Annotated in this window: 56 protein-coding genes and 2 pseudogenes (2 of these 58 running past the window's edge); 21 read left to right on the top strand and 37 right to left on the bottom strand. The window is 71.6% G+C overall.

The genetic code is table 11. The features are described 5' to 3' along the window. Positions 1–657 carry the 5' portion of a maleylpyruvate isomerase N-terminal domain-containing protein gene (locus IG86_RS0129615; protein ID WP_030825181.1) on the bottom strand. Its footprint begins 3 nt before the window's first position, so the window shows 657 of its 660 coding nt (coding positions 1–657); the start codon lies at positions 655–657; its stop codon lies beyond the left edge, outside the window. A gap of 80 nt (positions 658–737) precedes the next feature. Beyond that, on the bottom strand, positions 738–1,322 hold the full coding sequence (locus IG86_RS0129610) for a TetR/AcrR family transcriptional regulator (protein ID WP_030825179.1): 585 nt from the start codon (positions 1,320–1,322) through the stop codon (positions 738–740). A gap of 73 nt (positions 1,323–1,395) precedes the next feature. Here IG86_RS0129610 and IG86_RS0129605 point away from each other — a divergent pair, with 73 nt between their 5' ends. After that, complete coding sequence (locus tag IG86_RS0129605) at positions 1,396–3,204, top strand: ABC transporter ATP-binding protein (RefSeq protein ID WP_051785495.1); 1,809 nt, start codon at positions 1,396–1,398, stop codon at positions 3,202–3,204. A 2-nt stretch (positions 3,205–3,206) separates the two neighbouring features. Here the strand turns inward: IG86_RS0129605 and IG86_RS0129600 are convergent, their stop codons facing one another. Beyond that, positions 3,207–4,703, bottom strand: a complete 1,497-nt coding sequence (locus IG86_RS0129600; RefSeq protein WP_030900891.1) for a SpoIIE family protein phosphatase — start codon at positions 4,701–4,703, stop codon at positions 3,207–3,209. Between the two features lie 198 nt (positions 4,704–4,901). On the opposite strand from IG86_RS0129600, the gene IG86_RS0129595 reads away from it, so the two are divergent. Continuing rightward, positions 4,902–6,041 carry a barstar family protein gene (locus IG86_RS0129595; RefSeq protein ID WP_030825173.1) on the top strand — a complete coding sequence of 380 codons (1,140 nt, stop codon included), beginning with the start codon at positions 4,902–4,904 and terminating at the stop codon, positions 6,039–6,041. Here IG86_RS0129595 and IG86_RS39225 read toward each other — a convergent pair. The 6 genes and pseudogenes from IG86_RS39225 to IG86_RS0129565 all read right to left on the bottom strand — a co-directional run bounded on the left by IG86_RS39225 (position 6,028) and on the right by IG86_RS0129565 (position 11,619). Continuing rightward, positions 6,028–7,269 carry an FAD-dependent oxidoreductase gene (locus IG86_RS39225; protein ID WP_244306134.1) on the bottom strand — a complete coding sequence of 414 codons (1,242 nt, stop codon included), beginning with the start codon at positions 7,267–7,269 and terminating at the stop codon, positions 6,028–6,030. The genes IG86_RS0129595 and IG86_RS39225 overlap by 14 nt on opposite strands. Before the next feature lie 30 nt (positions 7,270–7,299). Continuing rightward, on the bottom strand, positions 7,300–7,995 hold the full coding sequence (locus tag IG86_RS43750) for a hypothetical protein (protein WP_167751173.1): 696 nt from the start codon (positions 7,993–7,995) through the stop codon (positions 7,300–7,302). A 207-nt stretch (positions 7,996–8,202) separates the two neighbouring features. Continuing rightward, a pseudogene (locus IG86_RS39220) lies at positions 8,203–8,462 on the bottom strand (RNA polymerase sigma factor); the annotation flags it as partial. A 192-nt stretch (positions 8,463–8,654) separates the two neighbouring features. Then, positions 8,655–9,878, bottom strand: coding sequence for a cytochrome P450 family protein (locus tag IG86_RS0129580; protein WP_030825166.1), 1,224 nt, complete (start codon positions 9,876–9,878; stop codon positions 8,655–8,657). Between the two features lie 15 nt (positions 9,879–9,893). Beyond that, positions 9,894–10,646, bottom strand: coding sequence for a LysR substrate-binding domain-containing protein (locus tag IG86_RS0129575; protein WP_157854927.1), 753 nt, complete (start codon positions 10,644–10,646; stop codon positions 9,894–9,896). A 79-nt stretch (positions 10,647–10,725) separates the two neighbouring features. Beyond that, positions 10,726–11,619, bottom strand: a complete 894-nt coding sequence (locus tag IG86_RS0129565; protein WP_107051892.1) for an endonuclease/exonuclease/phosphatase family protein — start codon at positions 11,617–11,619, stop codon at positions 10,726–10,728. Positions 11,620–11,683: 64 nt separating this feature from the next. Between IG86_RS0129565 and IG86_RS0129560 the strand changes: the two genes are divergently transcribed. Both IG86_RS0129560 and IG86_RS39215 read left to right on the top strand, forming a co-directional pair. After that, positions 11,684–12,799 (top strand): NADAR family protein, encoded by a 1,116-nt coding sequence (locus IG86_RS0129560; protein WP_030825158.1) that lies wholly within the window; start codon positions 11,684–11,686, stop codon positions 12,797–12,799. A 151-nt stretch (positions 12,800–12,950) separates the two neighbouring features. Further along, entirely contained in the window at positions 12,951–14,021 is a 1,071-nt protein-coding gene (locus IG86_RS39215; RefSeq protein WP_051785494.1) for a pentapeptide repeat-containing protein, read from the top strand. A gap of 123 nt (positions 14,022–14,144) precedes the next feature. Here IG86_RS39215 and IG86_RS0129550 read toward each other — a convergent pair whose 3' ends face one another. The 8 genes and pseudogenes from IG86_RS0129550 to IG86_RS0129515 all read right to left on the bottom strand — a co-directional run bounded on the left by IG86_RS0129550 (position 14,145) and on the right by IG86_RS0129515 (position 21,122). After that, positions 14,145–14,825 (bottom strand): 2-phosphosulfolactate phosphatase, encoded by a 681-nt coding sequence (locus IG86_RS0129550; RefSeq protein WP_030825151.1) that lies wholly within the window; start codon positions 14,823–14,825, stop codon positions 14,145–14,147. 33 nt (positions 14,826–14,858) lie between these two features. Continuing rightward, positions 14,859–15,503 (bottom strand): GAP family protein, encoded by a 645-nt coding sequence (locus IG86_RS0129545; protein WP_030825148.1) that lies wholly within the window; start codon positions 15,501–15,503, stop codon positions 14,859–14,861. Positions 15,504–15,663: 160 nt separating this feature from the next. Then, the gene (locus IG86_RS0129540) at positions 15,664–17,286 is read right to left on the bottom strand and encodes an MFS transporter (RefSeq protein ID WP_030825146.1); all 1,623 of its coding nucleotides are present in this window, start codon (positions 17,284–17,286) and stop codon (positions 15,664–15,666) included. Between the two features lie 198 nt (positions 17,287–17,484). Next, positions 17,485–18,630 (bottom strand): FAD-dependent oxidoreductase, encoded by a 1,146-nt coding sequence (locus IG86_RS0129535; RefSeq protein WP_030900888.1) that lies wholly within the window; start codon positions 18,628–18,630, stop codon positions 17,485–17,487. A gap of 211 nt (positions 18,631–18,841) precedes the next feature. Continuing rightward, a pseudogene (locus IG86_RS0129530) lies at positions 18,842–19,108 on the bottom strand (DoxX family protein); the annotation flags it as partial. A 69-nt stretch (positions 19,109–19,177) separates the two neighbouring features. Continuing rightward, complete coding sequence (locus IG86_RS0129525; protein WP_324611343.1) at positions 19,178–19,546, bottom strand: protein-tyrosine phosphatase family protein; 369 nt, start codon at positions 19,544–19,546, stop codon at positions 19,178–19,180. 140 nt (positions 19,547–19,686) lie between these two features. After that, the gene (locus IG86_RS0129520; RefSeq protein WP_030900884.1) at positions 19,687–20,532 is read right to left on the bottom strand and encodes an alpha/beta fold hydrolase; all 846 of its coding nucleotides are present in this window, start codon (positions 20,530–20,532) and stop codon (positions 19,687–19,689) included. Beyond that, entirely contained in the window at positions 20,529–21,122 is a 594-nt protein-coding gene (locus IG86_RS0129515) for a TetR/AcrR family transcriptional regulator (RefSeq protein ID WP_030900883.1), read from the bottom strand. The genes IG86_RS0129520 and IG86_RS0129515 overlap by 4 nt, the downstream gene beginning before the upstream one ends. Positions 21,123–21,576: 454 nt before the next feature. Between IG86_RS0129515 and IG86_RS0129510 the strand changes: the two genes are divergently transcribed. Beyond that, on the top strand, positions 21,577–22,122 hold the full coding sequence (locus IG86_RS0129510) for a GNAT family N-acetyltransferase (protein WP_030900879.1): 546 nt from the start codon (positions 21,577–21,579) through the stop codon (positions 22,120–22,122). 139 nt (positions 22,123–22,261) lie between these two features. On the opposite strand, the gene IG86_RS0129505 is transcribed toward IG86_RS0129510, so the two are convergent. Next, positions 22,262–22,801 carry a hypothetical protein gene (locus IG86_RS0129505; RefSeq protein ID WP_045936983.1) on the bottom strand — a complete coding sequence of 180 codons (540 nt, stop codon included), beginning with the start codon at positions 22,799–22,801 and terminating at the stop codon, positions 22,262–22,264. A 254-nt stretch (positions 22,802–23,055) separates the two neighbouring features. Here IG86_RS0129505 and IG86_RS0129500 point away from each other — a divergent pair, with 254 nt between their 5' ends. After that, on the top strand, positions 23,056–25,128 hold the full coding sequence (locus IG86_RS0129500) for a SpoIIE family protein phosphatase (RefSeq protein ID WP_030825120.1): 2,073 nt from the start codon (positions 23,056–23,058) through the stop codon (positions 25,126–25,128). Positions 25,129–25,338: 210 nt separating this feature from the next. Next, on the top strand, positions 25,339–25,815 hold the full coding sequence (locus tag IG86_RS40250) for a hypothetical protein (RefSeq protein ID WP_051785493.1): 477 nt from the start codon (positions 25,339–25,341) through the stop codon (positions 25,813–25,815). A 113-nt stretch (positions 25,816–25,928) separates the two neighbouring features. Here the strand turns inward: IG86_RS40250 and IG86_RS0129490 are convergent, their stop codons facing one another. Beyond that, on the bottom strand, positions 25,929–26,768 hold the full coding sequence (locus IG86_RS0129490; RefSeq protein ID WP_030825114.1) for an SDR family oxidoreductase: 840 nt from the start codon (positions 26,766–26,768) through the stop codon (positions 25,929–25,931). A 91-nt stretch (positions 26,769–26,859) separates the two neighbouring features. Here IG86_RS0129490 and IG86_RS0129485 point away from each other — a divergent pair, with 91 nt between their 5' ends. Next, positions 26,860–27,231: a winged helix-turn-helix transcriptional regulator gene (locus tag IG86_RS0129485; RefSeq protein ID WP_030825111.1), complete on the top strand. Its 372-nt coding sequence runs from the start codon at positions 26,860–26,862 to the stop codon at positions 27,229–27,231. 66 nt (positions 27,232–27,297) lie between these two features. On the opposite strand, the gene IG86_RS0129480 is transcribed toward IG86_RS0129485, so the two are convergent. Then, on the bottom strand, positions 27,298–27,705 hold the full coding sequence (locus IG86_RS0129480) for a RidA family protein (RefSeq protein ID WP_030825108.1): 408 nt from the start codon (positions 27,703–27,705) through the stop codon (positions 27,298–27,300). Between the two features lie 143 nt (positions 27,706–27,848). Between IG86_RS0129480 and IG86_RS0129475 the strand changes: the two genes are divergently transcribed. Beyond that, positions 27,849–28,229 (top strand): winged helix-turn-helix transcriptional regulator, encoded by a 381-nt coding sequence (locus IG86_RS0129475; protein ID WP_030825106.1) that lies wholly within the window; start codon positions 27,849–27,851, stop codon positions 28,227–28,229. Between the two features lie 170 nt (positions 28,230–28,399). Continuing rightward, positions 28,400–29,128 (top strand): SDR family oxidoreductase, encoded by a 729-nt coding sequence (locus IG86_RS0129470; protein WP_030825103.1) that lies wholly within the window; start codon positions 28,400–28,402, stop codon positions 29,126–29,128. Between the two features lie 657 nt (positions 29,129–29,785). On the opposite strand, the gene IG86_RS0129465 is transcribed toward IG86_RS0129470, so the two are convergent. From IG86_RS0129465 to IG86_RS0129425, 9 genes are all read right to left on the bottom strand, one after another. Then, positions 29,786–30,472: a class E sortase gene (locus tag IG86_RS0129465; RefSeq protein ID WP_078848433.1), complete on the bottom strand. Its 687-nt coding sequence runs from the start codon at positions 30,470–30,472 to the stop codon at positions 29,786–29,788. A 135-nt stretch (positions 30,473–30,607) separates the two neighbouring features. After that, complete coding sequence (abc-f, locus tag IG86_RS0129460) at positions 30,608–32,284, bottom strand: ribosomal protection-like ABC-F family protein (protein ID WP_030900875.1); 1,677 nt, start codon at positions 32,282–32,284, stop codon at positions 30,608–30,610. A 326-nt stretch (positions 32,285–32,610) separates the two neighbouring features. Then, entirely contained in the window at positions 32,611–34,128 is a 1,518-nt protein-coding gene (gene glpK, locus IG86_RS0129455) for a glycerol kinase GlpK (RefSeq protein WP_030825094.1), read from the bottom strand. Positions 34,129–34,259: 131 nt separating this feature from the next. Then, positions 34,260–35,108: an MIP/aquaporin family protein gene (locus tag IG86_RS0129450; RefSeq protein ID WP_030825091.1), complete on the bottom strand. Its 849-nt coding sequence runs from the start codon at positions 35,106–35,108 to the stop codon at positions 34,260–34,262. 404 nt (positions 35,109–35,512) lie between these two features. After that, complete coding sequence (locus IG86_RS0129445) at positions 35,513–35,746, bottom strand: DUF6479 family protein (RefSeq protein WP_045936981.1); 234 nt, start codon at positions 35,744–35,746, stop codon at positions 35,513–35,515. A gap of 49 nt (positions 35,747–35,795) precedes the next feature. Then, entirely contained in the window at positions 35,796–36,209 is a 414-nt protein-coding gene (locus IG86_RS0129440) for a DUF3618 domain-containing protein (protein ID WP_078848432.1), read from the bottom strand. Continuing rightward, on the bottom strand, positions 36,206–36,619 hold the full coding sequence (locus IG86_RS0129435) for a phage holin family protein (protein WP_030825082.1): 414 nt from the start codon (positions 36,617–36,619) through the stop codon (positions 36,206–36,208). The genes IG86_RS0129440 and IG86_RS0129435 overlap by 4 nt, the downstream gene beginning before the upstream one ends. A gap of 86 nt (positions 36,620–36,705) precedes the next feature. Continuing rightward, positions 36,706–37,743: a YihY/virulence factor BrkB family protein gene (locus IG86_RS0129430; protein WP_030825080.1), complete on the bottom strand. Its 1,038-nt coding sequence runs from the start codon at positions 37,741–37,743 to the stop codon at positions 36,706–36,708. 80 nt (positions 37,744–37,823) lie between these two features. Further along, entirely contained in the window at positions 37,824–38,822 is a 999-nt protein-coding gene (locus IG86_RS0129425) for a magnesium and cobalt transport protein CorA (RefSeq protein ID WP_030825078.1), read from the bottom strand. A 137-nt stretch (positions 38,823–38,959) separates the two neighbouring features. Here IG86_RS0129425 and IG86_RS0129420 point away from each other — a divergent pair, with 137 nt between their 5' ends. After that, positions 38,960–39,583, top strand: a complete 624-nt coding sequence (locus tag IG86_RS0129420) for a flavodoxin family protein (protein WP_030825075.1) — start codon at positions 38,960–38,962, stop codon at positions 39,581–39,583. Between the two features lie 216 nt (positions 39,584–39,799). Here IG86_RS0129420 and IG86_RS0129415 read toward each other — a convergent pair whose 3' ends face one another. Continuing rightward, complete coding sequence (locus IG86_RS0129415; RefSeq protein WP_030900872.1) at positions 39,800–40,537, bottom strand: SDR family oxidoreductase; 738 nt, start codon at positions 40,535–40,537, stop codon at positions 39,800–39,802. A gap of 127 nt (positions 40,538–40,664) precedes the next feature. On the opposite strand from IG86_RS0129415, the gene IG86_RS0129410 reads away from it, so the two are divergent. Together IG86_RS0129410 and IG86_RS0129405 are read left to right on the top strand one after the other, a co-directional pair. Further along, a complete protein-coding gene (locus tag IG86_RS0129410) occupies positions 40,665–41,237 on the top strand; it encodes a TetR/AcrR family transcriptional regulator (RefSeq protein ID WP_030900870.1) in 573 nt (190 codons plus the stop codon). Positions 41,238–41,505: 268 nt separating this feature from the next. Further along, entirely contained in the window at positions 41,506–41,871 is a 366-nt protein-coding gene (locus IG86_RS0129405) for a hypothetical protein (RefSeq protein WP_030825065.1), read from the top strand. A 52-nt stretch (positions 41,872–41,923) separates the two neighbouring features. Here the strand turns inward: IG86_RS0129405 and IG86_RS0129400 are convergent, their stop codons facing one another. Beyond that, positions 41,924–42,364 (bottom strand): CBS domain-containing protein, encoded by a 441-nt coding sequence (locus IG86_RS0129400; RefSeq protein ID WP_030825061.1) that lies wholly within the window; start codon positions 42,362–42,364, stop codon positions 41,924–41,926. Between the two features lie 185 nt (positions 42,365–42,549). On the opposite strand from IG86_RS0129400, the gene IG86_RS0129395 reads away from it, so the two are divergent. Further along, on the top strand, positions 42,550–43,800 hold the full coding sequence (locus tag IG86_RS0129395) for a cytochrome P450 (protein WP_030900868.1): 1,251 nt from the start codon (positions 42,550–42,552) through the stop codon (positions 43,798–43,800). A gap of 281 nt (positions 43,801–44,081) precedes the next feature. Beyond that, a complete protein-coding gene (locus tag IG86_RS0129390) occupies positions 44,082–44,465 on the top strand; it encodes a VOC family protein (protein ID WP_030900865.1) in 384 nt (127 codons plus the stop codon). Between the two features lie 92 nt (positions 44,466–44,557). Here the strand turns inward: IG86_RS0129390 and IG86_RS42535 are convergent, their stop codons facing one another. After that, positions 44,558–44,740, bottom strand: a complete 183-nt coding sequence (locus IG86_RS42535; protein ID WP_030825053.1) for a DUF6381 family protein — start codon at positions 44,738–44,740, stop codon at positions 44,558–44,560. Between the two features lie 142 nt (positions 44,741–44,882). Between IG86_RS42535 and ppk2 the strand changes: the two genes are divergently transcribed. Then, positions 44,883–45,851: a polyphosphate kinase 2 gene (ppk2, locus tag IG86_RS0129380; protein ID WP_030825050.1), complete on the top strand. Its 969-nt coding sequence runs from the start codon at positions 44,883–44,885 to the stop codon at positions 45,849–45,851. Positions 45,852–45,970: 119 nt separating this feature from the next. Beyond that, complete coding sequence (locus IG86_RS0129375; RefSeq protein ID WP_030825047.1) at positions 45,971–46,366, top strand: hypothetical protein; 396 nt, start codon at positions 45,971–45,973, stop codon at positions 46,364–46,366. Here IG86_RS0129375 and IG86_RS0129370 read toward each other — a convergent pair. Both IG86_RS0129370 and IG86_RS0129365 read right to left on the bottom strand, forming a co-directional pair. After that, a complete protein-coding gene (locus IG86_RS0129370) occupies positions 46,327–47,304 on the bottom strand; it encodes a helix-turn-helix transcriptional regulator (RefSeq protein ID WP_045936721.1) in 978 nt (325 codons plus the stop codon). The two genes, IG86_RS0129375 and IG86_RS0129370, sit on opposite strands and share 40 nt — an antisense overlap. A 233-nt stretch (positions 47,305–47,537) precedes the next feature. Beyond that, positions 47,538–47,987: an SRPBCC family protein gene (locus tag IG86_RS0129365; RefSeq protein ID WP_030825041.1), complete on the bottom strand. Its 450-nt coding sequence runs from the start codon at positions 47,985–47,987 to the stop codon at positions 47,538–47,540. Between the two features lie 550 nt (positions 47,988–48,537). On the opposite strand from IG86_RS0129365, the gene IG86_RS0129360 reads away from it, so the two are divergent. Continuing rightward, complete coding sequence (locus IG86_RS0129360) at positions 48,538–48,771, top strand: hypothetical protein (protein ID WP_030825038.1); 234 nt, start codon at positions 48,538–48,540, stop codon at positions 48,769–48,771. Positions 48,772–48,897: 126 nt separating this feature from the next. Here IG86_RS0129360 and IG86_RS0129355 read toward each other — a convergent pair whose 3' ends face one another. Continuing rightward, positions 48,898–49,452 (bottom strand): hypothetical protein, encoded by a 555-nt coding sequence (locus IG86_RS0129355; RefSeq protein ID WP_157854926.1) that lies wholly within the window; start codon positions 49,450–49,452, stop codon positions 48,898–48,900. 392 nt (positions 49,453–49,844) lie between these two features. Between IG86_RS0129355 and IG86_RS0129350 the strand changes: the two genes are divergently transcribed. Next, positions 49,845–50,408, top strand: coding sequence for a ribosome-inactivating family protein (locus IG86_RS0129350; protein ID WP_030825031.1), 564 nt, complete (start codon positions 49,845–49,847; stop codon positions 50,406–50,408). A gap of 207 nt (positions 50,409–50,615) precedes the next feature. Here IG86_RS0129350 and IG86_RS0129345 read toward each other — a convergent pair whose 3' ends face one another. Next, complete coding sequence (locus tag IG86_RS0129345; protein WP_030825028.1) at positions 50,616–51,470, bottom strand: membrane protein; 855 nt, start codon at positions 51,468–51,470, stop codon at positions 50,616–50,618. 108 nt (positions 51,471–51,578) lie between these two features. Beyond that, positions 51,579–52,436 carry a tetratricopeptide repeat protein gene (locus IG86_RS0129340; protein WP_157854925.1) on the bottom strand — a complete coding sequence of 286 codons (858 nt, stop codon included), beginning with the start codon at positions 52,434–52,436 and terminating at the stop codon, positions 51,579–51,581. A 321-nt stretch (positions 52,437–52,757) separates the two neighbouring features. Between IG86_RS0129340 and IG86_RS0129335 the strand changes: the two genes are divergently transcribed. Further along, complete coding sequence (locus IG86_RS0129335; RefSeq protein WP_385871986.1) at positions 52,758–53,933, top strand: LLM class flavin-dependent oxidoreductase; 1,176 nt, start codon at positions 52,758–52,760, stop codon at positions 53,931–53,933. 23 nt (positions 53,934–53,956) lie between these two features. Then, positions 53,957–54,414, top strand: the 5' end (the start) of a protein-coding gene (locus IG86_RS0129330) for an NtaA/DmoA family FMN-dependent monooxygenase (protein ID WP_030825019.1). It continues 958 nt past the right edge of the window; only the first 458 of its 1,416 coding nucleotides appear in the window; it begins with the start codon at positions 53,957–53,959; the stop codon falls past the right edge of the window.

Here is a 54,414-nt window from a genome sequence, read left to right as displayed (position 1 = left end):
GCCCAGGACGAGCGGGAACCGCACCGCCGCGTCCCGCAGTTCGGCCCGCTGCGCTTCGGTGGGCGCGCTGCGGCCGGTGCCGACCAGGAGTGCGTCCCGGTCCGTGAACGAGGCGGGGAACGCCGCCCCGGCGATCCGCTCCAGCATGGCGCGCGAGCGGGCCAGCCCCTCCTCGGGCGGCAGGATCCGCGCCTCCGGGAGGTGGGCGATCAGGTCGAGGTGGTGCAGCGTCCACTCCAGGACGTAGGCACCGAGGTAGTCGCCCACGGTGAGGACTTCGGCGCGGGTGCCCACCCGGGCCCGCGGGTCGGCGAGTTCGGCGGCTCGGCCGGCGGCGGATCCGACGTCGTCGAGGTGGAACGTGAGCAGGTGCGGGTCCCCGTACGCGGCGGCCAGCCGGACGGTGAGTGCGTCGAGCGGGTCCTTTCCGGTCGGGGGCCGGTCCTCGACGTGCCAGTACGTCACCGCGTCGACGGTCGGCTCCGTCGCGGCGGGGGTGGCGAGGGTGATCAGGACGTCCTGGGCATCGATCACCAGGTGGCACACCAGGTCCCGTACGAGCCAGCCCGCACAGCCCGACGGCCGTTCGAAGTCCGGGGCCGGGACCTCGGCGACCGCCGTGCGCAACGCCGTCCAGGAACGCGTGAAGAGATCCACAACGGCACCGTAGTGGGGCGCCGCCACGGCGGACAAGCACGCCCGTCGGCGCCGCCCGTGGCGCGTCGCCCCGGTCCTGGTCAGGAGGCCGCCATGGCCTTGCGCACGGTGTGCAGACACGAGGAGATCGCGGTGTGGCGCGGCGCGCCGTAGTCGCGGGCCTGCATCCAGGCCGCGTACAGCAGGGACCACAGCACGTTCTGCAGCCACTCGGCGTCCGCCCCGGCGTCGACCGTTCCCTCCGCCTGGCCGCGTTCGATGAGGCGGACCAGGACCCGGTCGGAGTCGGTCTCCTCCTCGAAGCCCGCCCAGCTCAGGAACTGCGGCACGTCGAACAGCAGCATGAGCCGGTCCCCCAGCTCGAAGTACTCCAGGCAGAGCCGCTCCAGCGCCTCCGGGGCCGGTCCCTCGTCCACCCGCGCGCGTGCGGTCGCCTCCTGCAGCCGCTCCCGTACGTCCGCCCCGAGCGCCGCCACCAGGTCCGACCGTTCGGCGAAGTAGCGGTGGACGGTCGTACGTCCGACACCGGCCGCCTCGGCGACGTCGGCGAGCGACGCCGCGTGGTTGGCCGACAGGACGGTGACGGCGGCGTCGAGGATCGCACGCCGCGTGCGGGCGCGGGTGGCGGTCTCGGTGGCCGCCGTCGCGATGTGGTCATGCTCCATGGGCGTACGGTAGCGCGCCTCCCGTAATGAAACTCACTTGACCACATTGGAACATCCATGTTCCATTTTCGGCATGGCAGCTGACTCGACACCCCCGCCCCGTGCCGCGTTCGACGCACCCCGCCTGCGCATCCTCTGGTCCTTCGCCCGCCCGCACCGCCGCACGCTGGCCGTCGGACTGCTCCTGGCCCTGGCCGGCTCCGCCCTCGGCCTGGCCACGCCGATGATCACCAAGTGGGTGCTGGACGCCCTGAACGACTCCGCCTCCCTCACCGGCCCGGTGACCGCTCTGTTCGTGCTCCTCGTCGTCGGAGCCGCCGTGTCGTACCGGCAGTGGTGCATGCTCGGCGCGGTGGGCGAACGCGTCGTGCTGGAGGCGCGCGAGTCGATGGTGCGGCGGTTCCTGCGGGCCACCGTGCCCGCCCTCACCCGCCGCCCGACCGGCGAACTCGTCACCCGCGTGACCTCGGACACGGTCCTGCTCCGCGAGGCCGCCGCCCAGTCGTTCGTCGGCCTGGTCAACGGCGCCGTCATGCTGGTGGGCAGCCTGGTCCTGATGGGCGTGCTCGACCTGGTGCTGCTCGCTACGACCATGGCCGCCGTGGCCGTGACCGCCGCGCTCTTCGCGCTCCTCATGCCGGGCATCGGCGCGGCGCAGCAGCGCTCCCAGGAACACATCGGGCGGCTCGGCGGCCTCCTGGAGGGCACGCTGCGCGCGATCCGCACCGTGAAGGTGAGCCGCGCCGAGGAGCGGGCCGCCGAGCGGATCATGGCGGACGCGCGGTCCGCGGCCGAGTTCGGCATCCGGGCCGTCCGCCAGGAGGCGCTGGCCTGGACGGTCGCCGGTTCCGGCATCCAGCTGGCCATCATCGCGATCCTGGGCATCGGGGCCTGGCGGGTCGGGGAGGGGAGGCTGGAGGTCTCCAGCCTGATCGCCTTCCTGCTGTACGCGTTCACGCTGATGGAGCCGGTCACCACGCTCAGCCAGAACCTGACCTCCCTGCAGGCCGGAATGGCCGCGGCCGAACGCATCCGGCAGACCGCCGGCCTGACGGCCGAGGACACCACGGGCAAGCCGGACCGGGACGCTCCGGCCGGCGGCCCGGCGGACTGCGACCCCGACGCGCAGGTGCCCGTACTCGAACTGCGCGGCGTCAGCGCCGCTTACGGTCCTGACGCCGGGCACGCGGTCACCGGCGTGACGCTGGCCGTCCCGCGGCGCGGCCACACCGCGATCGTCGGGCCGTCGGGCGCCGGCAAGACCACCCTGTTCTCGCTCGTGCTGCGGTTCCTGGAGCCCGTCGACGGCGAACTGCTCCTGAACGGACGGCCGTACCGCGACCACAGCCACTCCGAGGTACGGGCGCGGCTGGCGTACGTCGAACAGGACACCCCCCTCGTGCCGGGCACCCTCCGCGACAACCTGCTGCTCGCCCGGCAGGACGCCACCGAGGAGGAACTGCGCCGGGTGCTGTGCGACGTACGGCTGACGGAGAAGGTCCGGGCGCTCGACGAGGGCCTGGACAGCCCGCTGTCGTCGGCGCACGTGTCGGGTGGCGAGCGCCAGCGCATCGCGCTCGCGCGCGCCCTGCTGCGAACGCCCGAGGTCCTGCTGCTGGACGAGGCGACCGCACAGCTGGACGGGTTGACGGAGGCGGCGGTGCAGGACTGCATCCGCAGCCGCGCGGCGACGGGCGCGGTGGTGACGGTCGCGCACCGCCTCTCGACGGTGGTCGACGCCGATCTGATCGTGGTCATGGAGGCGGGCCGGATCCGCGCCCGCGGCACCCACGAGGAGCTGCTGGAGACGGACCGGCTCTACCGCGACCTGGTGGCAGCCCTACGCCTGGCCACCACTGCCGAGACGGAGGCGCTGACCTGAGGTCAGTCGGGAGTCGGGGTGGCGCGGGCGATCAGGAGGGCCACGTCGTCGTGGACGCCCGGGTGGCGCATGGTGTCCAGCAGGAGGTCGCAGGTCTCGTCCAGGGGGCGGCCGGGGTCGTCGAGGGCGTGGAGGAGGACGTCGAGGCGTTCGTCGATGGGATCGTCGCGGGTCTCGACCAGGCCGTCGGTGTAGAGGACGAGCTGGTCGCCCGCCCCGACGGGGACGCTGACGGTGTGGAAGGCGACGCCGACGCCGCCGAGGGGCGCGCCGGTGGGCAGGTCGAGGAGCTCGCGGGTGCCGTCCTGCCGCAGGAGGACGGGCGGCAGGTGCCCGGCGAGGGAGAGGTGCCACTGTGCGGCGCGCGGGTCGTAGACGACGTAGACGCAGGTCGCGATGGTGTCGAGGCCTTCGGTGACGTGGTCGAGGTGGTGCAGGACCTGCGCGGGGTCGAGGTCGAGGTCGGCCAGGGTCCGGGTGGCGGTGCGCAGCTGGCCCATGCTGGCCGCGGCTCCGACCCCGCTGCCCATGACGTCGCCGACGACGAGGGCGGTCTTGTCCGCGCTCAGCGGGATCACGTCGAACCAGTCGCCGCCGATCTCCATGGTGGCCTGGGCGGGGCGGTAGCGGGTGGCGACCTCCAGGCCCGGCCGGCGCGGCGGTGTGTGCGGCAGCAGGCTGCGCTGGAGGGTGAGGGCGGTGTTGCGTTGTTCTTCGACCGCCCGGTGCCGCTCGGTGACGTCGACGCTGGCGGTGGCCACGCCCACCACGGTCCCGTTGGGGGCTTCGAGCCGGTAGAACGAGATCGACCAGGCATGGTCGTGGTCCGGGTCGGCCGGGGTACGGCCGACGGTGTACTGGTCCACGATGGGCACACCGGTGGCCAGCACCTCACGCATCGCCGCCTCGAAGGACGCGTCCACGGCGGGCAGCACCTCGTGGACGTGCCGGCCGATGTGCTCGGCGGCGGGCACCCCGTTGAGGCGTTCCTCCGCCGGGTTGACCGAGACGTAGCGCAGGTCGGTGTCGAGCACGCCGAGGCCGACCGGCGACTGGGCCACGAGCCGGGCGGACAGCGCCAGGTCCCGTTCGACCTGGCGTACCGTCGCCTGGTCCGCGGCGAGGCCCAGGGCGTAGTACTCCTGCTGGGAGTCCAGCAGCCGCATGTTGCGGAATTCGACCATGCGCGTGCTGCCGTCCTTGTGCCGGACGGGGAAGACGCCGACCCAGCTGACCCCCGCCTCCATGACCTCGGAGAACATGTCCAGTACGACCGGGAGGTGCTCCTCGTGGAGCAGCAGGCGGCCCGCGTACTCTCCGAGGGCCTCCTCGGCGGTGTAACCGAACAGTTCCTCCGCCTGCGGGCTCCACAGGTCGATGCGGCCGTCTGCGTCGAGGAGGATGGCGGCCACGCGCAGCACGTCGAGCAGGCCGCCCGGCCCGGACGCGGCGGGCGGCGCCTTTTCCGGATCGCCGTGCGAGGGCTCGATCGCTCCCATCTCCGGGCTCTCCTTCCGGCCGCCGCGGGCTGCGGGCCTGACCTCCCAGCCATCTCATCGTCCTCCTCCACGGGACACGCGTGCACGCCACGCGTCGGGGACCGGCCCTCACCACTACGGCGCACCCGTTTCGCACACACGATCGAAAACCGACCGCGATGTCGGGCCGGTCCGAGCGGGACGGCCGAATGACCGGGCATGATGTCCGGTGTGCAGGAGAAGGAGGCCCGTCGGGGGCGAACGCGGTACCGGCTCACCGACACGGAACGCGGCCACGCATGGGGCGACTGCGCCGAGGCGGAGGGGCTGTTCGGGCAGGCCTGGCGCGAGACGTACGAACTGTTCGACTGGGTTCCCGACGGCGCCGGGGTGCTCGGCTGGGTCGGCCGTGAGGTGTGGTGGGTTCCGCAGGACGGGGCGCTCGACCCCTGGCTGCTGGAGGACGCCGAGAGCCTCGGACCGCACCCCGGGACGGACAGTCTCGTCCTCACCGGCCTCGACGACCACCTGGGCCCGCCCGAGGACCACCGCGGCACCGTCCTCCTGCACGACGGGCGGCGCCTGCTCGGCTCCTGCCGGGGATTCACCCGCATACTGCCGCCCCGACGGTCGGATCCTCCGATCGTCCTGCGGGGGCTCACCCCTGGCGAGGAGCTCCGTCGGGTCCTGGCGACGGCCACCCGGCGGACACTGGACCTGGGGGAAGCCGCCCTGGAGGTACGCGACGACCGCGGTGAGCCGTTCGCCGAACTGCTGATGTGGGTCACCGTCAGCTCCTGGCGCCCCTCCGCGCTCGGCTCCGGCCCGGGCTCAGGCTCGGGTTCGGCCTCGGCCTCGCCCCCGGACCTGATCGACCTGGAACTGGAGGGCAAACTCTCCGCTCCCGTACCGGAGCACGCCCGGCCGCTGTGGGAACGCTGGCTCGCCGGACCGCCGCAGACGACCGGCACCTGGGCCGGACTCGACACCCGGCAGCGCTGGGCCTGGCTGGACCACGTCCTGACGAGGCCGAGGCCGGACATCGGCGTTGACCGCCCCGCGGGCCAGGCGTACGAACTCGACGGCCGCCACGTCACGGACGTCCCGGGCCTGTGGCTCGCACTCGGCGAGGCGGTCAACGGGCCGGGCGGCTACTTCGGTGCCAACCTGGACGCCCTCTACGACTGCCTGGGCGGCGGTTTCGGCCACTCCGGCCCGGGGACGCTGCTCTGGCACGACTGCGCCGTCGCACGCGAGCACCTGTCCCACGTCCTGACCCCGGACGGCCGGCCCTACGACCTGTTCGGCGCCGTACTCGAGGTCCTGGCCGAGTCCGGCATGCGGGTCACCCTGGCGTGACCTGCGCCCGCCCGTCACCCGCTACGGGGACTGGTGCGGACCGGGCAGGCGGAAGCCGTTGAAGAGGTCGTCCATGCCGCGCAGGGCCAGGCGGTTCGGGGTGGCGCGGACCACCAGGTCGCGGGCGGCCACCGCGAGGGGGTTGCGGAGGGCTCCCAGGCGGCCCACGCGGCGGGCGCGGCGGCGGACGGTCCGTACGGTCGCGACGGGCCGCGGTGTACGCGGCGAGGGCGGCCGGGACGGCCTCGCCGTCGGCCGCGGCGGCGGCTTCGGTGTCTCCGGCCGGGAGCAGGTGCGCGAGGACCACCGCGTCCTCGATGGCCTGGCAGCCGCCCTGGCCGAGGTTGGGGGCCATGGCGTGGGCGGCGTCGCCGATCCAGGCGATCCGGCCGTGGTGGAGGCGGGGAAGCGGGGCGGCCAGGTCGTACAGGTCGTTCTGGAGGACGTCGGCGGGGTCGAAGCGCCCGACGCGGTCCAGCAGGGCCGGGATCGGGTCGTGCCACGCGCCGAAGCGGTCGCGCAAGTCGGCCCGGGGATCGGCGGACCGGGTACCGGCCGGGGCGAGCGCGGTGGCGTAGAGGTAGAACCGGCCGTCGGCGAGCGGTGTCACCCCGAAGCGTTCGCCCCTCCCCCACGTCTCGTTCATGGACGGTATCCGCAGGTCCGGGGCGTCGACGAGGGTCCGCCAGGCCGTCTCGCCGATGTAGTGCAGGCCGGGGTGCGCGGGGAAGTGGGCGCGGCGCAGGGGGCTGTGGATCCCGTCCGCGGCGACGACCAGATCGGCGGGCAGGTCCGGGCCCCCGGCCGTGCGGACGGTGGGACGGCCGGCGGCGTCGTCGACGCCGGTCACGGTGGTGCCGTAGCGGAGAGCCTGCGGCGGCAGTGCGGCGGCCAGGGCTGCGGTGAAGGCCGGGCGGGGTACGGCGATCGGGGGCGTGCCGTAGCGGGCGGCCATGTAGGAGGTCTCGACGCGGGTGAGCCACCGGCCGTCGGAGCGGCGTACGCCCATGGTCGCCGGTACGGCGCTGCCGGCGGACCGGGCCGCGTCGACGCCGATGGCGTCGAGTGCGCGCAGGGCGTTGGGGGCGAGTCCGATCCCGGCGCCGGTGGTGGGCGGTTCGGGGGCCCGCTCGCAGACGGTGACGCGCCAGCCACGGCGGTGCAGCGCGATGGCGGCGGTGAGGCCGCCGATTCCGGCCCCGGCCACCACCGCGTGACGTCTCTGCATGAACACCTCTCCGTTCGGTTCGCGCGCCTTCTAGTACGTCTCCAGGACCTGGTCCGACACGGCGAAGACCTCTTGGCAGTCCGGGCAGGTCGCCCGGCCGAAGAGGCACGTCAGACCGTGCGCGACCTTCTCCTGCCCCGCCTCCGTGGCCATGCGGTGCAGGCGGGCCGGCAGCGGGTCCAGGGCGGTCGGGTCCGCGGGCAGCAGCGCCGCCTTGACCGGATCGGACGTCACGTAGTCCCCGGCCGAGGCGAAGTCCCCGTACTCGCCGAAGGCGACGAACAGCGTCGACGAGCACGCCGGGCAGTCGACTTCGTACTCCTCCGTGAACAGGCCTTCCAGGCGGCCCGTGCTCCACACCCGCTCGCCCTCGAAGGCCAGGATGCCTTGCAGGAGGTGGACGAAGGCCGGGGTGTCGCCGCCCGTCTCACCGAGCAGACGGCGGGCCGTGCGGAGGAAGACGGCGATCTCCTCCGCGTGGCGCGCGGTCTGTTCCCCGTCCGCCGCCGAGACGATGAGGCCCGCCATCGAGACGGCTTCGTGCGGGGCCCCGGGGGCGCGGCCGGCCGCGACGGCGGCCAGGTACGGGAGGGCGAGGAAGCTGTCGTCATCGACGCAGTTCAGGTGGCACAGATCGTCCCACAGGTCGCTCCAGACCTGTTCCTCATCGTCGCCGCCCAGGCGCGCGAAGGCGGCGGCAAGGTCGTCGGAGGGTCTCGTGATCATGCCACCGGATCCTTCCAGACACGGGTCCCAGCGCGTGTACCGCCGTGGTGCATCGGTGCCCGCACTTCCCCGAGCGGGCCCCGCCAACTTACCGGGAGGCACTGACAACTCCCTCGCTGCGGGCGGCGCGGTCATCGTCTGGGTCCGGCCACCGCGTAGGCGGCGGTGCCGGCCGCCGTGACGGTCAGGGCTGCGGGGCCGCCGCGGGGGCGGCTGCGCGTGGTGGGCCCTGCGCCGGAAGGCGTCGACGAGGCGCGCGCCGCTATCGTCCACACCCAGCCGACGGCCGTCCCGCCCGCGGCGCTCCCGGCGAACGCGCCGGCCGCGCGCCACACCGCCCGGTACGTCTCCTGCATGACCTCGGCGACGATCTGTTCGTCGGCGCAGCGGCGGCGCAGCCGCACCGCGAGCCACGGCGACGTGCGCCGGTACAACTCCTCGAATGCGGCACGGTCGCCCTTCGCCACGAGCCGGACGAGGTGTTCCTCGTCGGCCCTGTGCGGCGGCGCCACCACCCTGACTGATCTCACGCCTGACAGACGCCCGGTTCGGCCTGGGGGTTTCCGATCGGAGGTGATCTGGGTCACCGGCGCGTCGGGGAGCGGGGAGTCGGCGCGGCGGCTGGCGGGGGGCTGACCGGCCGGCTGGCCGGCGGGGGTTCAGTGCGGGAGGTGTGCCGTGTCGTAGCGGACCGGGAGTTCCGTCAGGCCGCGGGCGCGCAGGGAAGGCCGCCAACGGGGCGCGGGGCTCGCGGCTTCGAGGATGGGGAAGCGCTCCAGCAGTGCGGCCAGGGCGATTTCGGTTTCGGCGCGGGCCAGGGGCGCGCCGAGGCAGTAGTGGATGCCGTGGCCGAGCGCGAGGTGGCCCGAGGTGTCGCGGTCCAGGTCGAGGAGGTCGGGCCGGGGGAAGCGGGCCGGGTCGCGGTTGGCGGCGGAGAGCGAGAGCAGGACGGTCTCCCCCGCCGGGACGGTGACCCCGGCGATGGTGATGTCCTCGGTCGGGAAGCGGCGGATGGCGAGGGGCGCGGGGCCCTCGTAGCGGGCGAGCTCCTCGACGGCGGCCGGGATCCTGGACGGGTCCTTGCGCAGGCGCGCCTGTTCTTCGGGGTGTTGCAGGAGCGTGTGGATCGCGTTGCCGATCAGCTGGACGGTGTTCTCGTAGCCGGCGAAGAGGATGAGGAAGGCGAGGGACATCAACTCGTCCTCGCTCAGGCGGTCGTCACCGCCTTCGCTCAGACCTTCGCCCCCGCCTTCGGCGCCGTCCCGGACGGCGATCAGATCGGACAGCAGGTCGTCGGCGGGGCGGCTGCGCTTGTGCGCCATGAGTTCGGTGAAGAAGCCGAGCATCGCCACCACGGCTTCCTTCGCGGCACGGGGACGGCTGGGGTCCGGGGTGATGAGCGCGTCGGTCCAGGTGCGGAAGTCCAGGCGGCGGTCCTCCGGAATGCCCAGCAGGTCGCAGATGACGATGATCGGCAGCGGGGCCGCGTAGGCGGTCACCAGGTCGGCGGTGCCGGCCGGCCCCAGGGCGTCCAGGAGGCGGTCCGCCGTGGCCCGGATGGGTGCGCGCAACTGCTCGGTGCGACGTGAGTTGAAAGCACGACTCACGAGCCTGCGGATACGGGTGTGGTCAGGCGGATCCATGTTGAGCAGGTTGGCGTCCAGGGCCGGCGGGAGCGACATGCCCCGGTAACCACCCTCGGTGGCATGGGACTTGTCCAGGGACAGCCTGGGATCGGCGAGGGCGGCGCGTACGTCGTCGTACCGCGTGACCAGCCATGCCGGGGTTCCGTCGGTGCCCGTGATGCGGCACACGGGTGCGGTGTCGCGAAGCCGGTCGTAAACGGAGTGTGGGTGCGCGAGCAGTTCGCCCTGAAGATCCATGGGACCACCTTAGGGTCACGCGGTGTGCCCCTCCCGGGCGGCCGTGCGCAGTGCCGCGATCACGGCGGTGGTCGTCGGGTTGGCGTTCTCCGTGTGCGGGGTCGCGGCGAACAGGAGGCGTTGGACCGGGAGGTCGGCGATGGGGACCGCGCGGATTCCGGGTGTGGCCGGGTCGATGGCCGTTCGGGGTACGAGCGCGGTGGCGAGGCCGGATCGGGCGAGGGTGAGCTGGGCGGCGATGTCTGCGGTGACGTAGCGGGGTACGGGGGTGAAGCCGGCCTGTCGGCAGCCTTGCAGGACGGCCTGTCCGCACTCCGTGTTCGGCGGCGGTACGGCGAGAGGGGGCGTGGCCAGTTCCCGCAGTGCGACGGGCCGGTCGTCGCCTCGGCCGGCCGCGGTGACGACGAGCAGGGGATCGTCGAGCAGGGGTGAGACGTCGATGCCCCGGGGCGTCGTGTCGGGCAGGTGGTGATAGCGCTGTCCCAGCACCACGTCGACGGTGCCGAGGGCGAGTTCGCGCAGTTGCGCCTGGTCGGTGATGGAGCAGGTCACCGTGAGCTGCGGGTGGCGTGAACCGAGCGCGGTGAGTGCGGGGGCCACGATCCTGGTGACGGTGGACGGCAGCGCGGCGAGCGTGGCGGTGCGCCACAGGCCCTGCATTTCCATCCCGACTGTCTCGATGCCGTACGCACCGGGCGGAAGACGACCACGGTGCGGTCCGACGGGTTCCGCGATCTTGCCGAGCTGCAGGACAGACTGCGGTTCCACTACCCCGGCATCAGGCCGACCGATGACGCCACCGTCGTTCACTTCCGTCTGACGAGTTGACGGCGTCCGCCGGACACCCCTAGCCCCGGTTCAGGTCGGTGTACAGGACGTGGTGGTCCGAGTACGGGCTGGGGCGGACGTGGTGCGTGCCCTTGCCCGGGGTGATGCCGCGCAGGAAGACGTAGTCGAACTTGCTGTTCCAGTCGGTGGTCGCCGTGCAGGCGTCAGCGGCGGCATCACCGGTCGAGGGGCGGCAGCCGGGGTCCGTGTCCGCGGCCAGGGCCCACATCGGGGCGAGTTCGGGCGCGTACGGCATCGCGTTGAAGTCGCCGAGGACGATCACACGGTCGTGGCGGGCGACTTCCGCGGCGAGTACCTTCACCTGGCCCGCCCTCACCCCGCCCTGGCGGCGCTCGGCGAGGTGGGTGTTGACGACGCGGACGGGCCGGCCGCCCACCAGCGTGGTGACGGCCAGATAGCCGCGGTCCTCGGAGCCTCCGACGGGGTATTCAACGCTCACCCGGTCGGTCATCGGCGCTGCCGAGAGGATCGCCTGGCCGTAGCCGCCCGGCCGCCACGGCAGCCCCCCGCAGCGGTTCCAGTTCCGCAGGACCGCCCCGTACTCGACCCGGTAGACCAGCCCGTGGACCTCCTCCAGATACCTGCGGATCCGCTCGACGTCACGTACGCACGCCTCCTGCAGGCCGATCACCTGCGGCGCGTACGTGGCGATCTCCGTCGCCCGGCCGAAGTCGTTCCCGCTCCCGCACGGGTTGCAGATGTTCCACGTGCCGACCCGGTCCGGTACGACCGCCTCGGCGGCGTCGGACGGCAGCGGCCCGGCGAGGGGGACGCCACCGCTCGGCGCGGCAGGGCCGAGGAACAGCAGCATGCAGACCACGGTCGTCGCGCCCACGGCCCACCGCGCGCCCTTGCTCAGCACGATCGCCTCCCCGGAGTGGACGCACATCATCACACGACACCCGCGCCGCGCAATCGAGGTGCTCGCCGGCCGGTCCGTCCGGCATCATCACGGCATGATCGGCAATCGGATCACCCATCGCACGGCGGACGGCGTCCGCATACCCGGCACCTGGCGGCACGCGTTCATATGCAACGGCGGCTCCTACTTCCTCACCGACCTCTTCATCTACGCCGACGGCCTCGTCGACTGCTGGGAGCTCGTCACCCTGGACGAGTTCGAGCAGAAGCTCCGCTGCGGATGGGTGGCCACCAGCCTTCCGGACGGCGGGCGCGCTTCCGCGCACGACCTGGCCTCGTGGACGTTCGGTGAACCGTTCACCTGGCTGACGCCGGAGCTGCTGCTCGCAGAAGTCCGCGACACCGTCGACGAGCTGAACGGCCGTCCCGACTCGACCGCCCGCTGCCTCGCCGCGGTGGACGTCTTCCTGGCGGCCCGCACGGAGGACAACCGGGCCGCCGCCCTGGCCGCCTACCTGGCCGTCCCCGAGACCGTGCGGCACTACGCGCTCGGCGACATGGACCGCAAGGACCGCCCGCTCAAGGTGCTGGTGGCGGGGCCGGGCGGCCGGATCCCGGACGAGCGCGGAGAAACGGTCACGCGGGAGGAGTACGACGCGGCCGTCGCATACTTCGAGGACCGCGCGCAGTGGCTCGCGAAGGCCCCTTCACGGGTGCCCGCCGACGGCCCGGCCGAGTCCTTCGCCCCCGCGGTCAAGATCTACCACTCGTATCCGCAGCGTGCGCTCGAAGACCCGGGCAAGCAGGCCCTGCGCAACGACTATCCCGCGCCGGTCACCGTCGGCGACGTCACCTACGCGTCGGTGGCGCACGCCTACTGGGCCCGGTCCGTCGCCGAGCCGGAGGCCCGTACCGCAGTCGTGGCGGCGGAATCGGGCGCGAAGGCCCGTACGGCCGCGGCCGCGGCGACGCGGCGCGAAGGCTGGGAGCAGGTCCGGACGGCGGTCATGGCCCGCCTGCTGCGGGCCAAGTACGAGCAGCACCCCGATCTCGCGGCGATCCTGCTCGCCACCGGTGACGCGACCCTGCTCTACGACGACGCCGACTCGGGCTTCTGGGGCGAGAACGGCGGCCGGGGCCGCAACTGGACGGGCCGCCTCCTGGAACTCGTCCGTGCCGAACTGCTGGCCGCGCAGACCCTCGTCGACTGACGCGGAACCGCCCCGGGCGGCAGTTCTTTCCGACGCCGTTCCCTGATCTTGATGTTGCTTCTAGGCTGACGGTGTGGTGGCCAGGGGCGAGCGTTCAGGTCCAGATCCTCGAAGCGTGATGCGTTGGTCGTTGAGCCTGCACGCTGCTGTCGTGCTCTTGCTGTCCGCCTTCTCGGTCTGCATCGTCGCGGTGGTGCTCTGGCTGCTCCTGGGTGCCCCTCGGCTGAATGTGGCCGGACCGCTGAAGCCCGCAGACATCTACGACGGCATCAAGATCGCACTGGCGGTCGTCGCCGGAGCCGGAGGTGTGGTGGCTCTGGTCGTCGGCTACCGGCGCCAGCACCTCAATGAGGTGAGCGAACAGCGCGAGCACGGCAAGGCATTCACCGACCGGTTCGGCGCCGCGGCCGACCAGCTCGGGGCGGATCAACCAGCGGCGCGCATGGCAGGCGCCTACGCCATGGCACGGCTCGCCGACGAGTGGCGCCAGGAGCGTCAGACCTGCATCGACGTCCTGTGCGGCTACCTGAGGATGCCCCATGCTCCGGAGCCCCCGGCCGACGAACCGGCTTCCGTTGCCTGGCGATGTGAACGTGAGATACGCAAGACGGTCCTCCGGCTCATCGCCGCCCATCTGCGAGACGACTCACCCGAATCCTGGCAGGGGTACGATCTCGACTTCAGCGGCGCCGTCATCGACGAGGCGTACTTCCGCGGCGCCCGCTTCACCGGCGGCGACATCGTCTTCGTCAACGCGCTCTTCGTCGGACACGATCGAGACCAGGTGGTCTTCGACGAGGCTGAATTCGGCAGCGGAAGTCGCGTCTACTTCCGCCTCGCCGAGTTCCGCAGCGGGACCGTCCGCTTCGACCGGGCCGTCTTCAACGGAGGCTGGGTCAGCTTCGACAGCGCCCGCTTCACCGGCGCCCGCACGAACTTTCGGGACACCACCTTCAGCGCGGGCGAGGTCCGCTTCGAGGACGCGGAGTTCTCCGACGGTGTCGTCGATTTCGCAGGCTCCACCTTCGGCGGCACCGTCATGGACTTCGGCGAGCACCGCCTCCAGAGCCTCCACGCCACGATCCCAGCGGCCCGTTTCACCGGCGGGACCGTCGATTTCTCCCGTACCGCGACGTTCACCCACCCCCCACGCTTCGGCCTGCAGACACCGCCCGAAGGACTCTTGCTACCGCCTGGCACCGACATCTCCGACCTGCCCTGAAAACGGGGCCCCGGCAGCGCCTGCACGAGGCCGTGGAGCCAGGCGATCGTCCGCTCGACAAACCACCGGCGGATTCCACATCCGGATCCGTTCGGGACTCCGCGGTGGGTGATCTGTTGTCGCTCAGCCGGATTCGCCCAGGGGGCGTAGGACCATGAGCGGGCCTTCCGAGGTCGCCACCATGGCGAAGGGGAACCGGTCGACCTCAAGGCAGAGCGCTACATCGTCAGGATGGACTCCTTGGCGCACACCCTCCGCCAGTTCGGCGGCGGCGCGTGACCGGGCCGCGCGGTGGAGGAACTCGGCCGCGTCCGTCCCGGCCTCGGTGGTTCTCCGGGCGATGTACTGGGCGCACGCCAGATCTTCCTCGGCCCGCCCGGCTTCACCGGTGACCACGAACGTGACACAGTCGGCCCCGCGCGTCCGCAAGAGCCGAGCCGTTGCCTCCGCCACCACGAAGCCGGCGCACAGCACCAGCGACGCCTCCTTGACCGCAAGGGCTCCGACCGTTCCTGCCGTGGTCTTCTGCACGACGGTCCGTCCGCCGAGGTCGACGGATCGCAGCAGGCCCGGCGAGTTGACCAGGTCGAACCCGGGAGCGGGCGGACCGTCCTTCAGCGCCACCCAATCCGGGTGGCGGGCCTTGAGCGCCAGGGCCTCCTCCAGCGACCCGGCAAGAACGATCTTTTCTGCCCCCTGGGCGAAGGCCCAGGCCGCCACGGTGAAGGCACGCATGACGTCGACCACGACTGCCACGGACGGGACTTCCAACAGATCGGCTGTGCCGAGGAATCGAGTGTCCATTCGGGTCATGATCGCGCATGCCGACCCCGGCCGTCAGGCGATCAGCTCGTAAGCGCTCCGGGCCGTCAGCCACAGGCCGGCGAGCAGGGAGAGCGTGACGATCAGCTGCTCCTGGTGCTGCTCCAGCCAGCTCCGCAGGGCGTTCAGCCGGGCGTCCGCGGCCGCGGGTGCCCGGAGCGCGTACATCTCCATGACGATGAGGCTGAGCGTGGCCAGCAGGCAGTAGCCGGTCAGTGCGAGCCAGTCGGTGGGGGTGGAGAGGTCCGCGTCGACGGCGGTCGCGGCGCCGGCGCCTACCAGTGCCCAGGGTTGCAGCAGCCATGCCAGGCCGGCCGCGGTGGCCGGGGAGGCGTTGTCGATCCGGGCGGCCCAGCGCGGTGGGCCGTGCGGGCGGGGCGGTCGGCGGTGCCGGTGGGCGCCGTACAGCACCAGAGCCACACCGATGGCGAGTTTCGCCGCGATCGCGGCGGTGGAGGGCGCGCTGTGGCGGGCCGGGGGCTGTCCGCCGGTCAGCAGCATCACGCAGGCGATGACCGCGATCAGGTTGGCCAGCCACGACAGCAGGAACGCCAGGCCCTGGCGGACGCCGCGCCGTGAGGAGAGAAGCAGGATGAAGGCGCTGTTGTGCAAAGGCCCCAAGGTGACGGCCGTACCGATCACCACCAGGTCGAGGACCACAGGATCCGCTCCTGGGTGTCAGGACCGTCTGCCACGCGTGAGGGGTGGTACCGGTCAACAGAGTCGGGCGGTGCAGCGGTGCTGCGGTCTTGCGGTCTTGCGGTGCTGCATCCCGACTCTGCAGGTGGCGGCCCTGCTGGTCAAGCAGGCCACGCCCGCGTCAGGCTCCCGGTCCGCTCCGCCTCGCGGTGGCGGCCGCGGCGGAGTCCTCGGCGTAGTAGCGCCGCAGGAGTTCCCGCTCGGCGTCCCGGTGCGGGAACATGAAGAAGATCAGCAGCGCACCCAGGGCGATCGCGGCCAGGCCGACGGTGTACGCCCAGTCGTCGCCGTGGAGGAACGACTGGCGTGCTGCCGCGACGATCTGGTCGGCGTACTGGGGGTGCTGCTGGGCGACCTGCCCGGCGGAGGCGAAGGACTTCGTCAGCTCGCTCTGGACCTGGTCCGACACGTCCTTGCTCTCGGGGGAAGCGGCGATCGCCGCGCTGAAGGCCGAGGCATAGCCGGCGGTGAGGAGCACGCCCATGACGGACTGCATGATGGCCCCGCCGAGGTCCCGTTGCAGGTCGGCGGTGCCCGAGGCCATGCCGGCCCGTCGCACGGGCACCGATCCGGTCAGCGAGTGGGATGCGGGCGTCCCGGCGAAGCCGGCGCCGATACCGATGAGCACGTAGGCGAGGCCGATCTGCCAGTAGCTGCTGTCCTCGCCCCAGAACAGCAGCATCCAGGCGAAGGCGAGGAAGAGGAACGTGTAACCGGTCAGCAGGGTCGTGCGGGCGCCGCGCGTCTCGACCAGCTTCGCGGACCGCGGTGCCACGAGGACCATCAGCACGACGAGCGGGAGGATGGCGGCGCCGGCTTCGACGGGGTTGTACTCGAGCACGTTCTGCAGGTACTGCTGGCTGATGAACGCCGACCCCATCATGGAGCCGTACACGATGATTCCCGCGCATGCGGCGACCCAGAACGTGCGCCGGCCGGCGATGTGGAGGTCGTACAGCGGGTTGGCGGCGCGGCGCTGACGCCAGTAGAACGCCGCTCCGGCAGCCAGAGTGATCACGACGAGGCCGACGACCAGTGCCCCCTGGCCGGGGACGACGGCGAAATTGATCGCCAGCACCAGTCCCGCGATCAGGAGGACGGACAGGACGCCGCCGAGGTTGTCCACCGGTTCGGCCGACTCGTTGGCGTGCGCGGGGACGAACAGCAGGGCCATGACCAGCGCGACCACGGCGAGGGGCAGGGTGATCAGGAACACCGACCCCCAGTAGAAGCGTTCGAGCAGCGCGCCCGCGATCACCGGCCCGAGCATGGAGATGCCGCCTCCCAGGGCCGACCACAGCGCGATCGCCTTCGTCCGCCCCGGTCCCGCCCACAGGGCGGTGATCAGCGCCAGGGTGGTCGGGTAGGCCATGCCGGCCGAGAGCCCGCCGAGGATCCGGGCCAGCGCGAGGACGGTGTCGTTCGGCGCGAACGCGGCGAGCAGGCAGGCGGGGACGGACAGGGCGATGCCGAGGAGCAGCAGCAGCTTGCGTCCGTGACGGTCGCCGACCGCACCCAGATAGAGCACCGACGCGGCCAGGCCGAGGGAGTACCCCACGGCGATCAGGTTCAGCGTGGTCTGGGAGGAGTCGAAGGCCTTCCCGATCGCGGGCAGCGCCACGTTGGCCACCGACAGGTTCAGGTTGGCCACCGCGGCGACGATGATCAGGGACGCCAGGACGAGCGACGCCCGCGCCGGGGCCTCACCCGGAACGTCGATGCCAGGCGCGCCGATTTTCGACATGGAACCTCCGGGGCGAAGTGGGGCTTCGCGAGAGTCTTGCCTGATCCACCGCCCCGCACATCGCCCCATTGGGATGAAACGCCCGCCGTCGCTGACGCGGTCCGCACGCCCGTGACCGATGTCGATGGGCGCGGATGCCGCTCCGCCCGCGGTTGGCCGACGGCGGGACGGAGGGCAGTAGACCGGCGCCTCAGCGGCTCATGTGCGGTTCTTCTCGGTGACCATGTCGATCAGACTCCGGGCGGTGTTGTGCTCGGAGTCGATGCTGGGGACCTCACCGCCTTCGAAGGTGGCGGGCTCGGCGCTGCGGGGGAACATGGCCCGCTCGTACTCGGTGAGCGCGGCCTCGACGTCGTCGGGGTGCGCGGCGAGGGCCCTGCCGAGTTCGGCGCCGTCGTACATGGCCAGGTTGGCACCTTCGCCGTTCGGGGGCGCGAGGTGGGCGGCGTCGCCGAGCAGGGTGACCCCTGGCACCCGGTCCCACCGGTGCCCGGTCGGCAGGGCGTAGTGGGGGCGCAGGACCGGCGCTGTGTCGCCGTCGGTGATCAGCGCGGTGAGTTCCGGTGCCCAGCCGTCGAACTCGGCCGCGATCCGCGCGGTGGCCGCGGCGGCATCGGTGAAGTCGATGGCGGCGAACCAGTCCTGCGGCCGGCTGAGCGCCACGTAGGTGTGCAGGGTGTCGCCGCTTTCCCGGTGGGCGAAGATCTCCCTGCCCGGCGCGGGCGCGATCAGCATCCCGCCGCCGACCGCTTTCGCGGCGGCCGGGTGGCGGGTGTCGGCGTGGAACAGGTACGTCTCGACGAACGACGTGCCGGCGTACTCGGGTGTGGCGGTGGAGAGCAGCGGCCGTACCCGTGACCAGGCGCCGTCCGCGCCGACCAGCAGGCCGGTGACGACGGTGCCGCCGTCGGCGAACGTCACCTCGTGGCGGCCCGGGCCGAGGGTGCGGGTGCTGCTGACCTTGTGCCCCCACCGGACGGTGCCGGCCGGGAGGGAGTCGAGCAGGACCTGCCGTAACTCGCCGCGGTGCACCTCGGGGCGGCCGCCCGTGCCGTCGTCGGCCTCGTCGAGCAGGACGGTCCCGTCCTGGTCGAGGACCCGCATCGCCTGGCGGCCCTCCAGGACGATGGCGTGGAACTCGTCCATCAGGCCGGCGGCGTCGAGGGCGAGCTGTCCGTTGTGGTCGTGGATGTCGAGCAGGCCTCCCTGCGTGCGTTCCGTCGGGGAGGACTCCGCCTCGTAGACCGTGGCCGGGATTCCGTGGACGTGCAGGACGCGGGCCAGAGTGAGTCCGCCGAGTCCGGCGCCGATGATGGTGACGGGCATGGGTATGGGCGTGTGCATGGTGACTCCTCGGGATCGGGCCGCCCGGTGAGTGGTGGTCGGCCGTTTTCCGGAACATTGCCGGGCCCCGCCGACACGCCGCCGACGTCGAACCGGCAGCCGCCGATGGATGACCGACACCGCGTATCGGTCCGTGTCGAAGTGGAGGACGACGTGTGGTGCTCAGGCGGGCGTGCCCGCCGTCGCTTCACCGGTCGAAGACGGTGCCGGTTCACAGCCGGACGGCAAGCCAGATGGCCACGGCCGCGGCCACGACGAGTCCGGCGTTGAGTGCGATGCGGCGGTCTCGACCGGTCAAGTGGACGATGATCGCGCCGATTTGCAGAAGTGTGAGGCCGATGGCCTCGGCCGGCGCGAGCGTTGGGGCGATGCCGGTCAGTGGCGGCAGCACCAGGCCGGTGGCGCCGAGCATTTCGACCGCCCCCAGCGCCCTGAGGGCGGGCAGGGGTATGCGGTCGACCCAGGCCATCATCGGTCGGGGCCCGGGGCAGTGCGCTGGTCAGCGCGTCGAGTGCAGGCTCGCGGCAAGGAACAGCGGGTGGATGGTTCAGCCGAGGGTGTCGAGTCCGGTCAGAAGGCAGGCCACCTGCAGCCCGGTGGTGAGGTACTGCTCGAAGGTCTCGTTGTTCAGGGCTCGCGGAGACCGTTTCTGCCGGATGAGGCTGATGGCTGCGTCAGGTGTGTGGCCCAGCTCGATGAGGGACTGTGCGATGACCAGTCCCGAGCGGTTGTAGCCGGAGTGGCAGCGCACGAGCACGGTGCGGCCGCCCCGCACCGCGTGTGCCGCGGTGCCCGCCAACTCCTGGACGGAGAGGATCTGACCGGCGGTGAGCGGGCCGTCGGGGAGTTCGGTGATCAGGTGCTGGACTGCCGGGTGTGGACCGTGGCCCGCGCGCGTGAACAAGCTGATGACCACGTCGAATTCGTCACCTGCAACAGCCGGCCGAACTCCGCCGGTGTTGTCGGTCCAGAAATGTCCGCCCATCCAGAGTCCTGGTCTGATCTCGCTCCATGGCTCGTCGGGCTCGGGGACGTCGCGGTCTTTTCGGCGAGTTTTCATTCCGCTCCTTGGAATGCCTTCCGGAGGGCTTCGCCGAACTCGGCGGGGTGCGTGGTCAGGCCGGTGTGCCCGCCGGGGAAGTGCCGGAGTTCCGTGCCGAGGTGCTCGGCCAGAAAGGCGGCGGGCCGGTAGGGCAGCTCGCCGTGCGAGTCCTGGCCGCAGGCGAGCACCAGCCGGTCCGACAGTGCCTCCAGCCGGTGGACGTCCGGGGCGTAGGACATGAAGCTCGGCACGATGCGCCCGACGAAGTACGGCAGGTTCGCCATCGTCCGCTCGGCCCGCGCAGCTGCCTGCGGTGGCAGCTCGATCTCGGCCTTCGGCTCGGTGGGGGCTGCGCCGTCCTTCTTGAGACCCGCGGCGAACACGGCCATCGCCGGCATGAGCCCCTCCGCGTGGAACGTTGCCTGTACGCGTGCGATGAGCGCGCGGTGTTCGGGGGCGTCGGGCAGGACCTCCACTACCGGCGGCTCGTGCGCCACGAGGCGTTCGATGCGTTCGGGGCGGGTGGTGAGCAGGTGCAGGGCGGCGATCGCTCCGGAGCTGGACCCGAACACCCGGGCGGGCTCGTCGGGCGACAGCAGTTCCAGTATCCGCAAGGCGTCGTCGGCGTGTTCGGCCACGCTCTGCTCGGCTTCGGGGTCGTCCAGCGTGCTTCTTGACATGCCGCGCGGGTCGTACGTCGCGACGGTGTGTTCGGCGGCCAGGTCGTCGGCGATGCCGTCGAAGGCGGCCGCGCCGCCCGCCCCTCCGGGGATCAGCAGCAGGAGCGGACCCCGGCCGCGCACTTCGTAGTGCAGGGTCGCGCCGTTCACGCGCAGGGCGCCGACGGTCGGGACGGTCATGCGGATTCTCCTTCTCGGGACGGGGGCCAGTGCTCCAGGAGGGTGTGGAGGGCGTCGAGTGCGCGGACCCAGGACTGCTGCGGCGAACGCTCGTGCGCGAACCCGCCCGCGGCCTCCAGGGCGACGAAGCCGTGGAACGTGCTGCGCAGCAACCGGACCGCGTCGGTCAGGTCGGGCTCGGTCAGTCCGTAGCCGCGCAGCATGCCGTAGGTCAGTTCGACCGCGCGCCGCGGTCCGGCCGCCGTTGCGGCCAGGCCGGGGTCGATCCGGATCCCGGTCTGCGTCGCCGCGTAGCGGCCCGGATGCTGGTGGGCGTACTCGCGCCAGGCGTCGGCGAACGCGACCAGCGCGTCCTTGCCCGCCCGTCCGGAGGTCGCCTCCGCGATACGGATCGTCTTCTCGTCCGCCGCCAGCAGCGCGATCCGGCCGCGCAGGTCCTCCAGACTGCGCACGTGCGTGTAGAGGCTCGCATCCCTCACGCCCAGTCGCCGCGCCACCTGCGACATGGTCACCTGGTCGAGCCCGACCTCGTCCGCCAGCTCGGCACCCGCGACCGTCACCCGCTGCGCCGTCAGCCCTGCCCGCGCCATGCGCCCTCCTCTTCTACCTAGGACACCTAGGTTTAACCAAGAACCCCTAGGAAAGGCAAGGCTGTAGAGGACCCCTCTCGATCGAGACCCGGGCGCCCCAGGGCGCTGCGGCCGTCAGGTGCGCGGTCGGGGCCGCCAGCGCGGCGTCGGAGCCCGTCCCCGCGGGGACCCGCAGCCCGTGGGGGTGGCGGACCTGGCGGCTGCCGTCGCCGTCGCTCGGCTCGGGAGGTCGTCCGGTCGGCACCACCGGGCACCGCATGACCTTGCTGGGGATCCACAAAGGCAGGTTCACGCGTGGCGCGCCACCCCGCGGCCCGGGCAGCCACCCGCCCGTCACCAGACCGCGGAGTCCGAGCGGATCGTGCGGGCCGTGGTTGGAGGTCCCGCGGTCAGCGGGACGCGATCCGCTTCGGAGGCCGTTCCGTTGTCCGTGCGGGCTGGCATGCTCCTCGTCATGACGGACGACAGCCTGCCCCGACTCGCCCAGATCACCGACGTCCAAGAGGTGGCGCCCGAACTGCGGCACCAGCTGATCGACTGCTGGATCGAGGTCACCAACGCGGGGGGCGCCGCCGGATTCCCCTTCCCGCCGGTCGACCGCGGCCACGTGGCACCGGTCGCGGACGAACTCCTCCGCCGTCTGCACCCGCAGCGGAGCCGGCTCGTCACCGCCGGGTTCGGCGGCGTCCTCGCCGGATGGGTCGTCCTCCGGCGTGATCCCGACCGGCTCGTCGGACACTGGGGCACGGTTCACCACCTCCAGACCCGCCCCGGGTTCCGTCGCCGCGGAGTCGCGTCCGCCCTCATGCGGGAGCTGCCGAGGATCGCCCGCGCCGAACTGGGGCTCGAACAACTCCACCTCGCGGCCCGGGGAGGAGAGGGCCTGGAGGACTTCTACGCAGGCCTCGGCTGGCGGGAGGTGGGCCGCTGGCCCGGAGCCCTGCGCCTGGCCCCCGACGACACGCGGGACGAGGTCCTGATGCTCCTCGACACCCTCTGACCCGGCCCGGCCGACCGACCTCTCCGAGTGATCACGCCCCGGCCCCGGACGCCCCGCGACGCCTCCCGGTGCGGGACCGGGAGGCGTCCGGGCGTGGGCAGGGCGTGGGGCGGGTGGCTCAGCGCAGCGGTTGCACGGATCAGCGGAACAACATGGACGCGTCCCCGGCCGGGGTGGTCACCGAGCCCGGGCACAGGAAGCTGCCCGAGGCCTTGGTGGCGGTGAAGGCCCGGTTGACGTACTTGCGGCTCGTACCGTCGCGGTCCCACACGATGTTCGTCGCCTTGTAGCGGCAGGAGATGAAGCTCTGCCTGCCGGTGATGTCGATCAGGTCGGTCCGGGCCGTGCCGGCCGCGTCGTCGAACGTGAAGGCCGGGTTGTTGTTGAGGGAGGCGGCGATGCCGCCACCGCAGGCGAGATTGCCTCCGGGTGTGTTGATCGTGGTGCGGTCGACGGTGAGGGCGCTCGGGGCGGCGGCGCTGGTGCTCCCGTTCGTCCAGCTACAGCTGTTGCCGGCGACCACCATCACCCCGTCGACCTTCTGGTCGGCGGTCGGGGCGGCGGGGCCTTGCGCGAGCGCGGTGCCGGTGCCGGCCAGACCCGCCGCGACGACGAGTGTCGCGATCGAGGCGGCGCGTGCGAGTCGTGTGGTGCGGGAGATGGGCGTGGTGTGCCTCATGGGTCGCTCCTCCATGCCACGTACTGGTGGGGGTGGGCGAGGCGCTGGGCCTCTCAGGGGGTGCGGAGTGCGTGCCGGGAGCGTCCCACAGCCACCTTGAAGTGTCAGGAGCCTGTCAGGTGCATGGCAATATTTGGCTGGAATTACCGGTCGGTACGACCTGCGGGCGGGAGTTCCGCGGCGAGATCGCCGTGAGGTCCGCCTCCCGGATGACGGGCACAATGAGGGGAGACCTCGACGAAGGGGGACCTCTGATGCCATCGGACCGGCCCGGGGGTGCGGACGCCGACGCCCCCGGTCCGATCCGGTCCGAGCCGGGGTCCCTGCTGGAACACGTGCCCGTGGCCGTCTTCGGCCTGGACGACGAGGAGCGGGTCCGCTACTGGGGCCCGGGCGCCCGCAACCTCTTCGGCTACGCGCCCGAGGAGATCCTCTCCCGGCCCGCCTCGCTGCTCTTCCCCGACGCCGCCCCCGGAACCCCCGGCGGGGCCGCTCAGCTGGTGGAACGCGGCCTGAGCCTCGGCTACTGGCGGGTCCGGATGCCCGCCCGGCACCGCGACACCGGGGTCTTCGACTGCGGGTTCCGGGTGTTCCCGGTGACCGGGACCGCGGGCGACTCCGTGATCATGGGCCTGGCCAGCAGGGGCGACGAACTCAACCGGGTCAAGACGAACCTCGCCTTCCTCGACGCGCTCTTCGAGACCTGCCCGATCGGCCTCGTCATGCTCGACGAGGAGCTGCGCTACGTCCACCTCAACCAGGTGCTGGCCGACATGGACGGACTCCCGGTGCGGGATCACCTGGGGCGGCGCATGACCGACATCATGATCACGTCCGACGGGGGCGAGTACGAGCGCATGCTGCGGGCCGTGGCCGAGAAGGGACGGCCCCTCGTCGGCGCGCTGGTGGGGCTGCGCACCCCGGGCCGGCCCGACCGCGACCAGGTCCGCTCCGTGAGCTTCTTCCCGCTGAGCGGGGCGGGTGACACCCGGACCGGGGTGGGCGGGCTGCTCGTCGACGTCACCGACCGCGAGCTGGCCCTGCTCGAAGCGACGGCCGCCCGGCAGCGGCTGGACCTCCTGGACCGCGCGTCGGCCCAGGTCGGCACGACCCTGGACCTGGAGGTCACCGCCCGCGAGCTGATCGACGCCGTGATGCCCGACTTCTGCGACGCCGCCGTCGTGGAAATGGTCGAGTGGATGTACGAGGACGAGCGGTTCGACCCGGAGCTGCCGCTGACCGCCCGCCGGATCGCCACCGGCACCGTCCTCCCGCCGCCCGCGCCCGAGCTGGTCGGGGGCCTGGAGCGGGTCACGTACCCGCCGGGCTCCGGCATCCACCAGATGATGAGCACCGGCCGCCCGCTCCACGTCGTCGTCGACGAGGACTTCGCCACCCGCACCGCCGCCCACCAGGACCGTGCCCGTCTGCTGCTCGACAGCGGGCTGGGCGGCATCGTCATCGCCCCGCTCATCGCACGGGGCACGGTGCTGGGCATCGCGATGTTCGGCCGGTCCGTCACCCGTACGCCCTTCAATGACCAGGACGTCACCCTCGCCGGCGAGCTGGCCTCCCGCGCCGCGCTGTGCCTGGACAACGCGCGCCTGTACGGGCGGGTACAGGACATCGCGCTGACCCTCCAGCGCGCCCTCCTGCCCAGCGCCGTGGCATCGGGCGCCCACGTGAGCGTCGCCCACCGCTACCTCCCCGGCAGCCGGATCACCGAGGTCGGCGGCGACTGGTACGACGTGATCAACCTGCCCGGCGACCGGGTCGCGCTGGTCGTCGGGGACGTCATGGGGCACGGCGTACCGGCCGCCGCGTCGATGGGCCGGCTGCGCATCACAGCCAAGGCCCTCGCCGCCCACACCCGCACCCCCGAGGCGCTGCTCACCGAACTCGACACATGCGCCCAGGAGTCCGGCATCCAGCTCGCCACCTGCCTGTACCTCGTCTACGACCCGCACACCGGGCGCGCCCGCATCGCGAACGCCGGCCATCCGCCGCCCCTGCTGCGCCACCCGGACGGCACCGTCCAGACCATCGGCGAGGGCCTGGGGATCCCGCTGGGGGTGGGCGGTGTCCCCTACCGGTCGTCGGCGATCGACCTGCCCGAGGGCGCCGTGCTCGCCCTCTACACCGACGGCCTCATCGAGGCGCGCGGCCAGGACATCGGGGCCGGCCTGGACGCGCTGCGGGAACAGCTCCGCACGGTGACGGGCTCACTGGAGGAAGCCGCGGACCGCATCATCGGGAACCTGCTGCCCGACGAGGCCACCGACGACACGGTCCTCGTCCTGGCCCGCATCCGCCGCGCCGTCGCCTAGCGCTCCGGCCCGGGCCGCTTCATTGAATCACCGAGCCGTCGCCGCCGGAGCGAGCGCCGAGGCGGCTGCTTCTCGTCAAGTCACTTCTTTTCGTGGCAGGCAGTGGATTGCGTACGCGGGCCTACTGGAGGCGTGGCCTCCCCGAACGCGGCGAGGCCGGCTCGTTCCAGCGGCTTCTTCCCGCCGGAGACACATTTCAAGGAGCACACCATGGCCCACGACCTCCACACCCCCACCACCGGACGGCACCTCTCGCGCCTCGGCATCTGCATCACAGCGGTGGTCTTCGCCGCCGGCGCCTTCACACTGCCGGCATCCGCTGCGATGGGCTCCCCGTCCCAGCCCCCGGTCAAGAGCGGCAGCGCCGAGGATCCCAACGGCCGGCCGGACGGCCAGTGCAAGTCCGGTTACGTCTACCGCGACGAACGGGATGCCGCGCACGCCAAGAACCCCACCCGCCAACCCGGCACCAACCAGTGCCAGTCCGGCTACGTCTACCGCGACAGCTACGAAGGCGACGGCGTCTGCGTCACGCCGGAGGAGCGGGACAAGTGGCATGAGTTCAACCCCAATCGCCAGCCGGGCACCAACCAGTGCAAGTCCGGCTACGTCTGGCGTGACGCATGGGACGGCGACGACACCTGCGTCACGCCGAAAGAGCGGGACAAGTGGCACGTCCGCTTCTGAGGGCGCGGGTGCCGGCTGAGAGTGGACTGCGTACGCGTGGTGGAGTCGCCCGAAGCGGCTCCACCACCCCGGGTACCGGGCCGCAGCCGGTCGGCAGTGCTGATCAGTCAGCCTCAGCGGAACGCGGCGGCATTGCGGGTTGCCCAGTCGGCGAAGGGCCGCGGGGCGCGGCCGAGGACCTGCTGGACGTCCGGGCTGACGCGCAGTTCGGCCGGGCTCGGGGAACCGAGGATGTCCAGGGTGTCGTCGGCGAGTTCTGCCGGCATGCTCCGGGTCATGGCGGTCTTGGCTTCGTCACGGGTGAGTTCGTGGAACGTCACCGGTGAGCCCAGCGCGGCAGCGATGGCCTGTGCCTGCTGGCGGGGAGTGATGACCTCCGGGCCGGTCAGCTCGTACACACTGCCGGTGTGCCGGTCGTCCAGCAGGCAGGCCGCCGCGACTGCGGCGATGTCCGCCGGGTCGACGACCGGCACACCGACGTCGCCGAACGGCGCGGCGACGGTTCGCCGCGCCCGGACGGACTCGGCCCACCACAGGGCGTTGGAGGCGAAGCCGCCGGGCCGCAGGACGGCCCACTCCGGTCCGGACGTGCGCAGTGTGTCCTCCAGCGCGCGCATCGCGATCCGCGTCGGGCCGAAGGGCCTGGTCGTCACGCCCAGCGTGGAGAGCAGGACGACCCGGCGGACCCCGCCGGCCGCAGCTTCGCCGATGATGTCGGCCGGGCCGGCTCCAGCGGAGTGCAAGTCGCCGGACAGCAGCAGGAACAACGACTCCGCCCCGGCCAGCGCAGGCCTGAGGCCGGCCGGCTCGGCCAGGTCTGCCACCACGTGGCGGACCCCGTTCGGCACCGGGGCCGGGTGCCGCGAGACGGCCGTCACCTCCTGACCCGCCTCCGCCAGCGCCTGCGTCAACGGCCGGCCGATGTTGCCGGTAGCCCCGGTCACCACGATCATGATCAGCTCCTCGTCGGAAGTCCTCTTGGGCCTTGACGCTATGAGCCGGGCTAACCATTCGTAAGGACATACCCCTGGGTAAGCTCATCCCGTGACGGATAGCCAGCAGCTCAACCAGGCCGGGCCGGTGCAGCGGTATGACGTGTTTCACACGGACTGCCCCGCGCGCAATGTGGTCGACCACGTGACCAGCAGGTGGGGCATCTGGGTGCTGATCTCCTTGCGCAGCAACGACCTCCGGTTCTACGAGCTGCGCGAGAGCATCCACGGCATCAGCGAGAAGATGCTCGCCCAGACCCTGCGCACGCTGGTCCAGGACGGCCTGGTCTGGCGGGAGGTCGAGCCGACGACGCCGCCTCAGGTCACCTACGGGCTGACCGAGTTCGGCCGGGAACTCGGCGAGCCTCTGACCGAGCTGTTCGACCGGATCACACGGCGGCTGCCACCGCGCAGCGCGCAATAGCGCGGTAGTCACCCCTGGGGCCCATCAGGACGGCGCGCGTCGTCGGCCGGGCGCAGGAGCAACCGTTCAGTCGATGACGGCGACGGCTTCGACCTCGACGAGGTGCTCGGGTACGTCCAGGGCCGCCACGCCCAGGAGCGTGGCCGGCGGGACCGGTACGGTCCCCAGCTTCGCGGCCGCCCGGCTGATTCCCTCCATCAGCAGGGACATCTTGTCGGGGGTCCAGTCGACGACGTAGACGGTCAGTTTCGCCACGTCGTCGAAGGTGGCGCCGGCGTCGGCGAGGGCGGTGGAGACGTTCAGGTAGCACTGCTCGACCTGAGCGGCGAGGTCCCCTTCGCCGACGGTGACGCCGCCGGCGTCCCAGGCGACCTGCCCGGCGACGAAGACCAGCTTCGACCCGGTCGCGATCGACACCTGCCTGTACGCGTCGATCTGCGGCAGTCCGTTGGGGTTCACCAGGGTGATGGCCATGATGCGTCTCCATTCGCGATGAGCTCCCGTGTGCTCGCTTCCCTCGAGCACACGCCGTTCTCGCTCTCTTGTGGTTACTCGGAAACCGTAGGAGAGTGGCCGCTGACATGGAAGAACGCACTTTTCAGTGACTGGGGAACCTCATGGTGACCAAGCAGTACACAGGCTCGCCCGACGAAGCGGACCTGCGGCGCGCGGACTCTCTGGGGCGGGAGATCTTCTCGGACATCGCCAACAAGTGGGCGCTCCTGATCATCGAGACTCTGGGGGACGACACCCTGCGCTTCGGCGAGCTGCGCGATCAGGTCGAGGGCATCAGCCACAAGATGCTCACCCAGAACCTGCGCATGCTGGAGCGCTACGGTCTGGTCGAGCGGACGGTGCACCCCGTCGTGCCGCCACGGGTCGAGTACACCCTCACCGAGCCGGGCCGGGCCCTGCGGGTGACGATCGACGGCCTGTGCGACTGGACCCACCGCCACATCGGGCACATCGAGGCCTCACGGCAGCGCTTCGACGCCTGACGGGCCGGAGCACGGCGGACGCCGAAGGGCGCGCGGGACACGCCGAGAGCGCGCAGCCATGAGTGGGTTGAGCAAACGCGGGACGGATACGCGGCCCTGACCTCACATCAGACAACCCCAGAGGGATCATGTGGCATATTTCGGGCACACCTCCCGACGGAAGGCATGTCATGAAGTTCGCGGTCATCGGCGGTACCGGGCTGATCGGGTCGCAGGTCGTCACGCATCTGAACGCCGCCGGGCACGAGGCGGTGCCGCACTCGCAGTCCACCGGAACCGACGTCATCAGCGGCCAGGGACTGGACGAGGCGGTGGCGGGGGCCGACGTCATCGTCAACCTGACGAACTCCCCGACCTTCGACGAAGCCTCCCTGGCCTTCTTCCAGACCTCGATGGACAACCTTCTGGCCGCGGGCGAGAAGGGCGGCGTCCGTCACTTCGTCATCCTCTCGATCGTCGGCGTGGACCAAGTGCCGGAGCTGGACTACTACCGGGCCAAGGTGCTCCAGGAGGACGTCCTCACGGCCGGATCGATCCCCTACTCGATCGTCCGCGCGACTCAGTTCATGGAATTCATCGACGCGATCCTGTCCTGGACCGCCGACGGCGACACCGTCCGGCTGCCCGCCACCCCGATCCAGCCGATCGCCTCCAAGGACGTGGCCGACGCGGTGGCAGAAGTCGCGGCGGGCGCCCCGCTGGGGGGTATTCGCAACATCGCCGGACCCGAGGTCTTCTCCCTGGACGAGTTGGGCCGGCTCACCCTGTCCCACAAGTCCGACAGCCGCACCGTCGTCACCGACCCCACCGCCGGCATGTTCGCCGTCGTCAAGGGGGACGTCCTCACCGACAAGGACGCCCACCTCGCCCCCACCCGCTATGCCGACTGGCTCTCCTGAACCTCCCAGCCGGTAGAAGTACGGGATTCCGATCATCGCCCGGACGAGGTGGCCACGGGCGGCAGAACGCTCGTGAGCCCAGGGCATGGGCGCCCCTTGCGAGCCCGCGTCGCTCGTGACCACCCTCGGTGGCGACCAGTTCAACCGGGCCGACGGACAAACGGATTCCCCAGTCGCCCCGCGGCCCCGTATCAGGACGGGCAGCATTCGCCAAGTCCCGAAATCCCGCAACCTGACGAGCTTCGACTGAGTGGACATGCTTGAGCGGGGTTCTTACAGAATCCTGGGCCAGACGCACGAGCGAAATCCTTGGGCAGAGTGGCCGGCACGTCGCATCAGCTCGAAAGGATCCCAAACCCATGAGTGGAACCGTCAAGTGTTCGAACTGTCACCGGCCGATGGAATCAGGTTGGCTGTCCATATGGAATCCCATCGCTCTCCTGAACTTCGTCAACTGGCAGCCGGTCAGGCCTGGATACGCCCGGTTCCGTAGGCCGGAGGGCTCCGAGAAGGTCATCGTCCCTCGTGCAGGCGGCAGGGGTTGCCCCAGAGCTCGCATCTGCCGGCCGTGCAAGAGCGTCACCTTCTCCTACGCGGCGGACCAGCTCGACTGACCAGGAGAGACGCCTCCACCGGAGGAACCGGGACGGCAGCGGCTCAGGTCGTCCTGGTCCCGCGGAGGACGCCTATCTTGTCGATGCGGTGTTCGGGGTTGCCCTGGGCGTCGCTCCAGAAGTTGCCCTCGGCGTGGTCCTCGGGGGTGGCGCAGGTCGAGATCGTGATCATGGCCTGGGTGGGGGTCGCGCCGGGTGAACCGGGTACCGCCGCGCGCTGCTCCTGCAGTGACTGCGCCGAGCGGAAGGAGGTCTTGCGGGTCGCGACGATCTCGTAGGTGTACTCCACCCCGCCCACCGTCACGCGGACCGTGTCGCCCGTGCCGACGGCGGTCAGGTTCCGCAGCGGACCGCCGGCCGACAGGCGGTGCGCGGTGACCAGGAAGTTCCCGACCTGGCCCGGGCCGACCCCGCCCCGCTTCCCGTACGGGCTGGCCGCGAGCCCGCGGTCCTGGATGCGGGTACCGGGGACGTCGTCGGTGGTGCCCTCGTACGGGACCACGCGCAGCCCGGATATGCCCGCCGCGGGTATGGAAAGCGTCGAGTCCTGGGTGCGGACGTCGACCGGGACGGGCGAGACGGGGGCGGGAGCGGGCGTCGTGGTGGCCGCCACCGGCTGCGGCGGGGCCGCGGGGCCGGCGGCGGCAGAGGGCCCGCAGGCCGCCAGCAGGGCGGTCACGGCTCCGGCCAGCACGACGGGGACGGCTCGGGGCGGGAACGGCAGGGGCATGGGCGCATCCGTGGGGGTCGGTCGCCCGGGTCGAGCGGCAGGTGGGTGACCCGGTTGACGGTCAGGGTGACATACGGAGCAAGCAGTCCATAAGGGTCCAGGCCTGTGACCTCCCTCCCCCACGCCCCCGGCGTATCAGCGTCCGCGGCCGGCTCGCAGCTCCAGCCGCTCGCCCGGGAACCGGTCGCGGAAGCCGCGGTCGTGCGAGACCGCGACCACCGCCCCCGGATACGCCGCGAGGGCCGCCTCCAGGTCCTCGACCAGGTCGAGGGCGATGTGGTTCGTGGGCTCGTCCAGTACGAGGAGGTCCGCCGGCCGGGTCACCAGGTTCGCGATCTGCAACCGCCGCTGCTGCCCCGCGGACAGGGCGGCGACCGGGACGTGCAGGTCCTCCTCGCGGAACAGACCGAGTGCCAGCAGCCGGTCCGCGTGCTCCTCGGGCGGTCCGGGCCGCCCGGCCGCGTAGGCGGCGAGCAGCGGGAGCCGGGTGGAGCGGGCGGGCAGCTCCTGAGCGAGGTAACCGATCCGGGCGGGGCGGCGCACGGATCCCGCGTCGGGCTCCAGGTCCCCCGCCAGGATGCGCAGCAAGGTGGTCTTTCCGGCCCCGTTCTCGCCCGTGACCAGCAGCCTCTCCCCCGGCCCGACGGTGAGCGGGCCGTCGAGGCGCAGCCTCCGCCCGACCACCACGCCGTCGAGCTCGGCGAGCGGGCCGCCCGCCCGCTCCCCGGCGGTCCGCTGCCCGCCGGTCCGCTGCCCGCCGGCCGTCGTCGGCAGCGCCGCCGCGAACCTCAGGGGTTCCGGCGGCGCCGCCACCGGGTTGCGGCGCAGGTGGGCCAGCCGCTCGCGGACGGCCCGCACCTGGCCGCCGAGCTTGGCCTCGTGCGACCGGCGGTGTTTGCCGAAGCCCTGCCGCGGGTCCTTGCCGGTGCCCGCCAGGCGTTTCGCGGCGGCCGCGAGCAGTTCCTCGGTGCCGGCGATCTCGTCCAGCCAGTCCGCGTGCTCCTGCCGTGCGCGGCGTCGGGCGGCCGCCTTGGCGGCGCGGTAGCCGGCCCAGCCGTCGCCGTACCGGTGCACGGTGCGCGCACCGCGGTCGACCTCCAGGATGGTGGTGGCGATGCGTTCCAGGAAGCCGCGGTCGTGGGTGACGGCGACGACGGTGCCCCGGTGCGCGCGCAGGTGCTCTTCGAGCCAGTGCACGGCCGCCGCGTCGAGGTGGTTCGTCGGCTCGTCGAGGAGGAGCAGCTCGGGGGCGGCGGCCAGCACGCAGGCGAGCGCGAGCCGTGACTGCTCGCCGCCGGAGAGCGAGCCGAGCGTGCGGTCCCGGGCGGTCCCGGCGAGGCCGAGACCGTACAGGGCGGCGTCGACGCGGGTGTCCGCCTCGTAGCCGCCGCGTTCCTCGTACGTGGTCAGCAGCTCACCGTATGCGTCGAGTTCACCGGGGGACGCGTCGGCCAGGTCCTGCTCCGCCGTGCGCAGCCGGCGCTCCATGTCGCGCAGGTCCGCGAGGGCGAGGTCGACGGCGTCCTGCACGGTGTGGTCCGGGTCGAGGTCGAGGGTCTGGGTGAGGTGGCCGGTGCCGCCGGCGAAGCTGACGGTGATCTCGCCCGAGTCGGGCGGCTCGGCCGCGGCGAGGAGTCGTAGCAGGGTGGATTTGCCGGAGCCGTTCTCGCCGATGACGGCGGCCTTCTCGCCGGGGCGGACGGTGAAGGAGACCTGGTCGAGGACGGTACGGGTGCCGTAGGCCTTGGTGACGTCCTTGACGGACAGCTGCGCCACGGCAGCGGGCACGGCGGTGTGGGCGCGTTCGCGCATGGGACTTCCCCTGATGACGTGAAGGGTCTGGGGCGTGGCCGCGAAGGAGCGCCGACCGCCGGGAGGGGCGGCCGCACGGAGGTGCGGGCGCCGGGCAGGAGGGCTTGGGGGACACGCCCTACGGGCGGTGGAAGGCGGCGGTGGCCGCCGGGCCCGGAATCAGGGGAAGCGGTAGAAGTCCATGTGCCGACCATAGCAAGACGATGCGTCTCGTCTCAGCGTATTTACGGCGGCCCGCACGGCCGCGCCGCACCCCCCGGGGAGCAGAGAGGGGGCGCGGCGCGGGACGGCACGGGGACGGGGACGGGGACGGGGACGGGGACGGGCTATTCGACCTTGGCCCAGTCGAGCGTGCGCTCCACCGCACGCTTCCAGCCCTCGTACCCTTCGGTGCGCCGTTCCTCGGACCACTGGGGCTCCCAGCGCTTGGACTCCTGCCAGTGGGTGCGCAGTTCGTCCGTGTCCCGCCAGAAGCCGGTGGCGAGGCCGGCCGCGTAGGCGGCGCCGAGCGCCGTGGTCTCGGCGACGACGGGACGGCTGACCGGTACGCCGAGGATGTCGGACTGCGTTTGCATGCACAGGTCGTTGGCGGTGACGCCGCCGTCGACCTTGAGCACGTCGAGGTGCACGCCCGAGTCCTGTTCCATGGCCTCGACGACGTCGCGGCTCTGGTAGCAGATGGCCTCCAGAGTGGCCCGCGCCAGGTGGCCGTTGTCGTGGTAGCGGGCGAGGCCGACGATCGCGCCACGGGCGTCGGAGCGCCAGTACGGGGCGAACAGGCCGGAGAAGGCGGGGACGAAGTAGATGCCTCCGCTGTCCTCGACCGTCCTGGCCAGGCGTTCGCTCTCACCGGCATCGGTGATGATCTTCAGCTGGTCGCGCAGCCACTGCACGGCGGAGCCGGTGACCGCGATCGAGCCTTCGAGGGCGTAGATCGCGGGGCTGTCGCCGAACTGGTAGGCCACGGTGGTCAGCAGGCCGTGCTGCGAGCGGACCAGCTCCGTCCCGGTGTTGAGGACCAGGAAGTTGCCGGTGCCGTAGGTGTTCTTCGCCTCGCCGGGCGCGAAGCAGACCTGGCCGACGGTGGCCGCCTGCTGGTCGCCGAGCACACCGGTGATGGGAATGGCCTCCCGCAACGGCCGGGAGGTGCGCGTCCGTCCGTACGCCTCCGGGTGGGAGGACGGGTTGATGGTGGGCAGCATCGACCGGGGGATGTTGAAGAAGCCGAGGAGCTCGTCGTCCCAGTCGAGGGTCTCCAGGTCCATGAGCATGGTGCGGCTGGCGTTGGTGACGTCGGTGGCGTGGACGCCTCCGTCGGGGCCTCCGGTGAGGTTCCACAGCACCCAGCAGTCGGTGTTGCCGAAGAGGGCGTGCCCCTGCTCGGCCGCCTCCCGCACCCCGTCGACGTTCTCCAGGATCCACTGGATCTTGCCGCCGGAGAAGTAGGTGGCCGGGGGCAGGCCCGCCTTGCGGCGGATGACGTCGCCCTGGCCGCCGCGCTCCAGTGCCGCGGCGATGGAGTCGGTACGGGTGTCCTGCCAGACGATCGCGTTGTAGTACGGGCGCCCGGTGCGGGGGTCCCAGACGACGGTCGTCTCGCGCTGGTTGGTGATCCCGACGGCCGCCAGGTCGGAGGCGTCGAGGTTGCCGTGCCGGAGGGCGTTCTGGATCACCGAGTTGGTGCGTTCCCAGATCTCCACCGGGTCGTGTTCGACCCATCCCGAGCGGGGGAGGATCTGGGAGTGCTCCAGCTGGTGCCTCGCCACCTCGTTGCCGGCATGGTCGAAGATCATGAAACGGGTGCTCGTGGTCCCCTGGTCCACTGCGCCGACGAAGTCAGCCATGGGGTGCCGCCTTCTCTTGAGGATGCCGTGTGTGCGGGCCGAGGCCCGGACGGGTCCGTGGAGCCATGCGGATCCACGGACCCGGGACGGGCCGGGTCGGACGGGCCGTGGCGCGTCCGCCCCGGGTGCGGTCAGCCCTCTTCCGGTGCCGGTACCCGACCGGGAGGCTCCGGTTCGGCGGTCGGCAGGAACCGGCCGATGAGGAACTTGTAGGCAGCTGCTCCGAGCACGCCACCGATGAAGGGGCCGATGATCGGGACCCAGAAGTAGAGGTTCCCGTACTGATCTCGCCAGGCCCCGCCGTAGCCGGTGAGGAAGCTCGCCAGGCGGGGGCCGAGGTCACGGGCCGGGTTGATCGCGTAACCGGCGTTGGTGCCCCATGCCATGCCGATCGCCACGACGATCAGGCCGACGATGAACGGGGCGAGGTTGGCGCCGGGGGGCGTGCCCAGCAGGTCCGTGACGGCGAAGATCAGGAACAGCAGGAGGGCGGTGCCGATGATCTGGTCGCGCAGTGCGCCCCATTCGGTCACCGGCAGGTTCGTGTTCCCGTTGGCCGGGAGCGTGGAGAAGACACCCTGCGTCTTGATGGTGTGACCGGGGTCGGCCTTGGCCAATGCCTCGGTGTAGTTCCAACGGACGAGCAGGGCGGCCACGAAGGCTCCGGCGAGCTGGGCGACGGCGTAGGGGGCGACCTTCTTCCACGGGAAGCCCTTGAACGCGGCCAGCGCGACGGTCACCGCGGGGTTGAGGTGAGCACCGCTCAGCCTCGCCGCGACGTACACGCCCAGGGTTACGCCGAGACCCCAGGCCCAGGCGATGCTGTCGTGGTTCCCGAGACCGCCCGCGGGGTCCGTGAGGGCCCCGCCGGCGACCACTTGGGCCACCACACCACAACCGAAGAGGATAAGGATCATGGTGCCGGCGAATTCGGCGAAGAGTTCGCCGACCAGACCCGATCTATGGAGGCGCTCCGTCATGGGTGCCCTTTTCCGCCGGGCCGAAGGCCGGCTTCGACTGCCCCGAGTCCTCTGTTTGACCGCAGCACGGAATGCCCCCGCGCGCGAAATGCCGATCCGGCCTCACGCAGCGCACATGCCCGTGTGCGGGTACATCCATATTCCTCTTCCCTCCGCCTCCGCGCTCCTCAACCGGAGCCGTATGGGGCGTGACAGGGCCCGGCCGGGGTGACTACAGGCGCCGGCCGGGCCCTGCGTGCGCGGGATTCCGAGGATTCCTGTCCCCACGCTGACACAAGCGGCTACATTCCGCATCATTTCGACTACTGCGTGCAATGCGACGGGTGGATCGGGTGGCGGCCCGCCGTGAACCCGCCGTCGCCGCGCGCGGAGCCGACCGGCCGGTTCGTGCCGGGGCGGCCGGTTCAGGCGCGGGGCCCGTGGCCCCCGGCGCCGTCGTCCTCCGGCGTCTGCCAGGAGTCCTCGCGGCCCCGCGCCACGGGATTCTGATCGGCCGACCGAGCGGGGGCCCGGCGCCGCGCGGCACGCCGGCTGCCGTACCAGAAGGCGCCGATCAGAAGAACGGCCACCACCACTCCGGCGAAAATGAGGAACAGTGCGCCTTGGCCTTCGGCCGCGAGAATCTCGGTGGGAGTCATGACCCGCGCCTACCCGCAATCGCCGGGCTTACGGGCCCGCCACGGGCTTTCACCGGCATCCGCGGCCGCGCCAGACCAGCAGGACGACCAGCAGGGCCGCGCCGGCCACGAGCAGCGGCTTGCGGTTGGCGCGTGCCGTCGACGCGACCCTGCCCGCCGCGTCCAGGACCGGATCGGGCGTCGCGTCGTGCACCAGCTGAGCCGTGTGCGCGGCCTTGTCGTGGATCCGGTCGGCGACCTGCGCGGTCTTCTCCTTGGCCTGCGCCTTGACGTCGGCCTTGCCCGCGAGCGCCTCGATGGTCTGCCCGAGTTCGTCACGCGTGCGTTCGACCTGTTCGCGCAGCTCGTCTGGGGTGGGCGTGCCGATGTCGGTCCGGCGCTCGCTGGATGCGTCAGATGCCTCGGATGCGCCGGGTACGTCGGGTGTGTTGGGCGTGTTGGGTGTGTTGGGTCCGTCGGTCATCGGTGTGCCTTCTCCCTCATCTCGGCCAGGTCGGCCTTCACGCTGTCGATGGTCTGCGCCGGCACCGGGGAGCCGGCCCTGGCCACCTGCTTCTTCCCTGCCACAGCCATCACCGCGGCGACGATCGCCAGCGCCACCGTGATGATCAGGGCCGAGGCCCACAGCGGCAGTACCAGCGCGAGGGCCGCGATACAGGTCGCCGTCAGGGCCTGCGCCGCCAGGAATCCCAACATGCCCGCCGCGCCGAAGAGGCCGCCGCCTTTCCCGAAGCGCTTCCCTTTCTGCGTCATTTCCGCCCGCGCCAGCTGCATCTCCTCGCGGACCAGTTCCGAGATCTGCCGGGAAGCCCGCGAGACGAGGACGCTCACGGATTCATCGGCCACATGGGTCTGCCGTTCTATCGTGCTCATACGGAGCCACCCCTTCACGATGCATACGCCACTGTCGACGCGCGCCTACCCGATAAGCGCACCGGCACCCGTTCCACCCGGCCGGATCAGCGGTTCATGCGGCGGCGGTCCTCGGCGTTCCACGCGCGGGTGTCACGGGGGCGCACATAGGGTTCCTCGTCCTTGGGCATCCCTCCGGCCACCGCGCGCTGACGGGCCAGTTCCGCGTCGAATTCCAGCCCGAGGAGGATGGCCAGGTTGGTGATCCACAGCCAGATCAGGAAGACCACGACACCCGCGACGGTTCCGTACGTCTTGTTGTAGGAGGCGAAGTTCGCGACGTAGAACGCGAAGCCGGCCGAAGCCGTCATCCAGATCAGCAGGGCCAGAAGGCTGCCCGGAGTCACCCACCTGAAGCCGCGCCCCTTCGCGTTCGGCGCCGCCCAGTACAGGAGCGCGATCATGATCGTGACGAGGAGGACCAGGGCGGGCCATTTGGCGATCGACCACACCGTCAGTCCTATGTCGCCGATCCCGAGGGCGTCGCCCGCCTGCCGGGCCAGACGGCCGGTGAAGACCACGATGAGCGCGCCGGCGCAGGCGAGCACCATCAGCGTGACGGTGAGCGCGAGGCGCAGCGGCAGCACCTTCCACGCCGGGCGGCCCTCGGGCACGTCGTACACGGCGTTCGCGGACCGGATGAAGGCGGCCACGTAGCCGGAGGCGGACCACAGCGCCACGACGAGGCCGACGACGGCCATCAGCGATCCGACGCCGCTGCGGCCCTGCAGTTGCTCGACCGCGTCCGTGATCACGTCCCGGGCGGAACCGGGAGCCAGCTGCTGGAGGTTGTCCAGCACTCGCCCGGCCGTCGACTCGCCGGCCAGGCCCAGCAGCGACACGAGGACCAGGAGGGCCGGGAAGATCGCCAGCACTCCGTAGTAGGTCAGTGCCGCGGCCCGGTCGGCCAGCTCGTCATTGCCGAATTCCCCGGCCGTGCCGCGGAACACCGCTTTCCAGGAGCGTGCGGGCAACTCGGTGGGCTCGTCCGGGGCGCGTTCCTCGACCAGTGCGCTCGGGCCGGCGTCGGTCTCGCGCTCGCGCTCGCGCTCGCCGCTGTGGCCCTGGTTCGGTGGAGTTCTCATGCCGTGCGGCTGTCCAGCGCGGCGCCGGTCATGTCAGTCCGGCCCGGGGCAATTCGCGCTCGGCGCCGTCCGCCCCGCCCTCAGAGCCAGCCGTTGCGCCGGAAGGCGCGGTAGAGGAGGCCCGACGCCGTCGCCATGAGGCCGACGGCGAGCGGGTAGCCGTAGCTCCAGCCCAGTTCCGGCATGTGCTCGAAGTTCATTCCGTAGACGCCGGCGACCATGGTGGGGACGGCGAAGATCGCGGCCCAGGCGGAGATGCGCCGCATGTCGTCGTTCTGCCAGGTACCGACCCGTGCTTGCTGTGCGCCGAGCACCGCGTTGAGCAGTTCGTCGAGGGTCCGCACCTCGGTTTCGGTGCGGTGCAGGTGGTCGGCGACGTCGCGGAAGTACGGCAGGACCTTCGACGGGCGGCGGTCCTCGCCGCTCAGGCCGCTCAACAGGCCGCTCAGGACCGGGACCAGCGGCTGGACGGCATCGCGGAACTCGCGTACCTCCCGTTTCAGCGAGTAGATGTCCTCGGTGTGGTCGACGCGGGAGGCGGAGAAGACGCGGTCCTCCAGCCGTTGGAGTTCGGCGCGCACCGTCTCGGCGGCCTCGCTGTAGGCGTCGACGACGACGTCGAGTACGGCGTGCAGGACCGAGAGGGGGCCGGACCGCAGCATGGACGGGTCGGCGGCCAGCCGGTCGGCCGCCTCGGCCGTCGGGTCCACTTCGCCGTGCCGGACGGTGAGGACGTAGCGGGGCCCGACGAAGAGCATCAACTCGCCCGTCTCCACGGCCGCTTCCTCCTCGACGTACCAGAGGGTCTTGAGCGCAACGGCCAGTACGTCGCCGAAGCGCTCGCGCTTCGGGCGCTGGCGTGCCTGGACGGCGTCCTCGACCGCCAGACGGTGCAGACCCAGCTCCTCGGCCAGCTGCACGAGTTCCCCCTCGGCCGGGTCCACGAGCCGCACCCAGCCGAATTCGCCGCCTTCCAGTCCCCGCAACCGTTTCAGCACCAGCCGGCAGGCCTCGTCGTCAAGGCCGCACTCGACGGTTTCCGACCGCCCGGACAGTTCCTCGTACACCACGCATTCCATGGGTCGCGCCTGCCCGGATTTCCCATCGGTGTGCAGTGACGCCCGTCGCGCGTGGCCCCGGCGTCACCGATCGAGCCAGAAGGGATTAATCGTCTTACTTACGACATCAAAGCCGGGGGCGAGGGTAGCCGGACACCATGGACCCCAACAGGAACACTCCGCTCCGCGCTGTCGCGCTCGTTTGCACCCTCACCCCCTCCCCCGCTCCGTCCAGCTCCCAGCTGCTGGCGGAACAGACGATGGCGGCGCTCGCCGAACACGGCGTCACGGGCAAGACCGTCCGCATCGCCGACCACGACGTGAAACCCGGCGTGCAGACCGACATGGGCGACGGCGACGCCTGGCCGGAGATCCGCGACACCATCCTCGGCACCGACATCCTGATCCTGTCGACGCCGATCTGGCTCGGGCACCCGTCCAGCATCGCCCAGCGCGTCCTGGAACGCCTCAATGCGGAGATCTCCGAGAGCGACGACGAGGGCCGCATGCTGACCTACGGCAAGGTCGCCGCGGTCTGCGTCGTCGGCAACGAGGACGGCGCGCACAAGGTCAGCGCCGACCTCTTCCAGGGTCTGAACGACGTCGGCTTCTCCCTCGCCCCGAACGCCGTCACCTACTGGGTCGGCGAGGCCATGCAGGGCACCGACTACCAGGACCTCGACAAGACGCCCGAGAAGACCGCCGCCACGACGGCCGCACTCGCCGCCAACACCGCCCATCTGGCCCGACGACTCAAGGGCACCCCGTATCCGGCGAGCTGACCGGCGGTTCCGCACCCGTGCACGGCCCCGGCGGCCGCAAGGAGAAGGATCATGACGAAGAAGCAGGCACCCCGCCGCCGTGCCGCTCGTTGCGGCCGATCCCGGCCCCGCGCTCTCCCAACTGGGCGGTGCGTGCCCTGTGAGGCACGACGTACGGCCCTGATCGCGCTGGTGCGGTCAGGGCCGTACGTCGTGCGATCGGGGCCGTGGGTGCGGTCAGGCCTGCGCGGTGGGCCGGACGACGATCTCGCCGACGTCGACGCCGTCGGGCTGCTCGATCGCGTAGGCGATGGCGGAGGCCACGGCCGAGGGCGGCATGGCGATCTCGTCGCGCTGCCGGACCATCGCGGCGGCCACCTCGGGGCCGGCTCCCTTCCCGACCCCCTCGGTGTGGGTGAAACCGGGCGAGACGAGGGTGACGCGCAGGTCGGGGCCCGACTCCTGGCGCAACCCCTCCGTGAGCACCTTCACCGCCGTCTTGGTGGCCGCGTAGACGGCCTGCGGGGACTTGACGACGTGGGCGGCGGTGGAACCGACGTTGACGAAGTGGCCGGAGCGCTGTCGGCGGAAGACGGGCAGTGCCGCCCCGATGCCGTTGAGCAGACCGGTGATGTGAGTGGAGACCATGGCGTCCCAGTCGTCCTGGCGCAGGTCGTCGAAGGGCGAGACGGCCATGGTGCCGGCGTTGGAGACGAGGACGTCGAGCCGGCCGAACCGCTCGACGGCCGTGTCCGTCAGGCGCCGTAGGTCCTCGCGGCGCGTGACGTCGACGATGACGCCGACGGCGGTGCCGCCCCTGGCCGTGATGCGGTCCACGACCGCGTTCAGCCGGTCCTCGCGCCGGGCGCCGAGCACGAGCCGGGCGCCCCTTTCGGCGAGGTGGGCGGCGGTCGCCTCGCCGATACCGCTGCTGGCGCCCGTGATCGCGACGACCTTGCCCTGGATGCCCGACATGAGCGGCTCCCCCGTTGGCTCTTTGTGACTTACAGTGAAAGCGGGGAGTCCCCCATTTAACTTGAGACTAAGTGGGGGGTACCCCACTTAGCAACCCGCGGGCACGAAGAGGGAAGGGCGGACACCGATGTCAGAAGGAGCGCAGCGGCCGTTGCGGGCCGACGCACGGCGCAACAGGGAGAAGATCCTCGCCGCCGCCGTGCGCGTGTTCACGGCACAGGGGCTGGACACGCAGATGGAGCGCATCGCCAAGGAGGCGGGCGTCGGCAGCGCGACCCTGTACCGGAACTTCCCCACCCGGGAGGCCCTGGTCGAAGCGGTCTACCGCAACGAGCTGGCGCACCTGTGCGACGCGGCCCGCCTTCTGCTCGCGCAGAACCCACCGCTGGAGGCCCTTCGCGCGTGGACGCGGCTCTTCCTGGACTACGTGACGGCCAAGTACGGCATGGTCGACGCCCTGCGCGCCATCGCCGCGACCGGGGGCAACCCGTACGGTCGGAGCCGGGAGATGATCCAGGCCGCCATCGGCACGCTCATGGACGCGTGCGCGGCCGCCGGCTCGATCCGTACCGACATCGGGCCCGCCGACATCGCCGCCGCCCTCGAAGGCATCGCCCTCACCTCGGCGGGGGCGGAGCACCGCAGGCAGGCGGAGCGCCTGCTCGACCTCACTCTGGACGGCCTCACGATCCGCCGGTGAGCTGACGTGGCGGTGCCCCGGCCGCGCAGTGGCGGGGGGAGGCCACCACGCGGCTCGGGTCCGCTCGGGGGGTCCGCGCCGCTCACCGCCGCGGACCCCCGTGAACACGCTTATGGCCCGACTCCGTGGACGCAAACGCTCCGGGCACGATTTCTTTTTTCCGCGTGGAGGGGCCCGCTGCGGGCAGGCGCGCCCTCGACGGGGACCCCTCGGACGCCTTGGAGCCGGGGATCCCCCCGCACCGTTTCGAACGAAGGAGTTGTTCCGCATGGCGGAGAACGTGTGGGCCTACCGCACCGGCATCGAGTACCTGGCGGCCGACCTCACCGGCTACGGCGTCGAGGCGCTCGACGGCGCCGTCGGCAAGGTCGACAAGCACTCCGACGAGGTCACCGACGCCTACCTCGTCGTCGACACCGGAGTGTGGATCCTCGGCAAGGAGGTCCTGCTGCCGGCCGGCCTGGTGACCCGTATCGACCACGCGGCGGAGAAGGTCTACGTGGACCGGACGAAGGACCAGATCAAGGCCGCCCCGGAGTTCCACCGGGACGAGCACCTCGGGAACGCCGAGCACCGCGAGGCCCTGGGCACGTACTACCTCGCCGGCATGCCCTTCGGCGTCCCGCCGGCCTGACCCCGCCTGACGGACGGCCTGACGTCCGGCCTGACGACGCCGCGCGGCAGCGTCACCCTCCGCGCGCCCGCTCCTCGGCCGCTGCCGCTGCCGCGATGGAGGCGAGCGGCGACCCGGGGTCCCGCTCGACCTCCAGGTCGCCCAGGGTGACGATGCCGACGAGTTCGCCGCTCCCGGTCCGCACGGGCAGGCGCCGCAGCGCGTGCCGGCGCATGAGGTCGACGGCCTCGTCGACGTGGTCGTCGGGCCCGACCGTGAGCGGTTCGGTGCTGCATATCGCCTGCACGGTCGTCTCGGCCGGGTCGCGGTCCTCCGCGAGCCCGCGGACGACGAGGTCCCGGTCCGTGAGGATGCCGCAGAGCCGGCCCTCTTCGACGACCAGTACGTCCCCGATGTCGGCGTCCCGCATCACCCGCGCCGCCTCCGCCAGTGAGGTCAGGCGCTCCACGGTCACCGGGTTGCGCGTCATCACCTCGTGCACTCGTCGGGTCATCGGTCCTCCCGATGGTCGAAGCGGCAATGCGGCACCGCGCGGCTCGGCCCGGTAGGGCTCGGCTCCTGCCGCGCTGCGTCTACCCCCTCCTACGGTGAGGTAGGCCCTGCGGCGTCGTTCCAGTATCCGGGTGAAAGCGACGGGGCGCGTTGTGTGTGGGCGGCCGCCCCGGGTAGCCGCACCCCATGCCGACACTCAAGAACCCCCCGTCCGTATGGACCGACGGCACTCTCTCGCTGCTGGCGCAGGGCTACGCCTGGCTTCCCGACCACATGCGCGCCTCGGCGGACGGCACGGTCCGCACCCGCCTCCTCGGCCGCCGGACGGTCGCGCTGCGCGGCCCGGAGGCAGTCGCCTTCTTCTACGACGAGCAGCACGTCCAGCGGCGGGCCGCGCTCCCGGACCCGGTGCTCGACACGCTGTTCGGGCAGGGCGCCGTGCACACCCTCGACGGGCTCGCCCACCGGGTCCGCAAGGCGATGTTCCTGTCCCTGCTGAAGGACGACAAGGGCATCGAGGCGCTGCGGGAACACGTCCTCCTGCGCTGGCGGGAGGCCGTCGGCCGGTGGCGGGCGGAGCCGGAGGAGTCGGTGGTGCTCTTCGACGAGACCGCCAGGGTCCTCGCCCTGGCGGTCTGCGACTGGACCGGCGTGCCCGTCACCGGGGCGGGCGGCGCGCAGCTGGCGCGGGACTGCGTGGCGATGGTCGACGGATTCGCCACGGCCGGCCCGCGCCACCTGCGCGCCCGCCACGCCCGCAAGCGGCAGGAGGAGGCGCTGGGGCGACTGGTCGCCCGCGTGCGCGAGCAGCGGGAAACGGCTCCCGACGGCAGCGCACTGGACGTGGTCGCCCGGCACCGCGACGCCGACGGCGCCGTACTGGACCCGCGTCCGGCGGCCGTGGAGCTGCTGAACATCATCCGGCCGACCGTCGCGATCGCCTGGTTCGTCACCTTCGCCGCGCACGCCCTGCACCGGTGGCCCGAGCACCGAGGCCCGCTCCGCGGCGACGCGTCAGGGCACCTCGCCACCGGATTCGCCCATGAGGTCCGCCGCTTCTACCCCTTCGCGCCGTTCGTCGGCGGGCTCGCCGCCCGCGATCTGCAGTGGCGCGGCGAGATCGTTCCGGCGGGCACGCTGCTCCTGCTGGACCTGTACGGGCAGCATCACGACCCGCAGTTGTGGGCCCACCCGTACCGGTTCGATCCCCACCGCTACGCGGCCGGGGAAAGCCTGCGCCATCTCATCCCCCAGGGCGGCGGCGACGCGGCCGAGGGTCACCGCTGTCCGGGCGAGGACATCACGGTCACGCTGTTGACGGCCCTCGTCACGGAGCTGGCCGGACTCGACGTCCACGTTCCCGACCAGGACCTGACCATCCCGCTGTCGCGGATGCCCACGCTCCCCCGCAGCGGCTTCCGGCTCCGCCTCGCGTAGAGGGGAAGACGCGGGCGCACGGCGATTGCGGAGCGGACACGAGGGCCCCGACCGGCCGGGGGGGGATGGCCGATCGGGGCGGCCCCAGCCGGCCGGGGGGAGGCGGGCCGGGGCGTTCACGGGCGGGGGCGGGAAGGGCGTCGCCTCACGGCGGAGGGCACTGCACCGGATCGGGCCGGGGACATCGCCTCCCGCGCCCACACTCAAAGAACGCTCAACGACCTGCGGTTGTTCCCCGAAAGGAGTGGCGCTCGCCGTGAAGATCAGCAAGGCTCGCACACATGGTTTCGATAGTGCAGAACGTGGCGGTCGACTGTGCCGATGCTTACGAGCTGGCCCGGTTCTGGAGCAGCGTGACGGGCCGGCCGCTGCATCCGGACGTCAAACCGGGTGACCGGGAGACCCTGGTGCTGCTGGCGGAGGGCCCGGTGCTGTACTTCAACCAGGTTCCCGAGACCAAGACGATCAAGAACCGGATCCATCTGTGCCTGCGCCCCGAGACCGCGCGCGACCAGGAGGTGGACCGGTTGCTGGGCCTCGGCGCCACTTTCGTCGCCGACCACCGCAATCCCGACGGCTCGGGCTGGGCGATCCTCGCTGATCCCGAAGGCAACGAATTCTGCGTCCTGCGCGGCGATTCCGACCGGGCGACCGCAGACTCCTAGGCCGCGCCTCTCGGGTCAGGCAGACGGGATCAGGCCTGCCTGACCCGGCCTGCCTGATCAAGCCTGCCTGACCCGGTCCGACCTGCCGGACGCTACATCGGGTCCATCGTGGCGCCTTCCGCGCCACCCAGCTCCTGGCACCTCACGCGCAGGGTCACAGCCTTCTCCATCAGCTGCTCCCGCTCCGCGGGATCGGCCCGCTGTGCCTGCAGTTCCAGCTCCTCGGCCTGCTCCCGCAGCCTCCCGGCCTCACTCGCCTGCTTGTCACCGCTCACGTTCAGTCCTCCTCCGGCACGTGTCGTGCGATCTGCCCCGCGATCCCCTGATGTGCCCCTGCCCTGCCCTTGCCGGGTCAACCGCCGAGAGTGGACGCGCGCGCCACGCCATACGTGTCCGCAGTCGGGGTAGGCGCGTGGCGTGAATGATCCCCATCCCCACCGGCAGGTGTCCGACGACCTGCTCTCCGGCCTGAGCGTGGACGACCGCAGGCCGGAGCAGCCCGTTCTGCTGGACGCGTCCGGCGCGCCCATCCGTACCTGGCAGGAGAACTATCCGTACGACCGCAAGGTCAGACGCCGGGAGTACGAGCGGGCGAAACGGATCCTGCAGATCGAACTCCTGAAGCTGCAGCGCTGGGTCCGGGAGACCGGTGCCCGGCTGGTGGTGATCTGCGAGGGCAGGGACGCGGCCGGCAAGGGCGGCACGATCCAACGCTTCACCGAGCGGATGAACCCCCGCGGGGCACGGATCGTCGCCCTGGCCAAGCCGACCGAGCGGGAAGAGGGCCAGTGGTACTTCCAGCGGTACGTCGGCCACCTGCCGGCAGCCGGTGAGATCGTCTTCTTCGACCGTTCCTGGTACAACCGCGCCGGCGTCGAGAAGGTCATGGGGTTCTGTACGCCGGACCAGTACGAGCTGTTCCTGCGGCAGTGCCCCGCCTTCGAGGCGATGCTCGTGGAGGACGGAGTGCTGCTGGTCAAGTTCTGGTTCTCGGTCTCCCGCGCCGAGCAGCGCACCCGCTTCGCGATCCGCCAGGTCGATCCCGTGCGGCAGTGGAAGCTGTCGCCCACCGACCTGGCCTCTCTGGACCTGTGGGACGCCTACACCACTGCCAAGGTGGCGATGTTCCGTGCGACGGACACCGCTCACGCGCCGTGGACGGTGGTCAAGAGCAACGACAAGCGGCGAGGCCGTCTGGAGGCCATGCGCAGCCTGCTGTGGCGCATCGACTACGACCGCAAGGACGAGGAGGCGGTCGGCCGTCCGGACAGCCTCATCGTCGGCGCCGCCGACACGCTCCTGGAGTCCGGTGAAGAACCCACCGACCTCTCCCCCACTCCCCTGGCCGGGCCGCACCTCGGGCCCGGGCTGCACCCCAACCCCTGACCCCGTCCCGGGCGACGCGTCGGGCTGCCGCATCGCTCACAGCATCGTTTTCCGGCTGCCGCCCGGATCCCTTCGCGCAGTGGCTTTTGCCGCGGGCGCCGGTTCGCTGAAGTGGAATCATGCATCCCACACAGGCCGCAACGGACGCCGAGCTCCCGGAGGACGGAGGCGACGACGAGTGCGAGCGGGTCAGGCGGGTCCTGGACCGCGCGGGGTTCGACACGTCGACGCCCACGGAGGACGGCCTGCGGGTGTGGACGGCCGCCGAGGGGGTGATGGTGGGGTGGGTCGCCCGTGAGGTGTTGCGGCCCACCGTCCAGATACACGGCCACGAGGACGACATCGGCCGGCTCACCTCCCTGACCGGCCTGCACAAGGCGCTCCGGACGGCTCTGGCCGTGATCCTGCGCGAGGCGGGCCTCGACGCCTCCGTGCACGGGGAACACCTCGTCGTCGTCCGGCCCGCGGACACCGGTCAGGATCCGGCGAGCGCGTCCCGGGGACGGACTCCGTAGGCCTCGCGGTAGGCGGCGGCGAAGCGCCCCTGGTGGTGGAAGCCCCACCGGTGGGCGATGGCCGTGACGGTGTCCCGTGCGGGATCCGCCGCGACGAGGTCGGCGTGCGCCTGCGCCAGGCGTACGCGGCGCAGGTAGGCCATGGGGGTCGTGCCGAGGTGGCGTCGGAAGGCGTACTGGAGGGCCCGTGGGGTGACGCCTGCGGCGGCAGCCGCATCGGCCAGGCCGATCTCGGCCGCGGGGTGCGACTCGATGAACGCGACGGCGCGGCGGACGGTCTCGGACGTCGCGTCGCGGGTGTCCGCCAGTACGGGCTCGGGGCGGGCGTCGGCGGGGAAGGCTGCCAGGACGGTGGCGGCGAGCAGCCTGGCGGCGGCGTCGACCACCAGGGGTGCGGCGCCCTCCGGCAGGGCCAGGACGCTCGCTTCGACGTAGTCGACGGTCCGCTTCCACTGGTCGGCCATGGCGCGGGTGACGGGGGTGAAGCGGGTGAAGCGCAGCGGGCGGGACTTCTGCCCGGCCGGGCGACCCGCGGCTTCCTGCACGAGCGCGAGCGGCACCGTCACGGCCCGCAGTTCGGCGTGGTACACCCGGCCCGAGTACGGGAGGTGGGGCTGCGAGATCGCCAGGACGTCGCCCGCGCCGGCCCGGGTGACGTCGTCCGCGCACTCCCGGACCATGCGGCCGCCGACGACGTGCGTGATGGCCACGGCACCGAGGGGGTCGGTGGCGTAGGAGTACTCCGTCGGCAGCGCCAGCGTACTGAGCGACAGCGGGCCGGCGCTGGTGCGGGAGTACTGGAACGGACGGTGGGGTGTGGGCGTGCGCATGCGCAGGCTCGTTCCGTACGCCGTCTTCAACCAGTCGCGGGCGACGTCGACTTCGGTGGTCCGGAAGCTCCGCCCGCCCGCCGGCCTTTCCTGCGGCTGCTGTGGCATGGCAACGGACGTCCTGTCGTGTGGCGGGGCGCGGCACGGAGGAGCAGCGCGATCTCAGGGTAGGCCGACGGGCGGACACGACGTGCCGGTTCGAATCAACGGGGGCGGTCCTGCCACGGGTTGAGCGGAAGGCCACGGCGCGCACGACAGCACGCCGGGCCGTCCGGGGCCGTGCGCGCCGGTGGCTTCCGGCGTGCACGGCCCCGTACCGCCCGGGTCGTCGGCGCGTGAGGTCAGACCTGGCCGCGCCAGGCGCCGGAGGCGGAGCCGCGGTCCTCGATGAAGTGCTTGAAGCGCTTCAGGTCGCCCTTGACCTGCCGGTCGACGAAGCCGAGCTTGTCCCCGATGTTCTCCGCCATCCCCTCGGGGTCGAAGTCCATCATCAGCGTGACCTGGGTATGGGACGGGTCGATGGGCTCGAAGGTGACCAGACCCGACTGCTCGCCCTGGCCACCGACGGTGACCCAGGCGACCTTGGTGTCGGGGATCTGCTCGGTGATCTCCGCGTCGAACTCCCGTTCCACACCGGAGATCTTCGTCACCCAGTGCGTGAGCGTGTCGCTGCGCTGCTCGATCCGCTGCACGCCGTCCATGAACTGCGGGAAGGACTCGAACTGCGTCCACTGGTCGTACGCGGTGCGGATCGGCACGTTGACCTCGATGGATTCCTTGACCTGCGACATTCTCTACCTCCTGGGCGTCTGCTGAGGACCCCGGACCCGGTGTCGGGTCACGTCCGCTTGCTCGGCGGGGCACTGCGTCCATCCGTGCCCTGCCACGCCGCGCCTGCCCCACTCCGCGAACGGCACACACCGAACGAGCTGCCCCACTGGGCCACACGGCCCGAGACCGGCCGGTCTGCGGTCGCTCCGCGCGGCGCCGTGTCCGCATGGGCGCCACCCCGATGAACGCCACCGTGCCCCTGCCCGAACTCCTCACCCCACGCCTGCGGTTGCGTGCGGCTCACGACGGTGACGGGACCGACCCGCGGGTCCGCGCGCACCCCGGCGGCCCCCGCCCGCGCACCGCCGTAGAGGCGTACCTCTCCGGAACACGGCGTCGCGCCCCTCGGGAACCCTGAGGTGCCGGCCTCGCGAAGGAGGCCGCCCGGGACCTGCTACGGACCGCCGCGGCCACCCCGCGGCCCCCGGTAGCGGCCTCCGGGTGGGCCCGGGCGGCGCGTGGCGCGCAGCTCTTGACTCCCACCCGGCAGGGCCAGCAGACTCAGCACACTTGTTGATCTTCGCCACGGGGGGCGTGAACGACTTGATCGTCTTCTATGCATGTCTCGGACTGCCTGTCGCCGCACTGGTCGGGTTCCTGCTGTGGAGTGACAGGGCCACGCGGACCAAGAACCTCGACGGCCTGCAGATCGAGGAACACAGCCGACAGCAGGCCCGTTTCGACAAGCTGTCGCCGGCACGCAGGTTCTACACACCGCCCGGCCAGCTGGGGCGCCGGCGCTGACGGACGGCTTCAGGGCGCGGCCGGGGAAAACGGCGGCGGTGAGGGCGCGGCAGCAGTGCCCGGCGGTCGAGTCCGGCCGCACCGAGGGGAGTCGGGTCCGGCTCCTTCCCCTTCGGGACGAGCGGGTCACAGGGTCGTGGGCCGTTCCCCGTCCGCACGGTTCGCGATTCCCGTCGCCCAGGCGCGGAAGGCGTCCCGCTCCCGCGGCGGGATCCGCAGCTCCTCGGGGACCAGGGTGCCGAAGGCCGCGTCCAGCAGGTCGGCCGGGCCGAGGTGGTTCCAGTCCCAGTGGGCGGAGTTGTAGGCCGCCACGAGCGGCCCCACGCGTTCCCGGATCCGGGCCGTCTCGTCGGCGTTCAGGCCGACGGCGGCCAGGCGCTCCAGGTTCGCCATCCGCTCCCGGTGGGTGAAGGAGGTGTCGTGGAACGGTTCGAGCAGGTCACCCCACACGTCGGGACGGACCCGCAACGGAATGCCGTTCGCCTCGCAGAACCGCCGCAGCCCGGCCTGGTGGACGGACGGTACGAAGTGGATCTCCCCGGCGAGTGTGCGGATCTCCGGCGGCGCGGCGTCCGGATCAGCGTCCCGCACGGCGGCGGCGCTCAGGACGCGGGCGGGGACGGAGGCAGCCTCGCCCGGCAGCAGGACGCGGTCGCCGTCGAAGACGGGGTCGTGGATCACCGGGTCATCCTCGCCCACGGCGCCGGGCCGGAAGAGTGTGGTTCCGTCGGCAGGTCGGCCGAGCGTTCCGACCCCCGGCCGGCAAGGCCTGAGGTGTCCGTGACCGGAGACGTGAGCGGCCGCGCCAGGGGCGAAATGCCCGTAGTAAGGGTTTCGGGGTCAGGCTGATTTCTTAGCATCAGAGGTCAACAATTCTCCCGGCCGCCACCCGGGCGACTACAAAGGAACCCATCGAACCGGACCCGACACCGACGGGGTGATAAACCCGTGGGCGGTCGGAATGATGGCGAAGGTGGTGGTGTGCATGCGAGAGTGCAGCACGATCGAAGCGATTGCGGTCAGATTACTCAATAAACGCCCGTCTCCGGGACCTCTTCCCTGAGGGGCCGGCCATGCTGATGCCGATCCTGTTCTCCCCGGCGCAAGCCTCGGCCGACGAGTATCGATCCCTGACGTCGACGATTCGGTCGAAGGCGGAAGATGCGCAGGGATTCTTCGGCGGAGACGGGCGCAAGGAGGGCGAGATGCCCCACCTTCCCCTCCACATCCAATTGCGGGGGCTGTTCATCGAGCTCTTCATCGAGCTCCGCCCGCGCAATACGAGCCTCCGCATATCCGGGTTCCGGAAACTCTTCGAGAACGGCCAGGTGCTGCCTGAGGCGTCCGTCCATCACGTGCGGGACTCGGCGGCGCCGCAGGAACTCCCCCGAACGGAAACCCTGCCGTTCGGCGGAAGCCGCGCCGACCTGGAGACGGCCGCGGCTGTCCGTCGCGCCGGGATCCTGATCGGGCGCCGGCCCTTGAGCCTCGCGGTGATCCGGTTGCACCAGAACTGCGATCCGCGGAGCACCGCCTACGGAATGCTCGTGCTCTCGGAAATGCTCTGCGAGGCCGCTCGATACCCCGCCCTGGCCGATGCGATGTCACGCCTCTGGGTGACCGGAGGACGCCTGTGATCCGCACCCGCCACGCTGTTGCCACACACCCACCGACCTGAGGCGTTGGGGCGCCGAAGGAGAAAGGACGCCGCTGCACGGAAGGCCGGGGCGCAAACCACCGCCCCGGCCTTCGCCCGTCTGGATCGTCATCCTTCAGCCGTTCGGCAGGCGTATGCCCTTCTCTGCGCTTTCCGGTCCGGGGTCTCCGGGAGGAGCGAGGAGTCGTCAGGCCGACGGCACCGAGTCGTCTGCGTCGTGCTCTTGGGCACGGCCCGGGGCTGGGGGTTCGTGAACCTCTACGACTTCCACGACCTCCGCGTCCACGACCAGATGCGTCGGTTTCGTCAGGTCCAGGCCGGACAGGTGCTTCTTGAGCCTTTTGGCCATGGGGAGGTAGGTCGCGAGAGTCAGTCCGCCGGAGACCACGGCCCCGACGACGGGGATGGCCTTCGAGACGGTCTTCGCGAAGGTCTGCTTCGTCATCTGGACGCCGAGGTAGGCCGCGACCTTTTTCACGATGGGATAGATGACGCCCTGGGTGAGTGCCTTCTGCGGCAGCTTCTTCGCGACCTGCTTCGACATCATGCCCGCGACCTTCCCCACGGCGGCGTTCGCCGACTGGGTGCCGAACATCACGCCGATGAAGAGCGTGAGCACTCCCTTGGTCGCGTCGTCGATGTCGTCGTTTTCGCCGGAGAACAGATCGGGCCAGCTGTAGAGGTAGGCGAGCTTCTGCGCGATGCGCAGCATGTGGCCGAAGTACTGGGCCACGTCGGCCGGCACAGTGGCGGGAAGGAAGAGGAGGCCAGGTATTCCGGCAGCCGCAGAAAGGGCGCTTGCCTTGGTGGTCTCGTAGCTGATGGAGTCGTTGGCCGCTTTGTCCAGAACCTCGCTGGGGATTCCCGCTGCCGCAGGGGTCTCTTCGATTGCCCGACGGATTTGTTCCTCGGAGCAATGGCGACCCAGTGCCTGCCGGAGGTAGGACTCCCTGTTGATACGGACGCCCGGAAGGTTTGCTGCGCGCACCAGGGCTGCGGAGAAGCGCAACTCCGGGTTTTCGATCCCTTTGCTCATGGCCATGGCAGGAACCTACAACAGCCGCAGGACGCGGCGGGGCCTTTCGAATCACCTCGTGGGGTGCGGCAGTTGCGTCCCCCGGGCGGGCGTCGGGCACGGCGGCGCGTGCGGTCAGCGCGGGGTGATGCGGGAGAGCAGCGCGTGGATCGCGGTGATGCGGGGGTGCGTCGGGTGGAGGTACCGCTCGCAGGCGGCCAGTGCCCGGCCGGCTTCCGCCCGGGCCTCGGCGGCGCGGCCGAGGCCGTGCAGGGCGGTGGCCTTGCGGAACTCCACGTGCCCGGCGGCATACGGCGGCGGCTCGGGAAGGGCCTGCGCCTCCGACGACTGTGCCAGTGCCTCTGCGTGGCGTCCCAGGCCCGACAGGCTGCGGACCAGCAGGATCCGCAGTGAGCGCACGAGGTGGTCCTCGTCGGCTCGCGGCAGGCTGTGGCGGGCGATCGTCTCCGACTCCTCGTGGTGGCCCTGCTCGCAGAGGGTGTGCCCGAGGCATACCAGGGCGGACAGTTCGCGCTGCCGGTCTTCGGCGGGGTGCGCCCGTCGCGCCAGGGCTCGCAGGACGTCCCGGGCTTCCGCCTCCGCTTCGGCGGGCCGTGCCTCGTCGATCAGCACCCATGCGCGGTTCAGGCGGGCGGGCAGCAGCAGGCCGTGATGGAAGTCGTACGTCCGCTCGGCCTCTGCGATCAGTGCTTCGAACTCGTCCAGCACGGAAGGCCCTTGCCGTCCGTGGGCGCGCACCGCGAGGGCGGCGGCGTAGGCGGCGTACCAGACCGTGCCGGGTCTGCGGTCCCGTCCCCTGCGGCTCCGCCGGGCCGCGACGAGGGCTCGCGCCCGCGCCTCGGCGTCCTCGAACCGGCCTTCTTCCATCAGCGCGTAGGTTTCGATGAGAGCAGCGCGGTGCCACGGGGCCGGAGCCCCGCCCGCCCACGCCACCCAGGAGGTCGCCACTCCCATACGGCTGAGGTACGTCATGGCAGTTGAGGGTACGTGGCCGTTGAAAGTGTCCGGTGGGCGGGCGTGTTGGCCACCCGCGTGACGGTGACCCGGCCGCGGGCTCCGCAGGAATCGGCGTTTGGCCAGGCAGCCGGCCAAACGGCCGCTCTGCACCTCACTCACATCGTTCTGCGCAATCGCAGCGGGCCGCGGCGACCCCGACTCCGCGCAACAGGATCGCCAAACTCCCTTAATGACGCTGTCGTTGAATGGCCCAGACCTCGGGCGTAGCGTCATGGGCAAGGTTTTCTCCCCCGCAGGATCGAATTCTTTCAGGCGATCAGGAAGGCGACGTCTGCCGTGTCCGAAATCCATCTCGCCGTCGCGCTCGACGGTGCCGGTGGGCACCCGGTCGCCTGGCGTGAGCCGGGAGCCCGGCCCGCCGAGCTGTTCACGGCACGCCACTGGGCCGGTGTGGTCGCCGAGGCCGAGGCCGGGCTGCTCGACTTCGTCAGCTTCGACGACGGTCTCGCCCTCCAGTCGGCCTCACCGGGCGGGCAGGACCAGCGGACGGACCAGGTCCGCGGCCGGCTCGACGCCGTGCTCACGGCGGCACGGGTGGCGCCGCTGACGCGGCGCATCGGGCTGGTTCCGGCCGTGACCGCCACGCACACCGAGCCGTTCCACGTCTCCAAGGCCGTCGCGACACTCGACCACGTCAGCCGCGGCCGCGCGGGCCTCGACGTCCGGACGTCCGGACTCCCTTACGAGGAACGGCACTTCGGCCGCCGCACGGCCCCGCTCCGGGAGGACGAGCTGCACGAGGAGGCCGCCGATCACGTCGAGGTGGTCCGGCGGCTGTGGGACAGCTGGGAGGACGACGCCGAGATCCGTGATGTGGCGACGGGCCGGTTCGTCGACCGCCACAAGCTGCACTACATCGACTTCGAGGGGCGGCACTTCAGCGTCCGCGGGCCGTCGATCACCCCCCGCCCGCCGCAGGGGCAGCCCGTGGTGACCGCCCGCGCGACGGACAGCGCCGCGTACGGGCTCATCGCCCGCGCCGCCGACGTCGGGTTCCTGCCGTCCCGCGACATCGCCGGGACGCGGGCCGCCGTCGCGGCCGTCCGGCAGGTACGCGAGTCCGCCGGGCCCGGCGGCGCGGAGCCGCTGCACCTCTTCGGTGAGCTGACCGTGTTCCTGGACCAGGACGCGGCGGCCGCCGCCGACCGCCTCGGCCGTCTCGACGCGCTCGCGGGTGACCCGTACGAGGGCGGCGGCGCGCCCGTGTTCACCGGGACTGCGGCCCAGCTCGCCGACCTGCTCGAGGAGCACCGGGCAGCGGGCCTGTCCGGCTTCCGGCTGCGGCCCGGTGTGATCTCCCACGATCTGCCCGTCATCACCCGCGTCCTCGTGCCGGAGCTCCAGCGGCGCGGCGTCTTCCGCCGGGAGTACGAGGCGGACACCCTGCGCGGCCTGCTGGGTCTCGAACGGCCCGTCGGCCGCTACGCCGTGGCCGCGCCCCGCGCTTCCTGATCCGCCCCCCGGAAGGACGAACCATGAGCGCCCAGGCTCCCAAGCAGATCCACCTCGCCGCCCACTTCCCCGGGGTCAACAACACCACCGTGTGGAGCGACCCGGCGGCCGGCAGCCACATCGACTTCGACTCCTTCGTCCACTTCGCGCGGACCGCCGAGCGCGCCAAGTTCGACTTCCTCTTCCTCGCCGAAGGGCTGCGCCTGCGTGAACAGGGCGGCCAGATCTACGACTTGGACGTCGTGGGACGGCCCGACACCTTCACCGTGCTCGCCGCGCTGGCGGCCGTCACCGAACGCCTCGGGCTGACCGGCACGATCAACTCGACCTTCAACGAACCGTACGAGGTGGCCCGCCAGTTCGCTTCGCTGGACCACCTCTCCGAGGGCCGGGCCGCCTGGAACGTCGTCACCTCGTGGGACGCCTTCACCGGCGAGAACTTCCGGCGCGGCGGATTCCTGCCCCGTGAGGACCGCTACAC

It is taken from the genome of Streptomyces virginiae, from assembly GCF_000720455.1.
Lineage (GTDB): Bacteria > Actinomycetota > Actinomycetes > Streptomycetales > Streptomycetaceae > Streptomyces > Streptomyces virginiae.
The sequence above is the reverse complement of the archived record's forward strand: the minus strand, read 5'-3'. Positions and strand labels throughout refer to the sequence as shown.

What these genes read in the sequence shown, in the direction of transcription:
- IG86_RS0129605 (WP_051785495.1), top strand. Translation starts at nt 1,396, where the DNA reads ATGGCAGCTGACTCGACACCCCCGCCCCGTGCCGCGTTCGACGCACCC.
- glpK (WP_030825094.1), bottom strand. Translation starts at nt 34,128, where the DNA reads ATGGCTGACTTCGTCGGCGCAGTGGACCAGGGGACCACGAGCACCCGT.
- IG86_RS0129340 (WP_157854925.1), bottom strand. Translation starts at nt 52,436, where the DNA reads ATGACGTACCTCAGCCGTATGGGAGTGGCGACCTCCTGGGTGGCGTGG.
- IG86_RS0129410 (WP_030900870.1), top strand. Translation starts at nt 40,665, where the DNA reads ATGTCAGAAGGAGCGCAGCGGCCGTTGCGGGCCGACGCACGGCGCAAC.
- IG86_RS0129480 (WP_030825108.1), bottom strand. Translation starts at nt 27,705, where the DNA reads ATGGCCATCACCCTGGTGAACCCCAACGGACTGCCGCAGATCGACGCG.
- IG86_RS0129405 (WP_030825065.1), top strand. Translation starts at nt 41,506, where the DNA reads ATGGCGGAGAACGTGTGGGCCTACCGCACCGGCATCGAGTACCTGGCG.
- IG86_RS0129375 (WP_030825047.1), top strand. Translation starts at nt 45,971, where the DNA reads ATGCATCCCACACAGGCCGCAACGGACGCCGAGCTCCCGGAGGACGGA.
- IG86_RS0129400 (WP_030825061.1), bottom strand. Translation starts at nt 42,364, where the DNA reads ATGACCCGACGAGTGCACGAGGTGATGACGCGCAACCCGGTGACCGTG.
- IG86_RS0129465 (WP_078848433.1), bottom strand. Translation starts at nt 30,472, where the DNA reads ATGCCCCTGCCGTTCCCGCCCCGAGCCGTCCCCGTCGTGCTGGCCGGA.
- IG86_RS0129500 (WP_030825120.1), top strand. Translation starts at nt 23,056, where the DNA reads ATGCCATCGGACCGGCCCGGGGGTGCGGACGCCGACGCCCCCGGTCCG.
- IG86_RS0129595 (WP_030825173.1), top strand. Translation starts at nt 4,902, where the DNA reads ATGATGTCCGGTGTGCAGGAGAAGGAGGCCCGTCGGGGGCGAACGCGG.
- IG86_RS0129420 (WP_030825075.1), top strand. Translation starts at nt 38,960, where the DNA reads ATGGACCCCAACAGGAACACTCCGCTCCGCGCTGTCGCGCTCGTTTGC.
- IG86_RS0129600 (WP_030900891.1), bottom strand. Translation starts at nt 4,703, where the DNA reads ATGGGAGCGATCGAGCCCTCGCACGGCGATCCGGAAAAGGCGCCGCCC.
- IG86_RS0129560 (WP_030825158.1), top strand. Translation starts at nt 11,684, where the DNA reads ATGATCGGCAATCGGATCACCCATCGCACGGCGGACGGCGTCCGCATA.
- IG86_RS0129445 (WP_045936981.1), bottom strand. Translation starts at nt 35,746, where the DNA reads ATGACTCCCACCGAGATTCTCGCGGCCGAAGGCCAAGGCGCACTGTTC.
- IG86_RS0129550 (WP_030825151.1), bottom strand. Translation starts at nt 14,825, where the DNA reads ATGGACACTCGATTCCTCGGCACAGCCGATCTGTTGGAAGTCCCGTCC.
- IG86_RS0129395 (WP_030900868.1), top strand. Translation starts at nt 42,550, where the DNA reads ATGCCGACACTCAAGAACCCCCCGTCCGTATGGACCGACGGCACTCTC.
- IG86_RS0129370 (WP_045936721.1), bottom strand. Translation starts at nt 47,304, where the DNA reads ATGCCACAGCAGCCGCAGGAAAGGCCGGCGGGCGGGCGGAGCTTCCGG.
- IG86_RS0129345 (WP_030825028.1), bottom strand. Translation starts at nt 51,470, where the DNA reads ATGGCCATGAGCAAAGGGATCGAAAACCCGGAGTTGCGCTTCTCCGCA.
- IG86_RS0129470 (WP_030825103.1), top strand. Translation starts at nt 28,400, where the DNA reads ATGAAGTTCGCGGTCATCGGCGGTACCGGGCTGATCGGGTCGCAGGTC.
- IG86_RS0129515 (WP_030900883.1), bottom strand. Translation starts at nt 21,122, where the DNA reads ATGGCGCGGGCAGGGCTGACGGCGCAGCGGGTGACGGTCGCGGGTGCC.
- IG86_RS0129490 (WP_030825114.1), bottom strand. Translation starts at nt 26,768, where the DNA reads ATGATCGTGGTGACCGGGGCTACCGGCAACATCGGCCGGCCGTTGACG.
- IG86_RS0129610 (WP_030825179.1), bottom strand. Translation starts at nt 1,322, where the DNA reads ATGGAGCATGACCACATCGCGACGGCGGCCACCGAGACCGCCACCCGC.
- IG86_RS0129580 (WP_030825166.1), bottom strand. Translation starts at nt 9,878, where the DNA reads ATGGATCTTCAGGGCGAACTGCTCGCGCACCCACACTCCGTTTACGAC.
- IG86_RS43750 (WP_167751173.1), bottom strand. Translation starts at nt 7,995, where the DNA reads ATGATCACGAGACCCTCCGACGACCTTGCCGCCGCCTTCGCGCGCCTG.
- IG86_RS0129565 (WP_107051892.1), bottom strand. Translation starts at nt 11,619, where the DNA reads ATGATGTGCGTCCACTCCGGGGAGGCGATCGTGCTGAGCAAGGGCGCG.
- IG86_RS0129540 (WP_030825146.1), bottom strand. Translation starts at nt 17,286, where the DNA reads ATGTCGAAAATCGGCGCGCCTGGCATCGACGTTCCGGGTGAGGCCCCG.
- IG86_RS0129425 (WP_030825078.1), bottom strand. Translation starts at nt 38,822, where the DNA reads ATGGAATGCGTGGTGTACGAGGAACTGTCCGGGCGGTCGGAAACCGTC.
- IG86_RS0129430 (WP_030825080.1), bottom strand. Translation starts at nt 37,743, where the DNA reads ATGAGAACTCCACCGAACCAGGGCCACAGCGGCGAGCGCGAGCGCGAG.
- IG86_RS0129435 (WP_030825082.1), bottom strand. Translation starts at nt 36,619, where the DNA reads ATGAGCACGATAGAACGGCAGACCCATGTGGCCGATGAATCCGTGAGC.
- IG86_RS0129505 (WP_045936983.1), bottom strand. Translation starts at nt 22,801, where the DNA reads ATGAGGCACACCACGCCCATCTCCCGCACCACACGACTCGCACGCGCC.
- IG86_RS0129520 (WP_030900884.1), bottom strand. Translation starts at nt 20,532, where the DNA reads ATGACCGTCCCGACCGTCGGCGCCCTGCGCGTGAACGGCGCGACCCTG.
- IG86_RS0129390 (WP_030900865.1), top strand. Translation starts at nt 44,082, where the DNA reads ATGGTTTCGATAGTGCAGAACGTGGCGGTCGACTGTGCCGATGCTTAC.
- IG86_RS0129440 (WP_078848432.1), bottom strand. Translation starts at nt 36,209, where the DNA reads ATGACCGACGGACCCAACACACCCAACACGCCCAACACACCCGACGTA.
- IG86_RS0129510 (WP_030900879.1), top strand. Translation starts at nt 21,577, where the DNA reads ATGACGGACGACAGCCTGCCCCGACTCGCCCAGATCACCGACGTCCAA.
- IG86_RS39225 (WP_244306134.1), bottom strand. Translation starts at nt 7,269, where the DNA reads ATGCAGAGACGTCACGCGGTGGTGGCCGGGGCCGGAATCGGCGGCCTC.
- IG86_RS0129535 (WP_030900888.1), bottom strand. Translation starts at nt 18,630, where the DNA reads ATGCACACGCCCATACCCATGCCCGTCACCATCATCGGCGCCGGACTC.
- IG86_RS0129415 (WP_030900872.1), bottom strand. Translation starts at nt 40,537, where the DNA reads ATGTCGGGCATCCAGGGCAAGGTCGTCGCGATCACGGGCGCCAGCAGC.
- IG86_RS0129475 (WP_030825106.1), top strand. Translation starts at nt 27,849, where the DNA reads ATGGTGACCAAGCAGTACACAGGCTCGCCCGACGAAGCGGACCTGCGG.
- IG86_RS0129365 (WP_030825041.1), bottom strand. Translation starts at nt 47,987, where the DNA reads ATGTCGCAGGTCAAGGAATCCATCGAGGTCAACGTGCCGATCCGCACC.
- IG86_RS40250 (WP_051785493.1), top strand. Translation starts at nt 25,339, where the DNA reads ATGGCCCACGACCTCCACACCCCCACCACCGGACGGCACCTCTCGCGC.
- IG86_RS0129450 (WP_030825091.1), bottom strand. Translation starts at nt 35,108, where the DNA reads ATGACGGAGCGCCTCCATAGATCGGGTCTGGTCGGCGAACTCTTCGCC.
- IG86_RS0129350 (WP_030825031.1), top strand. Translation starts at nt 49,845, where the DNA reads ATGCTGATGCCGATCCTGTTCTCCCCGGCGCAAGCCTCGGCCGACGAG.
- abc-f (WP_030900875.1), bottom strand. Translation starts at nt 32,284, where the DNA reads ATGCGCGAACGCGCCCACACCGCCGTGCCCGCTGCCGTGGCGCAGCTG.